Below are 57,671 nucleotides of genomic sequence, written 5' to 3'. Positions count from 1 at the left end.
AATGAATTTTCTAAGCTAATAAACTTCTCAAAATCTTTTACAGCTATTGGATCATTCTTTTCCATCCGATCGGAAAATTCATACATGTTCCCAACTAGCTGATGTTCTGCCTCATTTAGGAGAGAAAGCTTTTGTTTTTCTCCATTGGGAATGACCGCAATTGATAAACATTGATTATTACCATAATGCTTTTCGAAATCAACATATGTCACAAAAAACGGCTCAAGAAAATTCGGATCTTGGAAGTAAAATGCGTTCAAATTATCGTCAAACCCCTTAACCAATTGTACGTGCGAAGAATTCGGATAATCTAAACAAACGATAATCGACACACCAAGGTCTATGAGTCTCTGGTAATTTTCCACCGTGCCAAAAAAGAACTGGCAACTCATTTCTAGCTTTGTTAAGTAATCAACAGCAACCGTTAAACGTGACCCATTAATTTGAAAAATTGATTGTGCAATCTCTTCCTGACTCTTATTTAACTCGTATCGATCTAAAATCATCGAAAGTGTAGCGGGAACACAATAGTTATATTTTTGAACAACTACATTTGTCCGTTGAAGTTTAATTTTCTCTTTATCATAGGTTTCTCTTACTTGATATGGGCCTTCTTTAAATAACTTTGGCCGTTTTGTTATAACCGCTTCAAATTCTTGATATTTAGCAGTATCATAATAAATTTGCGCCCGCGAATATTGAAAGTAATTCTGATAATCATGATACGGAGTAATTTCCTCAAGATCGCTGAGAGCCTGGAGAAACTCTTCCCATTCCCCTAACTCCTTTAAACGTTTGGCCTTCTCAAGACGTAGCGGTAAATAGTACGGTACATGGGCAATTCCTTTTTCAATTAATGACAAAGCCTCACCTTGCTTCCCTTCAGCTAGGTAAAGTGCTTGCAATAAACTAAAGCAGAACTGCGGCTTTGGGTCATGCTCTATTCCCTCTAAAAAATAATCCCTCGCCGTTTCCCAATCTCCTTTTTGATAGTAATAAAAACCCCATCGATCGTATAGAGGTTCAGTAGCATTTTTTTCAAGTTCTAATAAGTAGTAATTGGCCTCGCCAAATCGTTTCATTTCTATTAATCCATGAGCAAGTGCCCAATAAGCACGTTCTAACACTTTAGTTTCTATAGACTGATTAGAGATCATCTCTTTTAACTGTTTCTCTGCTTCAAGATATTTGCCAGCATAGATTAATTCGTGACATTGAAGGATTTGCGTAAAAGAGCTTTTCCTCTGACGGTTCACCAATTTCACTAGTAAACTACTATATCGACTCATTAAGCTAGCATCCAAAACACGAAGAAGTGGTAGTAATTCGTCTTCCTTAATCGCTTGTGTTAGTGCTTTAAGTTCGTTATGGGTTCTTACCCCTTTGACTATTTGCACGATTCTATTCAATGCTTGATCGTACTTCATGTCTTTACTTAAAGAAACTATTTCCTCTATATTTGCTATTTTGAATGTCATCGCTTTGTTTTTTCCCCTTTGAATAAAATCCTTACCACAAATATAGCATGTTTTTAGCTATTATAACGAGCCAATTAATGGAGAAAAGCCATCCTACATGATGGCTTTTCATTCTCTACTCTTTTTTAGTATCTTTTGCAATTTCCTTTAACGATCGTATTTTCCCATGTGGGTTTTGTGCTTCTTTACGAGCACGAAATTGTCTGTCTTCTTGCGACTTTGACTGTGTCATCAGGATCCCACCTATTTTTAGAGGATTTTTGTTACGGTTATATTTTCTCGAAAATCAAACTCAATTATCCCTTCCTATCTTCACCAAAAAATGTGATGAGTTTTTATTTTTTCCGATCATACTAACAACGAGGTGATGATCATGATTAAAACTGATCAATTGATCGATCAGATAGCAAAACATAGCGTTCCTTTTAAAGAAACTCAAGACTTAAAGCCTTTGATTAACAAAGCTAGTAATGCTAAGTATGTCTTACTTGGTGAGGCAAGTCATGGAACAAGTGAGTTCTATACTGTCCGAGCAGAAATATCCAAAAAACTCATTAAAGAACACGGCTTTTCCTTTATCGCTGTTGAAGGAGATTGGCCAGCATGCTACGAAGTAAATCGTTACATAAAAGGAATGACTTCTGACTATACAAGCGCCGAAGATGTCTTAAAAAAATCATTTAACAGATGGCCTAGTTGGATGTGGGCTAATCGTGAGATGATCGATTTGATTGAGTGGTTACGATCTTATAATGAACAACTTGAAGGACACAAAGTTGGTTTTTATGGGATTGACGTCTACAGTTTATGGGAGTCAATGGAAGCAATTGTTGATTATTTTAAAAAAATTAACTCTCCTGAGATTGAAAAAGCATTAAATGCAATTGAATGCTTTGAACCATTCCAGCGGAAAGCGGAACAATATGGAATTTCAGCAGCCTTTTACGGCGAGGATTGTATGAGTGAGGTGATGGAACTTCTCCAAACGATACAGCAAAACCGTAAAATGTACGAAGAGGACCCTGAAGCTGCGCTTAGCCTAAAGATTAACGCCATTGCAGCAAGCAATGCAGAACATTACTATCATACAATGGTGACAAACGATAGTGAATCTTGGAATATAAGGGATCGTCATATGGCAGAGGCACTTCATTACATTGGGAGTTACTATGGTGCAAATGCCAAAGGGATTGTTTGGGAGCATAATACACATATCGGTGATGCTCGTGCAACAGATATGGCTAGTGAAGGCATGGTGAACGTCGGGCAGCTCACCCGTGAGCAGTATGGCGAAGAGAATGTTTACGCTGTTGGATTTGGCTCATATGAGGGTACTGTAATTGCTGCTGAGAGATGGGGCGATCCAGCAAAAGTGATGCCAGTACCAAAGGGGGCCTCAGGCAGTTGGGAAAGCGTCGTTCACAAGGCAGGGGCAACGAATAAATTTATCATGTTCAATGACGAAAATAAGCAATACTTTCAAGATATAATTGGTCACCGCGCCATTGGTGTTGTCTATCATCCGCAGTTCGAACACCACGGAAATTATGTTCCTACTCGGTTGTCTGATCGATATGATGCATTTATTCATATTGATCAAACAAAGGCGCTGTCGCCTTTGGGAAAATCATAAAACGAAGTGGGGTATCACTCCACTTCGTTTATTACTTTTAAAATCCATTAACAAAATACTCTATTGTTTCAATCTCATCTTCCGTTAACTCTCTGATTATCTTGTTTCGATATGCTGTCTGTATTCTATCTAAGTCGCCTTGATATTTCTCTGTTAGATCTGCAATAGTTCTTAAAAAAGTTGTTTCCTCTTCGTACTTAGCCTTTGTTATCGGTTTCCAATGCGATAGGATATACGTTGTTGCATCAAATTCTTCGAGCATGTCTAATAATTGTCTTGTACGCTCAATTGTATAGTTCCGCTTACTAGAGTATATATCTGGATATATCGAGTCACCCAAAAATAAAATCTTTTCTTCTTTTACATATACAACAATAGAGTCAGGTGCATGGTCTCCACCTACATGTTGAAGCACGCAAGTAACTCCACCTAAATCAATCTCAATTCTGTCTCTGAACGTCAATTCCGGTAAGCGTACCGTTATGTTTCGCTCACTCCCATACTCTTCTTTTATCGCATTTGCGCAAAACTCAATCTCTACACCTGTTTTTACCCGCTCTGCTAGTTCGTCATCCGTCCAGGCAAAAGGAAGTAGTTTCTGCATCTCTTTTTTGGTTAGTTCAGAAGAGAGTGACACCATATTTAAAGCAGCTAGCCCAAAGATATGATCCCAATGCCAATGGGTGATTGCTACTAAATCAGGAGCTTTTATATTTCGTTCTTTAAGCTCCTCTAAAAATAATTTTGCATGAGCTTTAGAATTTCCAGAGTCGATCATTAACGTACGATTATCTCCAATGACAGCACCCAAGATAGGACGATCCGTTTCTGATACCGGTGTTTGAAACCAAAATCTCTCGCTTAGCTTTTCTAGTGTTTGCATAGGTCATCCCCCTTGTCGTATAAGCTTTTTTAAAAATTAATCAAACGTTTGATTAACTTTTTACAGCTGTTTCACCATGGTATAATAACTACTTCCTGGCGGATAATCCTTTATTTCACCAGCAATTTTATAACCTCTCTTCTCGTAAAAGAAACGAGCCTGAAAATCAAAAGTAGTTAACAATGCTTTTGTTGCTCCTTTTTCCTTCGAAACTTCTTCTACTTGCGTAAGCAACTTACTCCCTAAACCTTTACTCCGAAATTCTTCTTGGAACCAAAAATCATTGATTTCCACCCAACCCCAATATACCTCTGCACTAATTCCACCGATACAATTTCCTAAATCGTCTGACGCCATAATATTGATTGGGACAACTGCCCCCTTTTCACGAGATTCACGGTGAAAGCGCGAGTGTAAATTATTGTATTCTTTTATCTTTGAACTCAAAAATTGAGAAAATTCCTCTTTAGTCTCTAATGATACTTCTATATGATAAATCACGCACTTTCACTCCATATGTATTTTTTATATCATTTTACCATAGCAGTTTAGCAGTTATTAACATTATTTTTATACAGACAAAAGACCAAACAAAGTTATGTTTGGCCTTAAAATTAAAGTTCTTTTTCATTCTTTTCATTTCCCTTTGCAAACATCCACCTACCTACCAAAAAGATAACCAGGGCCACCAAATAGACAACGTACCTATCTTGTGGGCTAATAGGAACTAGGTTGATCGCAATGACATATACAATGACGAGAGTTATAAAAGCTATAAGCGACTCTTTTAAATGGCACCATAGTCCTTCCATAACAAAACCCCTTACTAGATAGGATCAATCTTATCCATTATTAACATAAAAGAGTTATGGTAATCGCTAACCTTTGTCCTGTGGTGACTTCGTGAAGATAAGCTGTAGAACTACTCCAAATATACTAAGGAGAAAATAGAGAAAAAAGTATTCTACACCTGCCAATGACCCTCGATTTTCAATGAATGAATATTCAAATATGGTTAGTTGGCCCTCCGATAGTAATCCGCGGTACAAAAAGAATAATCCGACGAAGTAATATGGAACTGTTACCAAGAAAAATCTAGTACCTTTCTTTAAAAACAACCAAGCAAAGAATAGCGGGAATGTAACAATTACTGGTATTAGGCCAATTTTCGTGGATGTGCTGTGGTTTTGAGCAAAATCAAGTGGCATGACCAACAGTAGATAAATGACAAGACTAAAGAGGATCGCGACTCCATAAACCATTCTATTTTGCATAGTTTTCACACTCCTTTAGGGAGTAAGGTTCGTCTTACTACATATATATGGACAAAAACAAGACTTGCTCCATAATTTAGACTTTTACCTATGCAAAATATTTAAATGACTTTATTCCCCTTCCTTGACCCTTCCCATTACTATCGTGTTATAGTAATTTCCATCAGATAAGAACTTATCATTTCTTAATACACCCTCTACTTCAAATCCGAACCTTTTATAAAGGTCGATCGCTTTCTCGTTCGTTTCAAGTACGTATAAAGCTATCTTCTTAATCCCATTTGCGTCTGCCCATTGACAAGACTCTTTTAAAAAGTTTTTACCAATACCATACCCCCAGTATTCTTTTAACACACAGACACCGAATTCTACCTTATGAGAACTTCTCTTTAATGTATTACCTTCACACCTTGAAAATCCAACGATTTTCTCATTTACTTCAGCGACTAAAAATATGTTTCGGTCACTTCTCGTGTCATCCTCAATTAGTTGTTTAAACTCTTGTTCATCGATATAACCCTCACCTTTTTCTCTATCTAAAAATTCCGTTTCACCATCAATCTGAAGACGAAGTTTTGATAAACTATGTGCATCGGCCTCTACTGCCGACCTAATGGTATAGCTTAAACTGGTACTCTCGTACTCTTTTGGATAAATTTTCATTGCGAATCCATCCTTCACTTTATCCTATTTAAAATAACTTGCAATAAATTTTAACATTTATTACCTCTACTATGTTATAAAAAAAGAATAGGAACCCAATATCTCGAGTCCCCATTCCTGACTATTTACCCTCTAGAAAACAATTGCACAAGCCTAGCCCAAAATCCTTTTTCTTCTACTACCTCTATCTTGCTTGTTTCTAGTTCTACTTTTTTAATACTTTCAGTTTTAATGACAAATTGAACAGAATTTATTTTCTCATTCTCAGATGAAACAAAGGATACAGCTTCGAAATCAGATCTGTCATACTCAGCGATCATGCTATCAATTTCTTCTTGCATTTGATCTGGTAAGTCCTTCGTTGCATCATACAACTCATTGGTGCCATCGTAAAGCTCGCCAACTCCGTCTTCCAATTCTGCAGTTCCACCTGAGAGTTCTATAATACCTGCATGTAATTCATTATAAGAGTTAGAAAGTTGGCCTACGCCACCTGTATAACTTACTAATCCAGCATGGAACTCTCGATAATTTATGGCTAATGTTTCCAAGCCCTCTTGTAATTGTGCGAATGAATTTTCATCATCCATGTTTTCAAGAGAAGACGAAAGCCCATTTGCTATAGAAGTTAAAGAACCGCCCATTTCGTTAATAGCTCCACTCACTTTCTGTAACGTCACATGTACTGCATCAAACCCTTCTTTTACAGCAGAATATGTTGCTCTAGCAGTTAAAGCAGCTGTATACGTCTCAACTAGTTGGTCCACAACGACTTTATTTGCACCACTTTGATACAATCCATGAATGTCTTGTTCAGTAATCTGATATTGAGGAATGGCCATGATTGCACTGTCTAATGTTTGATAAACGACTGTGTAATTCTCTCGTAAAGTAGATAACCCATTGGCTGTTTCATTAAGACCATTAGCTATCTGCGATAAGCCCCCTGGCAAATTTTTCAACTCTGTTAGATCCATTCCCTCAGAGTTAGTTAGTGAATGGCTAATTGTCGCTAATGCTTCATTAATAGCATCCGAAGCATCCACTAGCTCGCCAGAAGCATCACTTATTGATGTCATACCGTCCTGATACTGTTTAGAACCGTTTCTAAGACTTGTGACACCGTCGTTTAATTCCGTAACCCCATCATTTAGTTTTCCAACACCTTCATTTAGCTCTTTAATTGCACTTGTTAATGTTTTCATATCTTCAGTCATCTCATCAATGTCAGGTGTGTCAATCGACATCGACATTGGAATAGCTGCAATTTCAATTCCTTGTAATTCAAAATCTACAGCATCAGCCTGAATGATAAGCTTTGCATCTCGATCTGGCATGACTGAAAACGTAATTTGCTTATTTTTTCCCACGTTTACCGTCATGCCATCGTTCGTCTCAATATTTCGAAAAATATCTGGATCTAAGGTTAAAGATACTTGTAATAAATAGTTCTCAAAAAAGACTCGATCAGCATTTTCATTAGCAGACGTAAAAATATTGATCTCTACATGACCATCTTTTCCTGCTAGTTCTTCTGGAGATAGTACAGTGCCATCTAGCAAGTAGGATACCTTGATATCCCATGGTAATTGACCACTTTCCTTCATGTTCCCCTGATAATAGTATTTACCTTCTGGTGCATCAATAAGAACCGTGCCATCAACCTGCTCAATTTCAGATAAATCGGTGAGGTTTGTTACACTACTATATTTACCATAATCTAGAATTGTCCCTGCTTTGATTACTTCCAAAATGTTTACTACGTAAATCTCATGTAATTCACCATTGGCATGTAAATTGGCATACACCACTTCATCCTTTGAAGCTAGTTCACCCTCTGCTTTTTCAGCCACCACTTTTTCTACAGAAGTACTAGTCGATTGGTTAGCATCCACAAGAAATGCAGGTAAGATTAGCATTAGAGCCAGAACAACTATCATAAATCGTTTTTTTCTCATCAACATTTCTCCTTATAAAAATTTGCTTTATAGGTTGTTTTGCAAATAAATTTATCCATTAACAATAATAGGGCAGGTAGGAAACACATAACCATCACAAAGGCTAGTAATGCCCCACGTCCTAGTAACAATCCTATTGACGAAACAATCGGATTAGATGAAGTAAACCATAGAATAAATCCTACACTCGAAAGAATTGCTGCAGAGATAGAAATAGAAAATGTTTTTTCATCTAATGTCTTCTTCATTGCTTTTACTGCCGTCATCACTTTACGTTCTTCTTTATACGTTTCCGTGAATAAAATTGCATAATCTACTGTCGCTGCCAACTGAACAGTACTTATGATTAAGTAACCAACAAATACTAAAGACGTATCTGTAAAGTACGGAATTGAAAGATTGATCCATACTGCAGCCTGTATCGTAATTAGTAAGACGATCGGAATAGAAATGGACCTAAATGTAAAAATCAGAACAATCGCAATCGTAATGACTGTCATAAGATTAACGACTGTATTATCCCTAGTAACGGTATTTTTAATATCGTATAACGTTACACTTTCACCAAGGCTAAACGCCTCATCTCCATAGTAACTCGCTGCTAACCCCTGGACAGTTTCCACCACAGAAAACGGCAAATCTCCTTCTTTACCACTATTCGTATATACGATAATCCGACTGTAATTTTCAGAAAAGAATTCACTCGTGATCGTTTCCTCTAAAAATTGAGGAGGGATTACAGTGCCGACTGAGCTTACATAAGCGATTACACTTGTCACTTGAGGAAGTTCTTGGAGCTCCTGAACTAGTTCAGTCTCCTTTACTAGATCCCCTTTAGGCACTAGAATAACAATCGGTACTGACTCACCAAAAATTTCTTCAATCGCAAGGAAGTCACTCCCCGCACGGCTCGTTTCTGGCTGCTCCCCAAGTCCATAAGTAAATGATGTATTACTTTGTGCTAAGAATGCAGGTACAATGACTATCAAAACAATGATTACGCTAGGAAACTTAATTTTGAGAATACTATTCCCAATTCCTTTGAAACTCGGAACAAAGCTTCTATGCTGTGTTTTATCCATCCATTTATAAAACATTAATGTTAGTGCTGGCAAAAAGACCATGACACTTAGAAAACTTAAAAGGATTCCTTTCACTAAATTCAAGCCAAGGTCTGATCCAATCTCAAAATTCATCAGCATTAATGCTGTAAAACCAAAGAAGGTTGTTGCAGCACTCGCTGCGATTGCCGGGAAAGACTTTTTCATCGCAAGTTGCATAGCTTCTTCTGGATTATTTGTTTGCTTCCTGTAATCGGCAAAACTATGAAGCAGAAAAATTGCATAATCAAGTGATACAGCTAGTTGTAAAATCGGAGCAACCGATTGGGTAACGAATGACACTTCCCCAATAAAAATGTTTGTTCCTAAATTAATGAGTACTGAAACTCCTATTGCCGTTAGGAAAAACACTGGTTCAACCCACGACGTAGTAGAGATAACAAGAATAAAGATAATGATAGGAACTAACAATACTGCCGCATAAAAAGCTTCTGTACCAGCCATTTTTTGAGATGTCGCTGTATCTAGCGCTTCTCCAGTAATCGCCCCTCTATCACCAATTAACTCATAGATGGAGTCCGTAATAGCAACTTCATCCCCTGCGCGAACATTTAACATGAAAAGCGCTTTACGGTCTTTGTAATAAGATTCCACTAACTCTTTGTCCGCCATCTCTAACGGTGTTTTTAAATCAAACACATTATCTAACCATAATACGTCCGAAACACCGTCAATAGCGCCAAGCTTTTCTTTATAGATAAGCGCTTCTAGTACCGATACGTCGTTAATCATCACTCTTGTATTCGGAACAGACGCGGTAAATTCTTGTTCCATGATTTCTAAAGCTTGTGTGGATTGCGCCTCATCTGGTAAGTAATCAACCATATTATAATTAACCGACACAAAGAATTGTGCCACCATTGAAATTGCTGTTATAATCGCAAAAACATAGACAATTAATTTTTTATGTTCAATAATTCTTGCTGCGATGCCAATAATCGTTCACCCTCTCTTGTGTTCTTAACAAATTCACTTTATCATTATATAAACACAGTGTTGTTTATTCAACAATCAGTTTCTTGCCATACGTCTAGTTCTCAACAGATCAGCTACTTATGTTGGATATCTATAAAAACAAAAGGATGAATGATTATTATGACCGCAAAATTAGATCGTCGAAAAAAATACACACGGATGGTTTTAAGGGATAGCCTCATGACCTTATTAAAAGAAAAACAAATCTCCGCTATTACCGTAAAAGAACTTTGCGAATTAGCTGATATCAATCGCTCTACCTATTACTCTCACTATTCCGATCAATTCGACTTATTGAATAAAATCGAGGAAGAAATTATAGAAGATATGTATGGTAAGCTTAGTCAATTTAACTGTACAAAGGAAGATGAGGCACTGCAAATGACAGAAAAAATACTAGAGTACATAGCCTCCAAAAGTGATGTCTGCCAAACACTTCTAAGTGAACATGGAGATACCAATTTCCAAAAAAGGATTATGAATATTACCCAACAGTTTACAATGAAAAACTGGATGACTATCAACAACGTCGATCCCAAAATAACAGAATATATTAGTATGTTTGTCGTTAGTGGCTGTATATCTGTGATTAAAAGTTGGTTAGAAAACGGAATGGACAAATCCCCAAAAGAAATGGCTGAAATCATAAATAATTTTTCAAATAAGGGATTGTCTTCAATCTTCCTTGATGAACATTCTTCATAAAATGTTCATCAAGCTCTAGGGTAAACTAATAGTTGTTACTATATGTAATATGATAAAATAAATCGTGTAAGATTAAATCTTGCACGATTTAAATAAAGGTAGGAGGAATTTCAATTGGATACTATCTACGATTTTAATGTTTTGCAAACGAACGGGAGCGAAAAATCACTGAAAGATTACGAAGGTAAAGCTTTACTCATTGTCAATACTGCTAGTAAGTGTGGACTAACGCCTCAATTCGAAGGGCTACAGGAGTTGTATGAAAAATATCATGATAAAGGTTTAGAAATTCTCGGTTTCCCTTGTGATCAATTCAATAATCAAGAATTTGATAATATTGAAGAAACTACTCAATTTTGCCAACTAAATTATGGAGTAAGCTTCCCGATGTTTGCTAAAATTGATGTGAATGGAAATAATGCAGATCCCCTATTTACTTTTTTAAAAGAGCAAAAGAAGGGCATTCTTTCAAAGAATATTAAGTGGAACTTCACGAAATTTCTTGTCGATCGAAATGGTAATGTTGTCGAAAGATACGCACCTACTACGACACCAGCTAAAATTGAGGAAGATATACAGAAGTTATTCGATTAATTGAAAGAGGATAAAATGAAGGAATTTATGACACTAGAAAATCAACTATGCTTTGCTATCTATGAGACCTCCAGTGAATTTACAAAGTTATATACCAGTGCCTTAAGATCGTTTGAGTTAACCTTCCCACAGTACCTTGTTTTGCTTGCTCTTTGGGAGAAGGACGGTCTGACGGTAAAAGAGTTAGGCCAAACTCTCAAGTTAGGTACGGGAACATTAACGCCAATGCTCGCCCGTATGGAAGCGAAAGGGTGGTTACGAAAAGAACGCTCTACAGAAGATGAAAGATGTGTCAATATCCATTTACTTCCTAAAGCAATTGAAGAGAAGCCGCTCATTCATCAAAAAGTTGCTGAAGAAGTATTAACCTGTGGTATTGAATTTGAAGAGTATCAGCAATTAATGCAGCAGCTGCAGCTCTTGAAGGGGAAATTAAAAAGTAGAAAGTAAAACAGGTGTAGCTTATTACACCTGTTTATTTCATTTCATAATCTATGATCCACTTTGACCTAGGTAAATAACGGATCGTAAACATCCGATTTTCCAGATCCTCAACACCTTGCCCGAGGCGTCGATCAATGCTAAAGATTTCGCCATCTATGGTAATAGAAAAGGTTCCTGTAATCTCTCCCCTACTTGGTTCATAATAAATGATTTCTGTGGGAATTCCTTGAATGGTGTCATACTCCTTCTTAAAATACGCAGGTAGGTCAAGGGAGTTATAAGTACCAGCAACGAAAGCCAGACACCCTATTCCAAAGACCACACTACGATGGAGCCAGTAAACCCATTTGTATTGATCTTCTCTTTCTCTGACGAAAATTGCATATAGGATAAATCCAATTCCTGACACAATTAAGCCAATGACAAATAGCGGAAAAATATTTGCAAACCCACCTAGTGGAACGAAAAGAAAAAATACGATGGCAATGCCAAGGATAATTTGCGGTCGCATAAGAAATTACCTCCTTACCTTACTTAGAGATAACATTTAGTTTCCCCCTATTGTTGCCCATATAGTTACTTAGAGGATATAAACTTTATTTTCGAACCAGGTCACAGTGCAACTATTTAGCAATACATGTTTAAAATATTTTTAAAAAGGTATGTAATAAATAGAGTTACTTAAAGGAGGAGTTATACATGAAGAAAGCCACAAGAATAATTGCCCCTATTTTAGGAGTGAGTTTAGTATTTGGGGCTATCGGAGTATCAGCACACGAAACAGTAACAGTAAAGTCTGGAGACACTTATTGGGGAATAGCGCAAAAGTATGATGATGTGACGACAGAAGATTTAATGGAAGCAAATGAGTATAATGCGTATGCTATTCCAACTGGAGCGGAAATCACAGTTCCGACAGAAAACGTGGTGACACACGTTATCCAACCAGGGAATACACTAGCAGAGATCGCTGCTGCTTATGATGGTGTAACTGTAAACGATTTAGTTAGATTAAATCCTGAAATTGACCCTTATCATTTAGAGATTGGGTCAGAGATCGTTATCGTTAATTATGATAGCGTATTAGGTGAAGATTACTTGTATCATACAATTCAACCAGGTAACACTTTCTATAATATTGCAAATGCTTATGATGGTGTAAGTGTTAATGACTTACTAGAAGCAAACCCAAATGAAGACCCGTATGAATTAACTATAGGGTCACAAATAGTTATTCCACTAAACTAGCATCCTATTAAAAACTTAGTAAAGATCTATACTAATAATTAAGTACCTTGCTACTTTATTCAAAGGCATGGAGATGTTGATCCTCCATGCCTTTTTCTTACTTTTGGGTTTACTTCTTTTTATTTTTATCTTCTTTCAAAAATTCTACTTGTACGTGGTATTTTTTTTCATTAATTTTCTCTACACGTAGAACTTCCCCTTTTTTCCCCTTAATCTTTATTCCTTGTCCTTCCAATGGTACTTCATTTAATAACTGACTTAATAAAATATCACCTTTTGCATAGTAAACAACATTTACCAATTTCCCTCACCCATTTCGTTAAAGTGTCTGGGTACTTTTAACCGTCATCTATACCCTCTATAGGAGATATATGACAACAAATAAAATTAAACACTATTTTTTTTGATTACTTTTCTACTTTTTTAATCTTCTTTTAGAATAGACAAAAGACCAAACCATTAAGATTTGGCCTTCGTTTTATTAATTTGTTTACTTCGTAGTTGCCCACATGCTGCATCAATCTCAGTGCCATGTTCTTTACGGATGCTTGCACTAATGCCTTTGTCTCTAAGTACTGTGTAAAAGGCAAACACGTCATCAGGCTCGCTTCGTTGATATTGATCATGCTCATTAACAGGATTATATGGGATTAAGTTAACAGATACTTTTTTGCCACGATCGCCAAGTAATTCGGCTAGTTCGAGAGCCTGTTCTTCTTGATCATTTACCCCACGCAATAAAATGTATTCTAGCATGACACGGCGATTTGTTTTTTCTATATAATAGTCCATGGCTGCCATTAGTTTTTCTAATGGAATTGCACGATTAATTTTCATAATCTTCGTCCGTAATTCATTATTAGGTGCGTGTAGAGAAATTGCCAGATGAACTTGCAGATTTAAATCCGCAAACTGATAGATTTTTTCTGACAGCCCACTCGTTGAAACGGTAATGTTCTTCGGTGCCAACTCTAAGCCTTTTTGATCTTTAATAATATCAATAAAATCGACCATGTTATCGAAGTTATCAAATGGCTCACCAATACCCATTACTACCACATGAGTTACTGTTTTCCCCTGTTCAAATTCATCTAGGTGGTGTTGTACCTTCATAACCTGTTCAACAATCTCACCACTCGATAAGTCACGAGTTTTCGTAAGTAAACCACTTGCACAAAAACTACAACCAATATTACAGCCTACTTGTGTTGTTACACAAACCGATAATCCGTAGCGTTGTCTCATCAAAACTGTCTCAATTAAGTTGCCGTCCTGGAGTTTAAACAAGAATTTTATCGTACCGTCTGTGGCTTGTTGCTTTATATGTTCTTCCATTGTGTAGATGGAAAAATGATCAGCTAGTAACTGAATACATTCTTCAGGAATATCCACCATTTCCTGAAACTCTGTAACTCGCTTACGGTAAAGCCAGTCCCATACTTGTAATGCCCGTGACTTCTTCTGTCCTTGTTCAATTAGCCATGCTGCTAATTGTTCTATTGTAAATCCATAAATGGATGGTTTGCTCATTACTTACCCTCTTTTCAAAAACATAGCGATTAGTTCAGATTCTACCCTATTCTACTGAAAAGAAACGTAACAAGCAAACGGTTTGCAACTGGCAAAAAAAGAAAATTACCTTAACTGAATAATTTTCTTTATTTTTTCATAATCACTAGACGTATCGACATCAAGAAACTGCCTCTCGTTTTGATACTCTATCTTCAGCCCACTAGGATCTTCACGAATGATCTTTCGAGCTCCTTGATCACCTTGTAATTGAGCGATTTTAGAGAATAATTTCGAATGAAATAACACTGGGGGTCGAGCGATTTCGTTAAAACTACAAGCAATATAGCTAGGACTATTCCGCTTTGCTAAAAAGATCAAATAATCTATCTGCTCTTTTTCAATAAGTGGTTGATCTGCCAGCAAGATGATCACTGACGTAGCCTTGTATAGTTGTGCTACTTTTAATCCGCATTTAATTGACTCTGCTTGCCCCTCTTCTGCTTTTTCACACTTGATGTGTACCAATTTTTCATTTACCCAAACGGTACTATGTACCCACTGAAGCTGACCTACATCTTTTGTTACTAAGATGACTTTGTCTAGGTTTGATTGAAGCGCTGTATGTAATGCAGCACTTCCTAATGACCCACTTCCAAAGGGAAGAGCAAGTTTATCAGAACCCATCCTGCTACTTTTACCTGCTGCTAGATAAATACCAATTATCATCCTCTTCCCCCTTACGCACAACCTTAATTATTTCTGCCATTATACTTATCGCTATTTCTTCAGGGCCAACAGCACCAATTGGTAACCCTACTGGCGAATGGATCCTTTCTATATCGTCTTGATTTTTTAACAATCGTAACGTTCGTTGCCGAGGACCTAATATACCAATGTACAGCAATTCTTCCTTCAGCAATTTTGCTAAGATCTCTTCATCCCGACGAAAATTGTGAGTCATTATCACGACAATATCATCTCTTCTATATACAAAATCTTTAGTAAATTCGTTTGGGTATGCAACTATGGTTTGGGTTGCACCAGGAAAGAACTCTTTTTGACAGAAGGCCGGTCGCCAATCCGTAATAATCGTCTCAAATCCACTCTGATAAGCAAACTGACCCAGGGGCCTAGCATCAATGCCCGCTCCAAAAATAATTAAACGTGGTTTAGGCCGAAACACCTGCTGAAAAATAAATGAAGTGTTTTCTACATCCTCAAGGCACTCAACAGATTCTGTTCCCGTGCTAAAACCGTACTTTACTACAGTTCCATTCTCAGTTAGATACTTTGTATGTTGGACAGATATCCCTTCACTAAGAAGTTGTTGAACTCTCTTCAGATGAGCTTTATAGTTCATATCAACTAATTCTAAGAGTACTGTTATCACACCGTTACAACCACTTCCTTGTCCCCAAGACAAATCATCCTCATCAGCTAAATTATAAGTAACGGTACGTGAAATTCCATCTAAGAAAACGATTTTCGCTTTCTCAACTAAATCACGTTCCAAACAACCACCACTAATTAACCCTACGTGTGATCCATCTTCCATACAAAGTAACATTGCCCCTTCTTTTCGGTAGGAGGAACCTTCAACTTTTATAATTGTAGCTAACACAATGGCTTGGTTAGAATTCAATATCACGTTGAACATATCGTAAGCGTTCATACTAGACTCCCCCCGTTTTAACGATCTATCGTAATAATCTCCTCATAGCTGTCTCCTCCAACCGTTTCCCACCTTATTTCTACTTTCATTTTTTTAATTGCGTTTTGCATAACCTCTTTATTACTACCTCTATTTGATGAGGATTTCCCTAGAAGAAAATACTTTGTTCCAGGATCAATCTCGTTTCTTGTTCCAGAAGAACCTCTACCTAATTCTGGTGGATAAGTAATTTCATAGCTGAAATTACTTACATCTTCATTGCCTTTATATAGCAACGAACCACTCTCTTCTTCATAATCTTTAGCTAAAATAAATGTAAGTTCCACATCCCAAAACTTGCCTTGTCCTCTAGCTTTTACTTCTTCCTGGATACAACCAACCAACACAACAGAGAATGCGAGAAGTACTATTAATCTGATATGTCTCATTGTACGCCCCCACAAATTTTTTTTAGGGTTACCCACAAAAAAGGAGTAAGAACTTATAATTCATACTCCTACAACTTATTAATATTTTTTCACCAATTGATCGACCTTCTTCTTCATTGATGAGACCACTGTTTTTTTATAGCGAACTGCTATAATAAGTACTTTCAGCTGCTGAGTTCTAGATAATTTTTCAAAACGAGGCTCCTGTTTTATAAATGACTTAACAATAGACCAGCTTTTCGGAACCATTGGATAATCGTCAAGTGGCTGTTTATTGCGGATACGATGTAACCATGTTTTAAGCATAGAGGACTTACTTTCATCTACAATACAAGGTGCATAGATGTTTTTTTCGTTTTTTTTGAGGTGTTCGTAACGATCTAAGCCTGTTAAAATGCTATAGCTGCCATCTTCACTATTTTTTTTAACGACTAAAATATTCATGCAATCCCACATTAACCTTCTTAACTTTTTGATATGGTTCGTCATTTTTAATGAAGGATCAGGTTTGATCTTACGTAACGGAATATATCGCACAGTAAATCTCATTTATAACCTCTCCTTATCCAAATTGACGCCTAGTGTTAGGATCTGGTGCATCTATATTTGGCTGTCATTACCATTTTATTCGAGTAATATAAAAAGATGACCCAGAGGATCATCTTTTAATCCATTATTATTTTTTTATAAACATTTGTGTCCAGTAGTGTCCATTTTCGTTGTAGCCAACTCCGATATGGGTAAAGTCTGCACTCATGATATTTTTACGATGCCCTTCACTATTCATCCACGCTTGTACAACTTGTTCAGGAGTACGCTGCCCTTGGGCGATATTCTCACCAGCACTTCGGTAAGAAACACCGTGGTCCCTAATCATATCAAACGGAGAACCGTGCGTTGGACTTGTATGTGAAAAGTAGTTATTTTGCTGCATGTCATCAGATTTCACTTTTGCTACACCACTTAATTGTGCATCCGCTTGATAGTCTGGCAAGCCATTTTTTCTTCTCTCAGCATTTGTCAGCTCAATTACTTTTGCAGCAGCATCACTAATTCCGGCAGTAGCTTGTTTCGGTGCCGCTTCTTGCTGTTGTGCTGGTTGTTGTTGTGCTGGTTGTTGCGGTTGAGCTGGCTGTTGTTGAGCTGGTTGTTGCGGTTGAGCAGGTTGTTGTTGAGCTGGCTGTTGTTGAGCTGGTTGAGGTGTTGCCGCCTCTGGTTGCTCAACAGGCGCTTGTGGTTGTGGCTCAGGAGTTTCCTGAGTAGCTGGCGCTTCTGGTGCAGCTTGTTCTGGTGCCGGTGTAGGAGCCGGTGCTGCTGCTTGTCCTGGTTTTTGCCATGTACCCTGTTTACCGTGCTGAACATTTACGCCACCACTTACAACAAACTTATATTTTGCTTGTTGAATTTGAACTGCCTTTGTATGTGGGTACTGATTACTAGGGATGTCCGTGTTAGCATTTGAAATACTACCGTATTGGTCCATTTGTGCGTCTACATGGCCACGACCCATCAATTGCTCATCTTCATTTATTCGATAATCATCAACGGTTTGGTTTCCTCCAGCCCAAAACTCTCCTAAAGGCTGTACTGCTCGATTTTCTTGCGCTGCGTTCATATTACAACCAACGACTGTTAGGGTAAGTAACACGATTATTAATAACCCAATATGTTTTATTTTCATATAGAAAGCTCCCTTTTTTATTGTTTTAGTTTATACACATATATTTTCTACCGACATGAGAAAAGTATGTCATGGTAAATAACAGTAAAATAGGGAGTAATAAAGCAAAATTTTGTTTTTAATAGTTATACGAGTTCAGTTGGAATCGACTCAAGAGTTAGCTTTATTTTTATAAACTAAATCTCGATAAAATATTGATAAAATTGACATTGTTAATTGTGACAAGTAATGATTTAGTTTATGTTCACCATTTACCTTCAGCCAACTACCTCTTTCCAATACGTTATCAATTATTAATTGAAACCCCATTACTTTTCCAATGTTGTAACCTTTGCTATCTTTTAACTGCCAGGCTGAGAATAGAGCTATGACCATGGAATATAAGGGGACTAAGATAAAATGTTCACGCCAAGAATGAAAATAGCCACGTCCAAACTTCACTTTGTTTCTTACAGCTTTGATAAATAATACATTGACACAAGTCACCACAATAAAATGATACAAAGAAAAAAATTGTATAGCTGGGTTTCCTTTCTTTAATTGTTCATACCATTTGTCACTTATAAAGAAATATATCGGTAGCAAGAAAACTGTATAAATTGTCCTCCACCACATATGAGTGTAAATTCCTAAACGAACATAGAACGCTTCAACTACCCCAAAATAAATAACTGTTACTAATTTATACTTCCAACCTAAACGAAATGCTGTAATGAAAAGAGCTGTGAATGGAACATAGATTGCTTGTGACAATATTGCCCCCATAATCTTATCTATATAATTATTTTTAAATACACCTGGCTTGTAGGAATAACCATTAAAAAGATTGACGACAAAATACTCAAAAAAGTATGCCAATCCAATATTCGATACAAGTAAAATGAATAATCTTTTCCGATCTTTATTTTTATAAAACGTATAGAAAAGCAGCACCGAATGAATGATGAGTAAAAGAGCATATGGTAACAAGTGTTTTTTTCTTTTTAGGTTCATATTTTACTCCTCATTTCACTAGAGAATTAAGTACTCATTTGCATTAAAAAGTGTTCCACTATCTTAATTTGGTTTTAAATTAAAAATATATTTACTAAATTTTAAAAGGAATTACAAACATTGATCTATAAGTATCTCCTTACATAGAAAATAGATCTTTAAAGTGTCGAAAAAAACTTTGCTGTTCCCCATATATTTAGCTATGATAAACACATCAAAATAAGCGCATGAAAGGTAGGTAACTTATGAAACTTTCTAGCATCATTAGCGACGGCATGGTCCTCCAACGTAATCAACAACTTAACATAACTGGAAAAACTACATATTTACATAAAGTAATCCTTACTTTTTTAGGAAAGTCATACGAGACAACTGCAGATAATAAAGGAGATTGGTCAATTACTCTTGAGCCACTAGAGCCTGGTGGACCTTTTCATATGGTTATTGCATCAGAAGAGGAGAAAAAAGAAATTAATGATATTCTTGTTGGTGATGTATGGGTACTCGGTGGTCAATCAAACATGGAATTACCCGTTAGTCGGACACTTGATTTATTTTTAGATGAAATTAAGGAAGTAAATCAGCCATTTATTCGTCAATACAATGTTCCTCAAACCTATGATTTTCACGAACCAAAACAAGAGCTAGTCGGCAATGTCTGGATGAAAGCTACTAGCGATGACATTATGAAGTTTAGTGCAGTTGGATACTTTTTTGCTAAAGAAATATATGAAAAAAACGGTGTTCCCTTAGGTTTAATTATGGCAGCTGTAGGTGGTACACCAATTGAGGCATGGATCAGCGAGAAAACTTTACGGGAAATCGGTGGCTATGAAGCAGAATTAGACCTAAGTAAAAATGACTCATACATTGCTTCAACGAAATCGAGCGATCAAAAGCGCCAAGACCTTTGGTATCAATATTTAAATGAAAACGATCCTGGGTTAAAGAACACAGGTTGGTTTTCGACTTCCCATAAAGCAACTGATTGGAAAGCTATTGAGATACCAAATTCATGGAAAGGAACGGAACTTGAACAAATAAGAGGATCGGTCTGGTTTAGAAAAGAAGTTGAAGTTCCTGCTTCCATGCTAGAAGGCGAAGCCAAACTGGCACTTGGTACAATTGTCGACGCTGACGAAACGTATGTAAATGGGACAAAGATTGGTTCAACTGGTTATAGATACCCTCCTAGAAGGTACCATCTCCCGAGCGGAATTTTAAAACCAGGGAAGAATTCTATCACAGTACGTGTCATTAGCACACAAACAACCGGTGAATTCATTAAAGATATGCCTTATAAGCTAATGGCCAATGGGCAGGAACTAAATTTAGAAGGTACTTGGCAATATAAAGTTGGTGTTGTGACGGATACTCTTGAGTCTCCTACCTTTTTTCAATACAAGCCATCTGGTGTTTACAATGCCATGATCGCCCCACTAAAAAATTATCCCATGAAAGGCGTACTTTGGTACCAAGGGGAATCAAATACAAATCAGCCTGAAGGATACACTAAGTTATTTCATGCGTTAGTGAACGACTGGAGAAATAATTGGCAGATAGATGAGTTTCCTTTTATTTATACTCAACTGGCGAATTTTGACCCAGGTGAAACTGAGGTTTCAAATAACTGGGCCATTCTTCGTGAAGAACAACGAAAGGCTCTGGAAATTCCAAATACAGCGATGGCTGTGACCATTGATCTTGGGCAATATAACGAACTACATCCACAGGATAAAAAGACAGTAGGAAAACGTCTTGCATTATGTGCCCGAAAGCTAGCTTACGAAGAAGACATCGTTTTTAGCGGGCCTATCTATCAGGAGATTGAACGTGTCGATAACTCTATTCAGCTTACACTTGATCATGTCGGAAGCGGTCTAGCTGCAAAAAATGGTAACCTAAAGCAGTTTACAATTTGTGGGAAAGACGGCATATTTCTACCTGCAACTGCAACAATAGTAGATGATAAGATTGTTGTTAGTCATGAACAAATTAGCGGGCCAAAACATGTACGTTACGCCTGGGCAAACAACCCCGACGGAGCAAACCTTTATAATAAAGAAGGGTTGCCGGCTTCACCGTTTACTACAGAAACTAACTAAAGAAAATAAGAGACACTCCTTTATTTGTAAAGGGTTGTCTCTTTTTTTGTGACTATAACTGCAATATTTTAAGCACCTTTCAACTTGAAAGTTCCAACTATTCCATCTACTTCTGATGCTAGATAAGTCAGGGTTTGAGCTGATGCCGCCACTTCTTCCATGATGGCTAATTGTTCTTGTGAAGCACTTGCCGATTCCTGACTTGTTGAGGTTGTATTAATAGCTATTTCCTGAACAGCTTCTACTTCTTGAACAATTCCAGTGCTCACGTCACTAATTTTTTGTACTGAGTTTGTGACCACTTTTACTCTATTCGAAACATCAATAATCGCTTCTTCAATCTCACTATATAAGGCACTTGCTTCTTTTGAGTACTCAATTCCCGAGTTCACTAGTTCAGTTTCTTCAAGCATAGCAGAGATTGCAGCATTCGTTTTCGTTTGAATTGTTACAACCATCTGATCAATTTGCTCCACAGACAATCTACTTTCTTCTGCAAGCTTTCGAACCTCTTTAGCAACAACAGCAAATCCTTTCCCACTCTCTCCAGCACGCGCTGCTTCAATCGCTGCATTTAGTGCTAAGAGATTTGTCTGGTCAGCTATGTTAGCGATCAATGCGGTTATTGAGCCAATTTCTCTCGTTTTTTCCCCTAACTCACTTATGATTTCCGATGTATCCTCAACAGAATTTTTTATTCGATTCATTTGCTCGACTACAGTAGAAACAGATTGGAATCCTTTTTGCGATGCTTGTAAGGTCTTCTCCGATGAATGTAACATCTTTTCGCTACTATTCGTAATTTGATCTAGATCTACAGACATCTGTTGAACTGCTTCTGTTACTAAATTTAAGCTTTTTAATTGTTCTTCTGCTCTTTCTGATGATGTTATTGCAATAGTGGCAACTTGCTCAGCAGCTTTCGTACTTTCTTCAGCATTTGTTGTTAACATTTCTGAAGAACTAGCTACTTGCTCAGATGCGTTTCGCACACTTGCAATTGTATTGTTAAAGTCAATAAGTAGCTTATTTACAGAGGTTACTAAACGTCCCACATCATCATTACTTTTCACTTCTAATTCAGAAATGTTTAAATCACCTTCTGCAATTTTTTCAATGACAGCTGCTGCGTCTGTAATCGGTTTCGTCTGTCTAGATAAAAGGATTGCAAAAATAATAATGAAAAGAATAATTTCGAACAAAATAATTAGAAAAATAACCTGTTGAAAATGAGCTACAATTCTCTCGTAGGGGGTATTTGGAACCCCAACATACCACATTCCAATTACTTCACCACTTGAGTCAAATATCGGTTGATACGCAGTTTGATTAATTGTTCCAACAACATTTGCTTCACCTATGTAAGTTTCCCTGTTTTCTAGTACTGTTTTTGCTACAATACTTGATACGCTTGTACCAACAGCCCTAGTCCCATCTTCATTTCGAACATTTGTGGCAATTCTTACACCTTCTTGGAAAATTGTCACTGTACCACCTGTCGCTTCACCAACCCTATCTACAACCTCATAATTCTCGCTCATATTGACATTTCCCTTATATAACGAGTCATCTTTAATCGACCAATTTCCAGGGTATTTTTCGTCCAGATACACAGCTCCTAATGCTAAGTCTGAAAGCAACTTCTCGCGGGCTACTTCTAAAGTTTCTTTTTTGATGTAGTAGACACTAATAAAACCAATGATCAATGTTCCTAAAATAAAAGATACTGAGAATAATAACAGCAATTTTGTCTTTATCGTTAACTTCATATTCTTTCCTCCAATTGTTTTTATCCAAAACTAAAACTGTACAACTAATATAAATATACTATACAAAACTAATACAACTTGTAAACTAAAAACAATTAGGGAAGAAGTTATAGGCAAGTAGTAATAGAAAAAATCGTATATATAAGATAAATTAATTTTACAATAGGTAAAAATAACCAAACTCATATCGGTATTTACCCTTTGAGCGGAAAATTCAAACCTTTTCTTTTTATAATTTGGCTCTTTTCGTATACATTGTGGCTTTTCTATCCTAAAATTATCGGAAAAATACCTTAGATGAAGATATCAGCCAAAAAATTATGTAAGAAAAGAGCATTACTTACTAAATTAGTGGTGAATTCTTAGTAATTTGTGTAAAAGTCCGGCTTTTGGGATTTTTACGAAAGCAACAAACTTTGCGAAAACAGCCTATAATTTTCAATAACCTAAAAAAGTCGCGCGGTTTTCACCACGCGACCCTTCACTATCTATCGTAATGCAGCTATTGCTAAAGACCTCATCACTCGCTCTTGCTTTAACAATAACTGTTGAGCTTCTTCAATACTAATTTCTACAAAGGAAATCTTTGTCCTAGACATTTGTTGAACCAAACGAGGGATATCTACAGTAATAACCGTACCTATTCTCGGATAGCCACCAGATGTTTGTCTATCAGCGAAAAGTATGATAGGTTGACCACTTGCTGGTACTTGGATCGTTCCAACAGTGATCGCATCTGAAATAATATCTGCTTTTCCTTGATGCGTAATGATTGGACCTGATAACCTATAGCCCATTCGATCAATCTCCCGAGTGATTTCATACTCGCCACTAAAAAATGTTGCTTTTCCTTCTTTAGTAAAGCTGTTTTCATCAGGTCCTAAAATAACTCGAATTGGACCTGAACTATAACAATGAGAGATCAGCTCAGGATTAATACTTCGACGACTGAATAATTTCCTAAATTCATCGTCTCCGCAAAATAATACATCACCTTTACGAAGGTTCCTTCCTGCTACGCCACCCATTTTAGCTTTTATATACGTTGCTTTGCTACCTAAGACATCACTTCCCTCAAAGCCACCAGCAGCTGCAATATATGCTCTAACACCTCGCCTAGGTTGACCAAAAGATATGATTTGTCCTTTTTTTACCACGAAAGATTTCCAAAGCACTACTTGCTGTTCATCAATTGTTGCAGACAAATCCGCCCCTGTAATTGCAATAACAGTATCTTCTAAAACTGTTATCATAGGTCCCATCATGGTAACTTCTAAGGTTGCACATTCTTCTGTGTTCCCTACAAGTAGATTACCAACCCGATGAGCAAACTGATCCATCACTCCAGATACAACAACTCCATACCGTTGATAGCCGTACCTTCCAAGATCCTGGATCGTTGTCAACAAGCCCGGTTTCTCTATCCGAAAAATGGCTCGACTCATTTCCTCGCTCCAATTGCTTCTAGGATTATTCCATGGTTGTTAAGCGCTTGGTGAAGCTGTTTTACAAAAAGAAGTGCCTTTGGTTCGTCACCGTGAACACATATTGTATCAGCTTTTAAAGGAATAACCGTTCCATCGACTGCTGTCGTTACTCCTTTTTCAACCATCGTTATCACTCTTTCCACAGCAACGTTGACATCTTCGATCATGGCATTAGCTTCTGTTCTGGGTGTTAGTGTTCCGTTTGGTTGATAGGTTCTGTCAGCAAAAACTTCATTTGCAACTGTTAAGCCTAATTTGCCTCCTACACGGACAAGTTCACCACCAGATAATCCAAATAAAAGTAAAGTAGGATCACAATCATAGACCGCTTCAGCAATCGCTTCTGCGACATCTTTATCAACCGATGCCATATTAAATAATGCGCCATGCGGCTTCACATGCTGCATTTTGACATTATGTATGTGACAAAAGCCTTGTAGCGCACTAATTTGATAAATCATTGAATGGTATATATCTCTTGGACTTGTTTGAATATTTCTCCTACCAAAACCGATAAGATCTTGATAGCCTGGATGTGCACCTATAGCAACGTTATTTTCAACTGCTATTTTTACAGTCTGAGCCATGACATTATGATCACCAGCATGATAACCACAAGCAATATTGGCTGACGTAATTAACTTTAGCACTTCTTCATCTTGGCCAATTTTATAGTGACCAAAGCTCTCACCTAGGTCACTATTCAAGTCAATTTTCAGCATTTAAACACCTCTACTCTTCAAAAAAAATCATACTGCAACTCATACATGTTTCTTTCTACTAAGAATTCTATTTTTTGATATTCACTCTGTTTGATTGAACAGAATTTGATATAGTCCCCGGCTTCGAATAACGCAGGTTTATCCCTATGTCCATCATACAAAACTAATGGTGTTCGGCCAATAATTTGCCAACCTCCAGGAGTTGATAGTGAATAAATCCCCGTTTGCTCATCAGCAATGCCAACAGAGCCGGCCGGTACATTCATTCGCGGTACCGCTTGTCGTGGTGTACAAATCGCTTTTGACATCCCTCCTAAATACGGAAAGCCAGGTGTAAATCCGAGCATGTACACTAGATAATTTTCAGCTGTATGTATTTTAATGACGTCTTCCATTAATAAATCGTTATGGTCTGCCACTTGAGCTATGTCTGGTCCATACTCTCCACCATAGCAAACCGGAACAAAGACTCTCCTCGATTTTGATATGGTGACTTGGTCAATCTTAGCTAATAGTTCACTAACTTGGGCAACAATTTCGTCATAGGTTGCAAGTTTCGGTAGATAGTAAATGGTTACTGCAGTATAGCTCGGTGTCCACTCAATCACACCAGTTGGTTGCTCGGCCTTTAGTAACTCACAAAAACTACGAATGTCACGATTAATTTCTTTCGATATTTGATTTCCAAAAGCCACACGAACTGCCGAATCGCCAAGAGGCGAGCATCTATGCTTTACCATTCACTACCCCTCCTTATTTTTTATCAATTCATAATATTACTTTTCGTATTGGAAAATATGCTCTTTGATTATATTTCACTATCATAACAGAAAAGAAAAGTCTGTAACACGGCTAAACATGAGTGGCGAGTTAAAATAAATAAGAGAAAAGGCTCCGTGTACCTTTCCTCCTGCTTACATCTCTCTATGCTTGTTTTTGTATGCTTATACAAAGCTGCCTATACATATCGGACTCTTCAGCCATCCCCTTTTCGCGGTAAACTTTTGATAACCATTGTAAAGGTTTAGGATTGTTAGGTTCAAGCTCCATTTCCCAGCTAAAACATTCAATCGCCTTCTCAAACTGCTTGTATTGAAAGTATAACTGTCCTAGGATTTGCATGTGATCTAGATCGTCGTTTAGCTTTTCCATAGTTTCAACCTCACTATAGATCTTTCGTGCACCTGGATTTTCTCTAAAAGCTTGTAACCAGTTTTTAATATAAGCAGGCTCATGATTGGATAGTAACCATATGATACATTTGCTCAGTAGCTTTTCTGTTTTTTCAGGATAGATGTCCAATACAGACTTAACTAATAAACGAACAACATCAGGCGCTAACAGGTGTTTTTCAAAGTCTAGTCCCTCTAAGATATCTGATATTTTCTTTACCTGAGAGCTACTCAACTGAAAGCTATTACTGTCCAGCAAATTGCATAACTTTTCAATATCTTGAGTTTTGATATAGAAATGAAATAGTTCTTTTTGTAATGGAAGGAAGTTAGGAAGTTGGAAAAATAATTGTTCTAGTACCTGTATTATTTTTGTTTCATCAAAATGCTTTTCTAGGAGCTGCTTTAAGGAGGCGTAATGGAGTTCAGAAAAGCTTAACTTCAACTGATAAATAGACAAGACCATTAAGTCTAGCCAGCGCGATTCACTTTGATATCGAACAACCAGTTGGCGGTAAGACTCTTCTTGTTCTTTTTGGGAATAAAGTACTTTTTCTGCATATATACTGTCTTTTTCCATAACATCGCTACAGTTGTTATCGTACGAAAAAGCATGTTTATTGAAGCTTCTATCACTTGCTTGTTGCTTAATAAGGCTATGCTTAGGTGCAAAATCCATCAAAATTCTAATGATTTGGTACCCTAACAGCATCTGTCCATTTCGGCGATGCTCATAAAACTCCGCTAATATTTCATTAAACAACTGTTTTTTGGGGATAAACGATTCTAAGAAGGTTAAAATTAGGGCTTTTTCTTGAGGAGTGTATATTTTTTTGAGCTGTCTTAATAACTGCTCGAAGTTTACTACTTGGCACGGATTATTAGAAGAGAGTAATTCATGAATAAAGGGAAAGTCTGCGGGATAAACTTGGCCTTTTTTAAAGGCTCTTTCAATGTATGAGTTACGGCGAAGTCTTGTTGGTTTGAACGCTGTAAGAAAATTAGTTTTGTAAAACAACAGATAATAAACCTCATTCTTCTCACAAAACGCCTCAATTATTTGCCCTTGTAAGTAAAAAGATACTTGTTCTGCTTGAAGGCGAATTTGTTTTTGGTGATCATATAACAAGAATTCGTTTTGTTCCATAGCGGTACCCCCTATCAGATTATCTATATTATACCATGTTTTGGTTTTTTAATGAATTTCCAATTTAAAAGTATCTGTTTCGCAAAGAGAAAACCGAGAGCCAGTAGACTCTCGATTTCTTTCGTTCTAGTATTTTCTTACGATAACGTATCCTTCATAAATTGATTCGATGCTTGTTTCTTCCTCACTGCCTAAGGCAAACTCAGCAATTTTTGATAATAAATTTTCTTCAACGTTAGAGGCTAAATATAATACCTCAGACTTTTCCTTTGATTTAAATCGAAAATCCTCAATCGCTAATCGAATTACCTCTTTAATACTATTACGATTTTTTGCATCGAAATTTTCCATGTTACGGATCTTCTCTAATACAAATTGTCTTAATGTCATGTCTCTTACTCCCTTTCAATTGATTTTTTATCGTTTCAAAAAACCAACTTATCCTTTCACTGATGGGATCCAAATCTTAAACGTAGTACCCTTCCCAATCTTGCTTTCTACATTAATTTTCCCATCATGTAATTCAACTAATTTTTTTACAATGGCTAAACCAAGTCCTGTTCCTTTGTTTTGCCTTGATCTACCTCGATCTACTTTATAGAAACGCTCCCAAATCAACTCTTGATCCATCTCTGAAATTCCGATACCAGAGTCAGCAATGGTAACTAAAAGATAATCTTCTTCTTCTTCAGCAGTAATCGTTATTTCACCTTGCTCGGTAAACTTTACTGCATTTTTGAGAAGATTATTGATAATTTGTTCAAAGCGTACAGGATCTGTGTAAGCTTTTGGCAATGGCCCGTTTATCATTAAGTGAAGCTCCACTTCTTTCTCATTAGCTTCTCTTTCAAACTTCATTTTTGCTTTTTCCAATATTGTTTTTGGATCAATATGATATTTTGAAAGAGTGATTTCTTTATTTTCTAATTTAATGAGATCCATTAAATCGTCAACTAAACGGTTCATATGAGTTGTCTCGTCATACATCACATCATAATATTTTTGTCTAGCTTCTTCTTCTATTAAGCCGTCTTGCAATGCTTCTAAAAACCCTTGCATTGTTGTAAGTGGCGTTCTTAATTCATGAGAGATATTTGCTAAAAAGTCATTACGAATATTATCAATTCGTTGTCGTTCTTCATCTATTTTCGCTAGTTTCTTAGCCATCATATTTATCGTTCCCGCCAGATCACCAATCTCATCTTCCGAGCTTATATCAATCCGTTCTTCAAAATTCCCTAACGCCATCCTCGCTGCTGCACGATCAATTTGCTGTAATGGCCGCGAAATTGTCCAAGATAGATATGAAACCATAGCGGTAGAAAAGAGCATACCAAATAACGTAGCCCAAAGTATTGTCTCCCTAGTTTTTGCGATAATCTCATTTAAACCTCTAAGTGGTGCATGGAGAACTATACCTCCATAGACATGATCCTTCTTTCCCCAAGGAACAACCACAGACAGCATTGGTTCCGATAAGCCTTCAAATTTCAGGCGACTGACCACATTTTCTCCTCGCAATACCCGCTCAACAATTGATGTAGCCACCGATTTGCCAATTGAAACCTCGTCTTGAGTGGATGTTGCAATAATTTTTCCATCTTTATTAAAAATCCATATTCTCGCATCAAAAGAATGATCAAGGAATTCAAGAATTTCTTGCTTCTCATCGTTAATAAACATTGTATCTTGAATATTGGCATTTACTGTACGACCTTGCCGCAGTAACTCTTCTTGCTTAGCATTTGTCATATAGCTGTTGGTAAAGTAGAACATGAGAATACCGACGATCCCAATCCCTACTACAATTGTGATCATGTAACTAATTAAGAGTCGCCGGAAAATGCTTTTGTTCATCCCTAACATTAGCCTTCAACCTCAAACTTGTAACCAACACCCCAAACTGTTTGTAGACACTCCTTTTTCAGGCTATGTAGCTTTTGCCTTAGCTTCTTAATGTGGACATCTACGGTACGGATATCACCAATATAATCATAGCCCCAAACATGTTCGAGGAGCTGTTCTCTTGTAAAAACATTACCTGTTGACTTTGCCAAATATACTAATAGATCAAATTCTTTCGGTCGTAGAATTACTTTTTCTCCACGCACAAGAACTTCTCTGCGATCAATATTAATAGAAATGTCTTCAAAGGTGATTGAATTCATTTCTGCGATTTCGTTATTAGATTTCGGTTGCATTCTACGAAAAATTGCCTTAATGCGCGCAACTAATTCTCTTGGACTAAAAGGTTTGGTTACATAGTCATCTGCTCCAAGCTCTAACCCAAGTACTCTATCAAACTCTTCAGTTTTTGCGGTAAGCATAATAATTGGTATATCAAATTTTTTACGAATCTCTCGACACACCTCAAATCCGTCCATGTTCGGCATCATTACATCTAAGATGATTACATCTGGAAGTTCTCTCTCGACCAATTCAAGCGCTACCAATCCTTGATCAGCCTCGATGATGTCGATTTGTTGTTGTTTAAAAAATATACGAATAATCTCACGAACATTGGAATCGTCATCAACAACTAACGCCTTAAAACGTTGCATGATACTTTGCCTCCCAAAAAAGATGATTTATCGTTACATAACTTTACGGACCCCCCATTATTTTTTAGGGGGGATAATAAAAAAAATATGAACCCAATATAATGGGTTCATACATCTGTAGATATCTATATAAAACGGGAGAGGGTTTCATGCTACTACTTTTGATCTAATGAAACGTTGCCTTCCGTATTAAATTTCAAGTTCCCCAATTGTAACTCGCTGTTCAACCAAAGCTTCGCATCTACATTTAAAGGCCTATATTCTGTGTCACCAATATCTGTTAGTTCAATTTTCGGTTCTGGTTTAGTTGGTTTTGATGCCTCTGTCTGTGGTTGTTTACCTTCTACCTTAACTTCTGTATCGGATTTCACGCTACCTTTGCTGGTTGTTACTGATGACTCAGTATTGGTTGCTGCTGGTTCCACATCTTTCTTACTGGACGAGTTCCCTTTTGAAAACTCTGTTTTCGCTTCAACTTTTGTTGCGGCTTGTAAATTTTCCGCAGCAACTTCTGCCTGGCTTGTTAAAAAGAAATGTAAATACACCTTATAGGAATCCCTAAAGCTATAGTACGGTTTAAATAAGGTAGGTAACCAGTTGTCTTCAAGCTCTTTGATGAAAACCTCTCCCGTGGATCCTTCTTTGTTCGTGTTCAGTTTTGTCGCAGCGGCATTAGTCACTGTTACTTGAGGTTTAGCTTCAACGTTGACTCGTGATTTAGCTTCTTTTGAGTCATCTGTAAGGTTTGCGTTTACTTCTACATCTGCTGTAACTTCAACATTCGCATTTACATCATTAGAAAGGCTCATATCCTTCTTTAACGAACTTAGGTGTAATTGATTATTATGAGTTAACGAGGATTGAATAGAATGATCCATAAGTAGTTTGCCACTAACTAGTTCTTTTGCCGAAGTCGTTATCCCACCTGCTAGTATACTAGGTGTCAATAGTGATGCTGACAGTAATACAGGGATTAGTTTCTTTGAAACTGGCTTTCTAGTATTTTGTTGCATACCTTGCTTTGGATTGTGTTTCATTTGTTTTCCTCCTCTTTTCGTTTTAACTACTTGTGTTTATCATAAAATAAATATATGACCAAATTATGTTCAAACTAAGAAATGTTTTTTATGGATGTATGAACTAGTTTGGAAAGATCAAGCAAAATTCCCAAGTGGACATACGTTCCGTTATTTTTGCTAGAATCGCATATTTGAGATTTCGCGGCCACCTAACAATGTCCTAGAGAATGTAAAAACAGACAAAAAAAGAACTGATCTCCCTCACTATCAAAGCGAGAGAAATCAGTTAATCAATGAGACGTTTACTCCCTTGTTCTAACTTTTCCCTGATATTGTAACCTTACCTACTTTTCCCCTTGCTATTATTACTCTACTTCTTCTCACTTAATAACCTTACTTATTCCCCTGCTTCCTCTTCTTCCTCTTCTTCACCAAATTCATCATCTGTCGTATCTAAGTCAAGCTCAGCACCAGCATCTGTTTCGTTATTATCCATGTACTCACCTGGTTGCTCTTCAAATCCTGGCTCGCCTTCCCCTGAACATGCTGCTAATAGACTTATTGATAATATAATACTAGTTAACAATAAAAAGAATTTTTTATACAATCCTAATCCCATCCTTTATGTTTTAAATTTAGCCCCTCTGGACTTAACTTAAATTTACAGGAAAAATATGACCAAACTATGACCGAAGTTAGAAATGTTTTTTAACGAATCATGAAAAAATAAAGGTCGTAATCTAAGAAAGCACCTAGAATTACTACCCTAATATTAAGAAATGTCACGTTTGTTATAACCAATAAAGCCTATAACCATCAAAACAACCGCCACTCCTGTTAAAATAACCATCTTGAAAAATTCGAGCTCTTCTACTGGCACTTTTGGCGTTTGACCAAACGGAGATAGTTTTCCTAGCCATTCTGGAAATTGAAGTAAACCTCCTAAATATACAATAAAGAAAGAGTAACCTAGATATAACCAAGTCAAGCTCGTCAGTGCAGGAAATACGCCAATCAAAAGTACAGCAACTCCAACCATAATCCACATCGCTGGCAAGTAAGCCACTGCAGCCTGAAATAATGTTGTAAAAGCAATAGGGTCATCCATCACAGCTGCCGCCGCTGACCATAAGCCAATCACAGCAAGAATGAGCATTAAAGATCCAAAGAATAAAGATAGAAATAAATAGCTACCCATAACTCGAGTGCGAGAAACTGCTCGGGCAAGGATATGGTCTAAATGATTACGCTTCTCTTCGCCCCTCAGCTTCAGGATAAACATTAATGCAGGCACAGTACAAATCATTGAAATGACAGACATTAACATCGTTAAATACTGCTCAGTCAATGAAAGACCATCCATTGCCTGTAACATTTCTCTCATCATTTCAGAGCTCTCTAAAAATGTTTCTAAGTCTCCTAACACTGATCCATACGACGTTCCTAGAATAAACATCCCAATCGCCCAAGCGATAATTCCTGTTCGTTGTAACCGAAAAGGTAAGCCTACCCGGCTTTGTAAAAATTTCGACGCATGTTTGCGACCTGGCTTAGAGGGTAATAGACCAGCTCCTAAATCACGGGCTGCATTCAAATACATGGCAATCGCCACTACCACAAAAGAGGCTACAACTGTTAATCCAATCGGCCACCAGTAATTGTTGACGTACACCTGAGTGCCAATAATCCATCCAAGTGGAGATAGCCATGAAAGGATTTCGCTGCTAACATCCCCTATAGCTCTTAGTAAATATGCCACTAGCAAAATTGCAAAGGAAAAACCTATGGTTCCACGTGTATTCCCTGAAGCTTGTGCAAATAAAGCTGTCACAGCCGTAAAAAACATACCAGTTGCACCTAAACCAGCTCCATATAAAAGTGATCCATTTAGATCAAGACTTTCAATTCCTAACGCAAACAAACCAAAGCCAACTAGTATTGCTAATAGTAGATTAACGGAAAACAAAACAATGACTGTTGCAGTAAGATTGGATAACCGTCCAACTGGTAACGAACGAACAAGTTCAATACGACCCTCTTCTTCGTCATCCCGCGTGTGGCGAGTAACTAATAAAATACTCATGATTGCTACTGCGATCGCTGTAAATAACAGCATTTGATGTGCCATCATTGCTCCAACTGTGTAGTTATCCAATCCGAAACCTGGGCCAACCATTGCTGTCATTGCAGGGTTACGCATCGTTTCGGCAATTGCCTGGCGCTCTATATCTGATTGATACAAACCAGTAAATGCATTAGCTGTAAGGATCGTAATCCCGATGATTGAAAAAAGCCAAATTGGCAGGCGAATTCGGTCACGTCGTATAATAAAACGGGAAAGCCTGCCTGTCTGATTATAAAGCTGCTTCCACATTAGGATGCACCTCCCGCTCCCGGCTCAGATGCATAGTGACGCATAAATAAATCCTCTAATTTTGGTGGTGAGCTTTCTAACCTAAGAAGACCGAATTGACTTACATACTTCATCACTTCGTCTAACTCTTCAGGGTCTACCTGAAATGAAAATGCTTGATCCTGCATCGCTAGATCATATACCCCTTTTAGTTCACCTAAAGATGGAATAGATTGCTTCGTTTCTATAATTAAGTTTGTTCTCGTTAAATGACGTAGCTCTTGTAAGCTTCCCGACTCAATGATCTTACCTTGACGAATAATTCCAACTCGGTCACATAATCGCTCTACCTCTGAAAGGATGTGACTAGAAAGGAGAACGCTCTTCCCTGCTTGTTTTGCCTCTAGGACACATTCTTGGAATACCTTTTCCATTAATGGATCAAGTCCAGATGTTGGCTCATCCAAAATAAACAGATCGGCATCTGAAGAAAACGCAGCAACTAAAGCTACTTTTTGGCGATTTCCTTTGGAATAGGTACGACATTTTTTTGATGGATCTAAGTCAAATTTTTGAATTAGTTCCTCTCGTTTCTTGTTGTTCGATGACCCGCGCATTTTCATAAATAAATCAATGACTTCTCCACCCGTGAGGTTCGGCCATAGATTTACGTCACCCGGAACGTAAGATAATCGTTTATGAATTTCAACCGCATCTTTCCAAGCATCTTTACCAAAAATTTTCGCTTCTCCCTCAGAAGCTTTTAAAATACCAAGTAATACTCGAATCGTCGTAGATTTCCCAGCTCCATTTGGACCAATGAAGCCAAATACTTCCCCACTTTTCACTTCCATATTCACGCCGTCTAATGCTGTAAACTTACCAAACCTCTTTGTAACATTGACTGTTTTTAAAATGGTCATCGTGAAAGTCCTCCTCTAGACCTTTTTTATATAAATTTTGAAATATTTTAACCTATATAGTTCATAATATACAAAACAGGGCCATTTGACAATAGTTTATGAACTCTTTTAATTGTTTTATTACAAAATTTTTATTACACTAAAGTTGAGGTGAAAGACATGGATGGTTTCCAACGACGTCGCGAATTAAAAAAGCGAAATATTTTAGAAGCCGCATTGGCCCTATTTATGAAACATGGCATACAAAAGGTTTCCATTGCCGAGATTGCCAAAGAAGCGAAGGTTTCTCAAGTCACAATCTATAATTATTTTGAAAGCAAACATAACTTAATTCATGAGATCTTCATTTACTATGTAGATAGAGCAGTCGATGACTTTGAAAGTGTCATCCATGCAGACGTCCTTTTTCCTGAAAAAATAAAAAGACTTATTTTTAAAAAGAAGGAAGTCGCCAATCAAATTAATGAAGAGTTTTATCAATATTTAATGAAAGAATACTCTGAAGGCAATTATATTGAACAAATTTATGCCCAAAGAGCCATTCCTTACTTTAATCAATTACTGAATGAAGGAAAGGAAAAAGGTTATATTGACCCCAACCTATCCAATGAAGCGATACTTTTTTACATTCAAATGATGAAAGACTACATGCAAAAAGAAGAAGTCTATCAAAGAATTTTGCCTCTAACTGAAGATATTACGAATATTTTTTTCTATGGAATGCTGGGGAAAAGAACTGAGTAACAATCTATCACGTTAATGGCATTACCGAGTTAAATTATGGTAAAATACAAAAGGAGTTTTTCGATACTAACTACGAAAGGGAGTTACGAGTTATGACGCAAAAACGTGCAATTACGATCGCTAGAGGCGATGGCATTGGTCCAGAAATCATGGATGCAACTCTAAGAATCTTAGACCATGCAGGAGCAATGATTGAACCTGAATTTATCGATATAGGTGAAAAAGTCTACCTACAAGGAAATACATCAGGAATTCCTGACGAAGCTTGGGAGTCATTAAGAAGAACGAAAATATTCTTTAAAGGGCCAATTACTACACCTCAAGGCGGCGGTTACAAAAGTTTAAATGTAACAATTCGTAAAACATTAGGACTCTATGCAAACGTTAGACCAAATGTTTCTTATGCTCCATTCGTTCAAACCAAACACCCAGATATGAACATGGTCATCATTCGTGAAAACGAGGAAGATTTATACGCAGGTATTGAGCATCAGCAAACGCCGGAAGTTGTGCAATGCTTAAAAATCATTACAAGACCCGGAACAGAAAAGATTGTTCGCTATGCGTTTGAATATGCTCGAAAGAACAACCGAAAAAAAGTAACATGCTTAACAAAAGACAACATTATGAAATTAACTGACGGACTTTTTCATAAAGTATTTAGAGAGGTTGCTACTGAGTACCCTGATCTCGAAACAGAACATTGGATTATTGATATTGGGATGGCAAAAATTGCAGATACACCTCAGGATTTCGATGTCATCGTTATTCCAAACTTATATGGGGACATTGCATCAGACGTTGCTGCTCAAGTAACGGGAAGCGTAGGACTAGCAGGCTCTGCTAACATCGGTGATCAAGTAGCTATGTTTGAAGCGATCCACGGAAGTGCTCCTGACATTGCTGGCAGGGGAATTGCTAACCCATCCGGATTAATACATGGGGCAATTATGATGCTTGTTCATATTGGGCAACCAGAAGTTGCGGCGAAGATACATAATGCCTGGCTAAAAACTATTGAGGATCAAGTTTTCACAGGAGATATTGCAAAAGGTCGTTTTGCGGTAGGTACAAAAGAGTTTGCTGACGCTGTTATCGAACGACTAGGTCAACTCCCGACTACATTTGAACCTGTTGAATATAAACATGCTGATGAGTCAGAAGCGCCTCAGTTCAAACTAAACCCACTTGTAAAGGACCGTCCAAAAGCAGACGTAACACGCGAATTAGACGGAGTGGATGTATTCTTATTTAATAATGAATTAACATCTGACGAAATTGGGCAAAAGTTAGAGACTGTTGGTGGTCCAGAATTCAAGTTGGCAGTTATCACAAACCGTGGTGTAAAAGTCTATCCAAACGGATTTCCAGAAACATTTACAACTGACCACTGGCGTTGTCGCTTCCAAATTAACGAAGCTCAAGGAACTGTTTCAAATGAAGACATTATTAAACTTTTAGGACGTGTCCAAGAAGCCGGATTAGATTTTATTAAAATTGAAAATCTATATCGTTTCAATGGTGAGTTAGGATACTCACTAGGTCAAGGCCAATAAGAAAAAACTGCACCCCAATTATAGTGGAGGTGCAGTTTTTTTACCTTGATGACTTTGTGGCTGGGAAGCGTATTGTAACCGTTGTTCCTTCACCTTCAACACTGTCAAATTTGAGCGTACCATTGTATTGTGCAACCATATTAAAACAAATCATTAAACCTAAACCGGTTCCTTTACTTTTCAACGAATAAAACGGGGTACCAAGGGCCTTAACCTCTTGTTCTGACATGCCGCAGCCATTATCAATGATTTGCATTTCCACATCATCTTTCTGCCTCTTCCCTGTAACGGAAATGGCGCTACCATTTTTAGAAGCTTCGATTGCATTTTTGATTAGATTTATCATTAATTGCTTAAATTCAATTTTATTAACCTGAATATAACATTTGTCATCGACTTCTAACTCAATCACATTATCGTTCAACACACCATAGGATTTAAGAAGATCTGAAACACTTTTTAGAGTCTCTCTTACATTTACAACTTCTGTTGATTGATCTAAATTTGGTTTTGCAATCGCTAGAAATTGAGAAATGACATGCTCTGCAGTATCTAATTCATCACTCATTAATTGAAAATGACTTCCCATTTCTAGTTTTATTTTCGGATCATTTTTATATAAATCCAAAAATCCTTTCACTACAGTAATAGGATTTCGTATTTCATGAGCGACAGCTGCCGCCAACTGACCCGAGGTCTTCAACCGTTCTGCCTGTTGTATTTTTTCATAGTATACTTGCTGCTGCTTAATACGGGAATATGATAAATGAAAGATGAGAGTTAGGATGACTTGGCTACCTATGAAGTTAATAAAATTCCCAATAATGTCTTGTTTAATATATGAATAAAGAAGCCCTTGATCGACAAGTACCAGGTAACTAAATGAAATACCAATTAAAAATACATTTAATACTAATGAGAAATAAAACAACGTTCTATCAAAATAAAATATAGAAATAGCCGGAATTAGACAAATAAAGATAAAGGTTGACCATGTTTCAGGATATAAAAAGAAAATCGCGTAGAAATATAGTGAAAATAACGTAATAATTACTATCTTAAAACCACTAGTTTTAAACTTAGGATATAGTAATAGACTAACAGATAAGGCCATAACTAAAACTAAATGTATAATATATCCAAATGTCAATTCATCTAATTTAGGATTTGAAACAAACAAGCCCATAAACATAACCGCAATCACTGCTAATACTGAAAAATAGTAATTACTCTTATTAATTTTTGCGTAAAATCCTTTCATACAGAGACTCCTTTGGAAAACTTAACTTAACCACAATAATTCTATTCTATCATAACCTCTCCCATACACAAAAAGGCACATGCTTAATGTGCTTTTGTTAGATCTGTCACCATCAAGAATGATATTTTAAAGGTTGTCCCACCATTTAGCACGCTAGAAACTTCTAAAGTTCCACCCATACTTTTAATAATACTAAAGGCAACCATCATCCCTAAACCAGTTCCTGTTTCTTTAGTAGAAAAGAAGGGTTCACCTAGTCGTAAAAGCTGTGATTGACTCATCCCGATCCCAGTATCCTTAATAATAATTTCAAGATACTTTTCATTATCTTGCAATGATATCTTTAAGTTTCCGCCTTTCGGCATAGCTTCAATACAATTTTTCAAGATATTTACATATGCCTGATGAATTTTCTGTTTATCTCCTTTAAACTTGAGCGGTTTACCTTCGAAATGAATGTTCACATTACTAAGATTAGCTAGTGGTCTAATAACATTGATAGACCTTTGGATTTCTTCATACATATCTACTGTTGTTATACTCTCAATTGCTGGCTTGGCAAAGGTAAGAAAGTCAGAAAGAATTAATTCAGCATTTTTCAGCTCGTCTAATGCCATTGTGAAATACTGGTGGTCCTCACTATTTTTGTTCTTTTCTTTTAAAAGCTGGAGAAACCCTTTGGTAACCGTTAATGGATTCCTAACCTCATGGGAGACTGATGCTGCTAAATGGCTTACGATAGACTCTTTTTCTAACTTATGTAACTCAATAATAATTCGTACTTTTTCTAATGTACTTTCCATTATATAAATACAACATAAAATACTTAACTGTGTGAAAATTATTAGAATTACTGAAACTTTTAATGCTTCAATACCAAATAGGTAATACGCAACTGGTATTCCAACTAATGTTGGAAGTAAGCAAATAACTGATGATGTGACTAACTTCTTCGCAAACGTATATGATCGGTAGCGGTCTATGATTAATAGCAATAGTAAGAAAACGATAAGATACTCCACTATAGAAATATAAAATCCGAGCCCACCTAAATAAAACCGGTACAATAATGAGGTGATTAAGACTATCAACCCTACCCTAAAGCCTCCATACAATGTAGCAACAATGAATGGAATTAGACGTAAATCCAATATGCCTCCTTCCAACACTACAGGAAAGCTTAAACATAATAGACTTGTAACAGAAAAGATGATTGAAAGTAGAACCTTCTGCTTTTTCGTTTCAAAACAAGTATGGTCACGAGTTAGTAATGATTGACATAATAAAATAGGTAAAAGAATAAATGACATATTTACAAGATAGTCCTCTATTAACTCTAGCATACTTTTTTCTCCTGATATTCAATTTACTTAAGCAATAATTCGTGATACGACGACAAAAAACCTTCCCAAAAAGTTCTTAAACGAAAAAGAGTTGCACACCTTATCGAAATAGCAAATATTTAACAAAACCAAAAATAGTAAAACCCCAAAAAACAACTGGGATTTTTAATACTAGGAATATTATTCAAAGAGACTATTTCGCTCAGGTATGATAGATGGTAAAATACTAAATACCATAAGAAAAGTTGATTTTCTAAGAGAGGTAATATATCCAACTAGAATTGAGGAAAACATCATGAAATTACAAACCTTGTTAAAGACAACTACGATCATTACCTCCATCCTATTTTTATTAACAGTTTGGACAATTTATCAATTATCAGAAAGTGTGAAACAAGAAGAACAAGCATACAATATGCAAGCAGAGCTAGTACTATTATCTACTAAACTTGGTGATTCATCGGATTATTTAACAAATGAAGTAAGGGCATACACACAGTTTGGAGATAAGAAACATTTTAATAACTACTGGAAAGAAGTTAATGAAACTAAAACGAGAGATCACGTCGTTGAAAGATTACATGAGTTAGAGGTTCCAATTGACTTTATCAATCTTATAGAACTTGCATCGGCTAACTCAAATAAATTAATATCTCTTGAAGAACAAGCGATGGCAGCTGTTGAAAAAGGAAATTTAAATATCGCCAGAACACTTGTCTTTGGACCTGATTACGATAATGGAAAAAATATCATTGCAGAGCCTATTCATGAATTCAACGATAAAATACAACATTGGACAAACACAATATTAAACGATGCAAAGAAGGCAGTTCAGGTTAGCTTTTTTATCATGATTAGCTCAGCTACCTTAGTCATTATTTCTCTAGCAGTCACCTTCTACTTGCTGTTTATAAAGATTAAACCTCTCTCTCAACTTTCTCAAATGGCTGAGAAAATCTCAAGAGGCGATTTAAATGTTACTAGAATACAAACAACGTCAAAGGATGAAATTGCTGACCTGAGCCATTCATTCAATATGATGGCTGACAACTTGCGTAACCTAATTTATACCGTTAAGCAAGCCAGCGAAAATTTAGCCTCTTCATCAGAACAGTTACTTGCAAGTGCTGAGCAAACAAACGAGGCGACACAACAGGTCACTTTCTCCATTGATGAGATTTCTACAGGTGCTGATACACAATTAAAACAAGTACAAGATAGTAATCTCGCTATAAATGAAATATCTGAGGGAATACAAGTAATTGCAACAACAACTTCAACCGTAGCAAAGGCTTCTGAGGAGACAACTCACAAAGCACAACAAGGTGAAAGTACGATAAACAAAGCTGTCACTCAAATGAAAACGATCGAAGAAAATGTAACAAGAACTTCAAAGTCACTACAAACTTTGGATGATCGGTCTAAAGAAATTGAAAAAATTGTTATCGCTATTACAGCCATTTCATCGCAAACGAATTTACTTGCATTAAACGCAGCAATAGAGGCAGCAAGAGCCGGGGAACACGGCAAAGGATTTGCTGTAGTAGCCGATGAAGTTAGAAAGCTAGCAGAACAATCCAATCAATCAGCAACTCAAATTACACAAATAATCCAATCAATCCAAGCGGATACCGTGGCAACTGTAGACCAAATGAATATAGTCTCCGAAGATGTTTTAACTGGTGTTACGATTATTGAAAATACAGGTAAGTCATTCCAAGAAATCTTAGAGTCTGCTCAAAGTGTTTCTAGTAAAATTCAAGAGGTTTCTGCTATATCCGAGCAGATGGCTAGCGGTACAGAACAAGTCACTGAGACTTTCAATGAAGTAACTAGAATTACAGAGCTGGCAACTACAAAAACTCAGACTGTTGCAGGTTTGGCTGAAGAACAATCTGCATCTATGCAAGAGATTACAGCTTCTGCTGAAAGTTTGAGTAAGTTAGCGAGTGAGTTATCCGAGCAAGTTGGAAAGTTTAGACTATAGGGCTTAAAAAAAACCGAGAACAGTTTGTTCTCGGTTTTCTTATTTGGAGAAGGTAGTTTCATATTTGGCGGACATGGATACCGCTATTTCAGTGAATCTGGTCTTTTTTGAGGTTTCGAGGACATAGATACCGCTATTTTTGAAAAAACAGGGGAAAAGTAACGTTTTTTACTAAGGCTGTTTTCGCAAAGTTTGTTGCTTTCGTAAAAATTCCAAAAGCCGGATTTTTACACAAATTACTAAGAATTCACCACTAATTTAGTAAGTAATGCTCTTTTCTTACATAATTTATTGGCTGATATCTTCATCTAGGGTATTTTTTCGATAATTTTAGGATAGAAAAGCCACAATGTATACGAAAAGAGCCTTTACTAAAATAAGCGCCTCTGTGTCCTCGAAACTAAAATAAACGTCATTTTAGGCAAAATAACGGAACCTATGGACTCATAAACTCTGCACCTGCTCAACAAGCACAAATCTACAGCAACTCAGACGCGTATTTGTTCAATTGTTTACTCATTTTCTCAATTTCATCAATAAATAAGGAAATCTCATCTGTGGAAGAAGCTTGTTCTTTGCCTACAGCAACTACTTTTTCAATAGAGGCTGTTATCTCATCCATAGACTTTTGAATATTCGTCAATGTAGTACGAATTTTTTCAGTTGAGGCAACTGTTTCATGTGATAGCTTACGGATTTCTTCTGCTACAACGCCAAAACCTCTCCCCATATTGCCCGCGCGAGCTGCTTCGATCGAGGCATTCAAACCTAGTAGATTTGTTTGGTCAGCAATTCTCTTAATAAATTTTAAAACATCATCTGTGTCTTTTACATATTCTTTAGCATTTTTAGATTGAGAAAGCAGTGTTTCGGAAACATCAGCTAGTCCTTCAGCACCTGCAGCTATCTTTGATACACCCTCATTCGCTTGAGCAAGTGATAACACCATTGCGTCAGAAATCTCCATTAGCTTTTTCTCATTTTGTTCCTGAAGCTGAATGGCAATCGTTCCTACTACCTTATTTCCTTCTAAAATAGGTCTCGCTAACCCTGTAAAAGGGAAGCCGAAAAATTCAGCAGCAACTTCAGTTCTAATATTTTTCTTATATTTAATACACTCTGCCAGAGGCTCATTAGGATCGATTTTCCTTCCAGGTTTTGCTCCTATGTCAATCTTTGTCCCTGGATAATAGACAAGCCACTCTTCACAATTCGTAATACCTATGCCGATATCTGGCAGCATGGCTTGTATGAAAGGAATAACCTGGATATAGGCCTCTAAGATAGGTGCATGTTCTTGTGTTGGTTTATGTAGTATATTCATAGTTTCCCTCCTGTTGTCTCAAAATTTATTATATTTATTTATTTCTCACACACTCAGAATTATACAATACATATCCAACTGTTGCACCACTATCATACAACTAACTCACTATTTTTTTAAAATAAAGAACATGAACTATAACAAATGCTAAAAGGACTGTCCTAACCGACAGTCCTTTTTTCCTAGAGTTTGAATTTGTTAATCATATCATTTAATTGTTGAGCAACCATACCAATAAAAACCTGACGTTTTATTGATCGTCAGTTTTTTATTGGTAGCATTCTTATGAGGTTTCGGAGTGTTCCGAATGACATTAGTGACTTACAGCACTAAAATAACATACTTTCCACAATTCAGTCGCCCAAACCTTTCAATTACTCCTATTTCTCAATGCCTCTCGATCGACATTTTGTGGTGGTTGCTCTAACCATCTATTTTCAATCATCAATTTCACACCATCATTTCCATATTGTAAGATTTCTGCTACTAAACGCGTGTAATGACCCGATAGATCTTTCCTGAGACTAGATCCAATTGATGCTCCATAACCAGACACACTTAGTTCATTTAAGCTTACTATTTGAAACATCATAAGCTTATCAGAAAAAGGAGCCTCAATCGACTTTGATATAGTTGAATCCCAAGAACTTGGCAACGGTACCCCTTCTTTAATTAAGATGTCTCTAAATACGGTCTCGTGCTTCGCTGCTATTTCTGTTCCTCTCTCCATATATTTTCTAACTTTAGGGTCATTTGCAGTTTGTGAAAACCCCGCTATAAAAGTTCTTCCAATAGAATTAGTTTCTGTATTTTTCGAAATATGTGCCATTTCTATCACAGTTAACGGACGATGTCCTCCGATTAATCCTGATAAAAAAGTTGTATCATGTATATATTCAGCCTTTTCCATTGGTGGTATCGTAGGAGATCTAATAAAGGCACCTTTTTTCAGGAGCAAGTCACACGAGTCATTATATAATTCCATAAAGATTTGAGATGTCTTTGAAAAAAATTCCCTTACATCATTCCTTGCCAAAACTTCTAGTAAAGCAGCAGCTGCAGCTGTCCCCGCTGCTGCCATATATTTTATGTATCTTAGCGCAAATAGATCTGAATAGACCCTTTGAGCTTCTAAGTTGATATCTTCTTGAGTAAATCCAATAGGCACTGCATGATTATCTTTTTCAAACAAGTTCTTTACCTCTTTTACTACAAAATCACAGTTGTTTAAAGCTTTTTGGCTTATCTCACTAAGATCGTTATCCTCATTAACATTTGAAAAATGTTGAACTACGTAATAAGACATGGAATTTTGCATATATGCACCCCATAATGCCGCAACTTCAGAAGATGTAAGTTCTGGAGAGTGTTCCATTTTATTACCCCCTTTTTTTCTTACCTTTTGACAAACAACCAACTTGTATTCATTTACCAGGATAATTTTTGGGGTAAAAAGGATTCTTCAAAAAAAATCTTCTGTTTTTCAATGTCTGAAAAGCTGAAGATCCTCAATACAAATAGCATAAAGTCTAGGTGATTTCTCATACTCTATAATAACTTTATTAATTTGCAACCAGGGGAGTGATACTTTTGGAAGGTAGAGAAGCACTAACAGATCGAGAGATAAAATTACATTTTCTAGGAGCAATAACTTTCCTAGGCATCATGTTAGTCACGCTATTTTTGGGTAAGTTCCTCTCACCACTCGCATTACTACTTTTACGTTTATCATTTGTATTTCTTGCACTCTGCTATCACTTAGGGATCTATTATTATCTTCAGAAATTAACACATCCTTTAAAAAATAATGATGTTGAGATTTTGTTCAATGGAAAGAAACTTCAAGAAAAACTGCTTCAATAAAAAAAACTGACGTCAACGATCGTCAGTTTTCTGCTTCTATAGTACATATTCAGCTAGCACGCTTTGGAGCTCATAGATATTCAGGCTTTTGTTGAATTGTTTTTGAAGAGGAGCGGAGCTACCTGAAATCCAGATCTTTAATTCCGCATCTAAATCAAAGTTGCCTGCTGTTTCAATACTAAAGTGAGTAATATTTTTGTATGGAATTGAATGAAGTTCAACCTTTCTTCCAGTCAGCCCTTGCTTGTCGACTAGAATTAGACGTTTATTGGTAAAAATAAAGAGGTCCCGAATTAGCTTATATGCTTTATCAACTGTTTCGTCTTTTGTTAAAACTTTAGCAAATTCTTTTTTCACATCTTGAATGTTCACTTCTGATGCATTACCCATTAATCCATCTAAAATACCCAAACCAATCTCCTCTTTTCACATGATTTTTTCTATAGGAATTATTATTCCTCAAACATCTATATAATTCCAAACTTATTGAGGTGTTAATTGTTCGTAAAGTAATAACGCTTCTTCTATTGTTTCAGCTGGTCCAGCAAATTTTACATGATTACTTGTAAATGGCTCTAACTCAATTAGTTTACCAGCAAACGATACCATATCTTTTTCCGTCCATACTTCTCCTCTATTGCTACTATTTAGCCCAACCATTGTGTGCAAAAATTGGTTCGCACGAAAAGAAATTTTGTTTTCCCTGCCATAATTAATCGTTAGAAATTCTTGCTCTGCCATCGCCATTTTTCCTTCAAACATATCCCCATAAAACAAGTTCCTTCTTAGTTTCCCATTCACTTCTATTTCAATCTTCTCACTAAACTCTCCATCTTCTGAAAAAATAAAGATTTGGTATGTTTCATTAATTGTTTTCGGAAATGTAAAAATTAATAAACCAACAAAGGCTATAATTAAAAAGCTTATATTTACTATTGTAAGCCGATAATGGTTAGAAGCTCTGTCATACTTCCACTCCATGAACAGTTGATAGAGTCCTAGCGGTATAATAAAACCAAAGATGACTGCGTATTCTGATTGGTCAGGACCCACTAAATATAGAATAAAAAGCATAATTAATATGATGTAAATTTCTCCCCATATTTGAGTAGGGTGCACATGCCTACGAAAGCCTACTCTTTCTTCCAAGTTAAACCTAGCTTTCACTTTTCTATTAGTCAATACCCACAGGATAAATACCAATCCTAGAAAGATAAACACTTCAATCATAAAATCAACACCTACTCTTTTTTCTTTTGTCCTACAGCTCCCATTCCTGAACCAAGAGCTAAACCAATGGCGATACCAACGGCAAGATTATCCATTGCCATGCCTATCCCTACACCTAACAATATTCCTACCAACGTTCCACTTGCGAGAAACCTTTTCGATACTTTACTAGCAGTCATTTTAAACTCCCTCCTGTCTTCGCTATACAGTTACCATATTTACGAACGTATTCCACCAAAGTTTCAATTTTTTACAAAAAAGGATGCAAATAGAGAGGCCAACCTAAGTCAGCCTCTCTAGAAATAATTTTTTTATGTTCCACAAAATGTTCGGTAAGGACGATCCGTTTTCTCTGGTAGTTTGCAATAATCTACCTGTTCAGGCAAGCTGGCGTAAGGGTTTGATAGAACTTTAAGGAGTCGCTCCATCACACTGTAGTCTCCTTGCACCGCAGCTTCTAAAGCTTCCTCTACTCTATGGTTACGTGGAATGATGGCAGGATTCGAAGACCTCATTAACTCTCGCGCTTGTTCTTTTGTTTCTTCCTGCCTTCCCAATCTTCCTTGCCATAACTCATACCATTTAGTAAATTCAGGTGTATCAAACAGGACTGTTTCCTCCACTTTATCTTCTGTTAATGAACGGAACGTATTGGTAAAGTCCGCATGATTTTTTTGCATCATCGTCAGAAGACCCTCTATTAGAGCGCCATCTTCTGTCTCTTCATTGAATAGCCCTAGTTTTGATCTCATTCCAGCCATCCAGTAAGACTGATACAACTCGGAATACCCTTTAAGTGCATCTTGAGCTACTTCAATTGCCTGTTCCTTCTCTTCATGTAAAAGTGGTAAGAGCGTTTCAGCAAGTCTTGCTAGATTCCACCCACCAATATACGGCTGATTGGAATAGGCGTAGCGCCCTTGCCGATCAATTGAACTAAAAACAGTCGCTGGGTCGTAAGTATCCATAAAGGCACAAGGTCCATAGTCAATCGTTTCTCCGCTAATGGTCATGTTGTCCGTATTCATGACTCCATGAATAAATCCAACTAGCTGCCATTTTGATATCAGATTAGCTTGTCGACTAATTACTTCCTGAAGAAATAAAAGATATTTATTATCCTTATCCGCAATGTTTGGGTAATGGCGCTTAATTGTATAATCCGCTAACTCCTTTAATTCTTCGTCTTTCCCCCAGTTAGCAGCATACTGAAACGTACCAACACGTAAATGACTTGCCGCCACACGAGTTAGAATAGCACCAGGTAGTTCTGTTTCACGGATTACTGCTTCCCCTGTAGTGACAACCGCCAAACTGCGAGTCGTTGGAATACCAAGAGCGTGCATCGCCTCACTTATAATATACTCACGAAGCATTGGTCCAAGTGCTGCTCGACCATCGCCGCCCCTGGAATATGGTGTTCTTCCGGGACCTTTCAATTGAATATCAAACCGTTCACCCTGAGGGGTGATTTGTTCACCAAGTAATATCGCACGACCGTCTCCTAGCATCGTAAAGTGACCAAATTGATGGCCTGCATACGCTTGAGCAATCGGCAATCCCCCTTCAGGAACTTCATTTCCAGCAAAAACCTCGACACCCTCACCACTTTGTAGTGCGTCAACGCTCAACCCTAAGGATGTCGCAAGTGTCTGATTAAAGATAACGATTTCCGGTGAGTCTACAGGATCTGGGTCAATACTAGAGAAAAATGCCTTTGGTAAGCGGGTATAACTATTGTCAAAATTCCATCCTGCTTTATTTCTCATCTTATCACCTTTTACTTTTTTATCTGTTAACTTCTATAAAAATGTTAAGTTTCCCTTTATATGGTCTGCTTTTACAAATTTTATTATACCCTACCAATTAGACAGGTTCACTTAACAGTTCCTTTTCTTCGATGATAGCATCAGGGATGTCACTTTCCATCTGTCTTACTTTCGGCTGTAGGTAGACGACAGTAGTAACTATCATAAATAACCCACCAATCACTATAAAAAGAAGTCCTATGCCTCGACCTTCCCCTACACCGATCAACTGACCTATTGTATTTGCGAAGATGCCCCCTGGTTCCATTAACGGATTAAATACCTTATCAACTAGTGGCCCTGCCATGACAATCGCTAGTGGATATAGAGAAGTACCTAACATTCTTCTAATTGTAAATACACGACCTTGGATTGAAGGTTCCACTTTATTTTGCCATATTGCCTGACTACAAGAATTTACAATTGGTAGCAAGAAGAGAAACATGAAAAAGCACATGGTTATAAATACGATTGACGTTGTAAAGCCAATCAGAGTAATCATCATTCCTCCAATAGCACAGCTAATAAAAACTCCATTAATTCGATTTTTTGGTCCGCCCCAAGCACTTATTATAATTCCACCTAGTAACATCCCAAAGCCTGTAATTGATAAAACCATTCCAAGCGTTTGTTCTGACGATAACGTAATAATTAACGGTTGAAGCAACACATTTACAAAACCAAGAAGCAAATTAATAAAAGCAGAAAAAAATAATAACCACTTAAATGCAGGCTGACTCATAATGTAATGCCAACCTTCCTTAGCTTCCACGAAAAACTGTTTTGTGTTTAATTTCGATGTTTGCTTTGTTTCAAGTTCTGGAATTTTCGCAAAAACTAAAGTTGTAACTGCAATAATAAAAGCTACTAAATCAATGATAATAACAGCATGTAAGCCATGTAGGTGAAGTAGTAAGCCAGCGACAGTCGGTGCAATAATAATAGATGCAGATTCCCCGATCTGTATTAAACCATTAGCCCGACCTAATTGCTTTTTCGGTACTAACAGAGAAATCACTGATTGGTAAGTTGGCATAAGAAACGTATTGAAGCTCGCTGCAAAAGCTGTCGTTACATAGATATGCCAGATTTCTAAACTGTTTGTAAGAACTAAAGCTAAAATGATGAGCGTAGAAAAGGCAGCCGCACTATTAGCTAAAATCATTAGTTTCTTCCTTGAAAAACGGTCAATAATTACTCCAGCAAAAGGCGAGATAATAATTGTTGGTAAAACTAAAGAAAGAATAATCATTGAAAACTGCGTGACAGAACCAGTCTCGGTCAGTACCCAAAAACCTAGAGCAAACGAGGTTAAACTAGTACCTATTACCGACACGAATTGCCCCGCCCAAATCAGTAGAAACATTTTAAAGCTTTTATTGTTCATAGTTATTACCTACTTTCTGTACGATCTATTACTTCAATTATAATTTTCTTGTATCCTGATCGAAACGAACCGTAGGTTGATTTTCTATCCGTCTGCAGACTGAGGCGGATAAACAAAAAAGCATTACCTTATGAAAAAGTAATACTTTACAGAAAATAATACACCAGATAAATTACCAGGATAAGAATGATCGCCCTTACCCAGATTATTTTATTACTAATTCCCGCTTTCTTTTCTAGGTGGTAAACATAATGGATGATAATCGTTAGACCTACCAAGATTAAAATTAGCCCTTTTATGTCTTCTACTAAATTAACAAACTCAAATAACCCTAAGAAAACGAGAATGATACCTACAGTTCCAATAGCCATATTTAGATACATAGTCCAATTATGCATCATTTTTAGCCTCCTCTACCAAACTCCAAAACTGCTAGCAGCTTATGATTAAATCCGCCTTTTCCATTGGAGTTTCACTTTCTAGGTAATAATCTTCCGCTTTCCAATATCGTTTCTTAAACTTCTCAATATTACTCTGAGTAATAACATTTTCGCGCCTAAATCTTTCTTGTCTTGGACAGTCCAGATATACAAAAAAATCAAAGTAACCTCTCCACTCTTTTCTCTGGAGGAATACTCCTTCAACAATTATTAAACAATTATCAGGAATTTCATTAACCTCTACTCTGTGAGAGTCAGTGTGACTATCATACATTGGCAATTGAAGTTGCTTAGCTGTCGCTAATTTTTCAAAGAAATTCAATTTTATCCACTCAGCATCCCATTGTAACTGATAATATTCATACCACTCGTCATGTCCCGTATCGTAGCGTCTCTTCCTCTCAACAATGTGATCATCAATATGAAAAACACAAGTAGGAATGCCCCTCTCATCCACTAGTTCCTTTAGCTGTGACACGAGAGTTGTTTTACCAGAGCGACTTAATCCATCTATGCCAAGTATGAACCTTTTCCCATATTCAAGTTTTGGAATATTATTTAGTAACGTAGTTATATCTGACAAGAAAATTCCACCTTTAATCAAATAGTGCTTGTTTATGAGGTTCTACCAAAAATTCAAACAGTGTATGTATTTGTGACTCTGTATTTCGATCAGTGGATAGGTTTGGCAAGTTATTTTTCTCAAAAAAATTAATACCCTTTGTCTCTATCCCATTTCTAGCATTTCCACCAATTATTTCACACCGGATGAATACTTTATAATAATGATACGGTTGAGGTGGGTGAGGATGTTTGTTCATGTCCAAAATTGCTAACAATTTTACAGGGACTACGTCAAAACCGGACTCCTCTTTTATTTCTTTCACTATATTTTCCGCAGGGGATAACCCAACGTCACAGAAGCCACCCGGTAAAGACCAGCAATCATCTATTTTTTCTCTAACCATTAATATTTTATCTTCTCTAAAAACTACTCCTCTAACATCAACCTTTGGTGTAGGATAACCTTTTTCTTTAACAAAAAATTCTTCGATCGTCTCAATTTTTACACCTGTATATTCCGCCAGGATCTCTGCACTTATGGTTCGTAACTCTTCGTACCGTTCAAGATCATAAATATCCTTGGAAAATGTTAGCCCTGCTTGAGATAATGATTGAATCCTCCTTGCCCAGTCCAGCCATTTATAACTCATTTCGTTCACCAAATCCCAACGAATTCTTAAAATCAATCACACTATAATAAACGGAATGAGGTTCAATAGAAAATTCCAACGTTTGATAATCAGGTAACCATTGGACACCTACTGTAAAAACATTTGCTTGAACACCGGCCTGTATATCTGCATCACTATCTCCAATAAACATCGCTTCATGAGGTCCAACCTCTAGAAATGCCAATGCCTTGATAACTCCCTCTGGATGAGGTTTAGGCTGAATAACATCATCCCCTGTAATTATTACATCAAATAGATCATTCATTTGCAGAGCTTCTAATGAAATATCTAAACTTCTTCTCGCTTTTCCTGTAACAATCCCAAGCTTGATCCCTTTGTCCTTTAAGTAGTTTAGCAAATTAGTTATCTCATGATTAGGTACAACTAAACTTTTGTGGCTTTCTGAGTATTTTTCATAATAATGTTCAATTGCCTCTTCGATATTTTGATTGATAAGGTTCGCACTAATAATCCCCGTTTCTGAGGGACCAAACATTGCCTTAATATCTTCAGAGGTAAGTTCTTTTTGATCAAACTTCCTAAAAACATGTTGAAAAGCATCAAAGCATATTGGTAAGGTATTTGCTAAAGTCCCATCGAAATCAAATAAAATTGCTTTCACAGAAATCACTCCTAGTTTTTAAAGAAATCCAATGCTACCTTCACATCATTTTCTGTTGCATAATTTGCGAGTTCGGAATACACATGATCAGGAACAAAACCAATAATTCGCCAATTAACACCTTTTTTGACCTTCACAAAGGCTGCTTTTGTCCCCCACCCGACATGCTTAAATGTAATTTCAATAATATCGTTAGGTACAAGTTCCCTTTTGAAAATTGGTTTTGAGAAAATCAAAATCTGGTATATTAGTCTTTCATTGTGTATTTCAAATTGGTACTTGATCAACAATGCACAGAAAATAAATAACATAAGAGCAATTTGGAAAACTCTTAATGGTAGGTTTGTTGATAAATTAAAAGAGAAAATTTGTAGTAAAAGCAAAATAACTAACACAATCCTTGGTGGAGTTGCTGTAAAAACCAATCGATCACCTCAATCCCCTTCACCCCTAATATTAACATTATTTTCCTTATATGTAACCCACTATCAAAAATCCTCTCTACCCACTCAACTAAGCGGACATATATTCCGTTATTTCAGCTGAAAACGCCCTTTTCTAATTTTCGAGGACATACTGGACCTCGAAATCTGAAAAACGGCTATTTTCTAAAAAATAACGGAACTTTTTTAAAGCTTAAATTTGCCAAATTCGAGGCCATGTACTCGTTATTTCAGTCAAAAAAACAGCACTTTCCCCTCATGAGGTAAAGTGCTTCTACATATTCTCTAATGGACTAATAATTCCCTCTTCCTTCGCCTTAAACACTGCTTTTTGCCTACCAGTCACTTCTAACTTTGAATAGATATTTGAAATATAATTCTTAACCGTTCCTTCCGTCAAAAAGAGTTTTCGGGCAATTTCTCGATTAGTAGCGCCTTTTGATATTTCTACTAATACTTCAATCTCTCTTTCAGTAAGGCCAAAGTTATTTTTCTTATTCTTTTCTTTCTTTACTTCAATAGAAGGATTGGCCCATTGACTAATAAGTTGCTTAGCTATTTCCTGTGTGATCAAGGTGCCTCCGTGATGGACTAACCGAATACCAGCTGCTAAATCCTTAGGGTGTATTGCCTTAAGCAAATAACCCTCTGCCCCTGCAACCAAAGCCTCTCGGACATAATCTATTTCCTCAAAGGTGGTTACAATCATCACCTTTACCTCAGGAAATTGACTTTTAATTTGAGCTGTTGCCTCAACTCCATTCATCACTGGCATATGAATGTCCATTAGGACGATATCAGGAGAAAGCTCTTTCACTAATTCAGTGGCCATTTTGCCATTTTCAGCTACGCCAACAATTTCAAGATCCGATTCGCCTCCTAATACAATAGAAAGACTCACTCTTATTAATTCTTGGTCATCCACAATTAACACTTTGATCATCTTGTTCCATTCTCCCTCTTATCAGTCCTTTATTTGTAGGTAAAAAGCAAGTTACAGAAGTTCCGCCAAATTCGTTTGTTTTAACGTTGAGTTCTCCTTGCAGCGATTCCAATCTTTCCCTCATGCCAGTCAAGCCAAAACCAAATGGGGTATCTTTAATTCCAATCCCATTATCCTTAATAGCTAACATCACCCAACTATCCTCTTCACCAAGTTCAATACAGATTTCACTAGCACGCCCATGTCTGACTGCATTCGTTAATGCTTCTTGAAGACAACGGATGAGCGTTGTTGTTCCTAGTGAGGTTATATGCACTTCTTTAATAGGAAGCTTGAAATCTACCTTCGTTTTTGTGAGTAAGGTAAACTCACTCGCGATTTTTTGCAATTGAGAAGATAGATCCTCTCTACCTTCATAAGGTGAAATTTGGTGGATATACGTCCTTACTTCACCTAAGGACCTTCTCATGACATTGCTTAATCCATCAACATGCTCTTGTGCTTTATCTGGAGATGTCTTTACTAAGTATGAAACTGCGTCTAATCCCATAATGACAGAAGTAAATGTATGGCCGATCGTATCATGCAGATCTCTAGCAAGCCTGTTTCGTTCCTCTAGTAAAGTAACCTTTTCAATTTGCTTTGCGTACGCCTCTAGAAGCTGATTTTGCCTTTGGTTTTCTTCAAGTAGCTGTTGTGCTTTCTGTTCTGCCTCAAGCATTTTTGCTACGGCTATCCCAATCCCGAAAAAGAAGGATCCCTCAATGACCCCCAGACCTAAACGCTCGAAGCCAACTGTCATTACAGCAAGTATGGGGACAATTGAAAATCCTGTCCATAAATACCATCTGTGCTTTCCTGGCTTACTATATAAACCAGCGCAGAGTGCTGGGATCGATAGAAACGAGGAATAATTTCCAAGAACGAAACACCCAATAATTAATAACAATCCGCTAAAAATCAGTTCAAGAAACGGATAATTTCGGACACCAAAGCTATCTAACTTTGTTCCAGACCATTGTGGGATAAGAAATGCAGTAAAAAATAGTGGCATCAATAGCCAAAACAATGGATTGTCTTGTAGATAGATGACAAAGAACAAAAGGTGGAAGATAAACCATGCAATTCTTGTTACTTGTGCAGTTTTAAAAACCCAATGGGTTTCGAGTTGAAACGGTAACATACAATGCTCCCCATCCAATTTAATTTTGATAATCATATATTCCACATGATTTGTTTCTTTTCCTTTGTTCCTAAACACCACTAGTCATAAAAGTCATATGACCTCACTTATGACAAAGCTCACTATCAGATATGACCTTAGCTATCCGATAATGAAGATACAAAATAAGAATAAGGGAGTAATAATAATGAAAAATTTCTTATACCGTCATGGTTTAATTTTATTTCTAGTCGTGTTGTTTGGAAGAGGATTGCTTGGAATGGCAGCAGTAAAGGGGATACAGTTCGTAAATCCAGCTCTTACTGTCCAAGATGATTTAGGTTGGGTAGTTATGATCATATATGCAACATGTGCGATTGCCGTTGTCAGATGGTTAAAAATCGACAAAGAAATCGGCTTAACAATGCCGACTTCAGCTAAAACTTGGTATACTTGGTTACCAGTCCTTGTCATTCCTTTAACGCTTGTTTTCCTACTTGGGTTTAATACAACATGGGGCCACATTCCATTTTTATTGATTGCAGCTGCAGGTGTTGCCATAAATGAAGAGATATTATTTAGAGGAATTTTACTTCGTGCAATTTTACCTTTTGGAACGGCAATTGCCATTATTGTACCATCCCTATTATTCGGAATTGCCCATCTTGGAAATATCTTTGTCGGTGGCGATGTTACTTACGCTCTATTCCAGTTTGGATGGGCAACGTTTGGTGGGATGGCACTAACAGCAATGGTTTTAGCTAATAAAAGCCTAATTCCTGCAATTGTATTCCACTTTATTTTGGATGCTGTTGAATATGCAGGAACTGGTGCTTATGGCGTTCATAGTAGTGATTATCCAATCGAATGGTTAACAGCCTTTTTGCTACTAAACCTAGCGTTCCTTATCTATTCTCTTTATCTATTGAAAGTTTCAAAAACAAATAGTAGCAAGCAACCAAAATCTTTAACCTTATAAAATTCCTATTAAAAAAGGACAAATCGATTAAGATTTGTCCTTTTGTATTAGTTATAAACAAGCTCTTTTTTGCTTAGACCAAGAGTCTCAGCTGTAGATGTATGGATCTCTTGAAATAATTTAGGGTTGTCTACTAGTGACTCCCCAAAAGAAGGCAACATTTCTCTAATCTTCGAATTCCACTCGAACATATGTTGAGGAAAGCATTTTTCTAATACTTCAAGCATGACATGAACGGCAGTGGAAGCTCCTGGTGAAGCTCCGAGCAATGCAGCGATCGACCCATCAGAAGCACTTACTACTTCTGTACCAAATTGAAGTGTTCCTTTTCCTGCTTTCGTATCCTTAATAACCTGCACACGTTGCCCAGCAACTACGATCTCCCAATCCTCACTTTTGGCATTTGGGATAAACTCACGCAATTCTTCCATACGCTTTTCATTTGAAAGCAATACTTGCTGGATCAGGTATTTCGTCAATGCCATCTCTTTTACGCCTGCTGCTAACATAGTCAAGACGTTATTTGGTTTTACAGAACCAATTAGGTCAAGATTTGAACCCGTTTTTAAAAACTTTGGTGAAAATCCTGCAAATGGTCCAAACAACAGTGCTTTTTCGTTATTAATATATCTTGTATCAAGATGAGGGACAGACATTGGTGGTGCACCAACCTTCGCCTTACCATATACTTTCGCATGATGGCGAGCGATAACTTCAGGATTTTTACAGACCATAAATAGTCCACTTACTGGGAAGCCACCAATTTGTTTTGATTCAGGAATACCAGTTTTTTGTAGTAAAGGAAGACTTCCGCCGCCCGCTCCGATAAAGACAAATTTAGCATTATAGTCATCAATGTAACCAGTCTCGATATTATGCACTTTCAAATCCCAAGATCCGTCTTCCGCACGTTTAATATCTTCAATACTGTGATTATAGTTTATTTCAACGTTCTTAGTCTTTAAGTGGTCAAACAACATACGTGTTAATGCACCAAAATTTACATCCGTACCAGAATCAATTTTTGTTGCGGCGATCGGCTCATTTGATGTACGGCCTTCCATGATAAGTGGAATCCATTCCTTCAGTTTCTTCGGATCATCAGAAAATTCCATTCCTTGAAACAAAGGATTATCAGAAAGCGCTTTAAAACGATTTCTCAAAAATGTTACGTTCTTCTCTCCCTCTACAAAACTCATATGAGGGATTGGCATAATAAAATCCTGTGGATTACGAATTAAGTTTTTATTTACAAGATAAGACCAAAACTGTCTTGAAAGTTGAAATTGTTCATTAATTTTAACTGCTTTACTAATATCTACAGATCCGTCAGGTTTTTCGGATGTATAGTTAAGCTCACAAAGTGCAGCATGACCCGTACCAGCGTTATTCCATTCGTTAGAGCTTTCTTCTCCAGCGACTGCAAGTTTCTCAAATACTTTAATTTCCCATTCCGGTGCTAACTCTTTCAGTAATGATCCCAAAGTCGCGCTCATGACTCCGGCACCAATTAAGATAACGTCAGTTTTTTTCTGCATATTGCTCATTAACTTTCCTTACCTCCCATAATTGCAAAAAAGAGTAGAAACTCCTACTTAGGTGTTTAAAAAGTAAGCCTCACCTAGGGAACACATCTTTTCTGTCTCATTTATATCATATAAACACTATTATAATAATGTATAGCTAAAAAAATCTAGTATTATCTGATAATTATAAACTAACTTCTGATATTTATAAACTATAAGTTCGTAAAAAAGTAAGGTATCCTTCCACAAGTTTTATTTTCCAAATTAAGCTTTACATTTGTAAACAGAGTTTTTATTTTTCCATAAAATACGATATGATAAGACATATCTGAACAAAGCCCTAAATCTATAGACCAAAAAGGTGTGAAAAAACATGTACTTAAAAAGAGCTCTTCCTAACATCCTAACGTTAGGTAACATTTACTGTGGTTTTTTATCAATTGGTTATGCTGCTTCTGGGCAGTTTCGCAATGCCGCTATTTTAATTATTATCGGTATGATGCTTGATGCTATGGACGGTCGTGTGGCAAGGATGCTAGGTGTTGAGAGTGAGCTAGGAAAAGAACTTGACTCGTTAGCAGATATAGTCACTTTTGGGGTGGCCCCTTCATTTTTAGTATATTACACAACTTTCATGAACCTAGGTGTATTAGGGTTTGCCATTGCCGGGCTATTTCCTCTCTTTGGAGCCTACCGGTTAGCTCGATTTAACGTAAGTAAAGACAAATCTTCTCTGAATTACTTTATTGGTGTGCCAATTACCGCTGCAGGAGGTATACTAGCGATCCTAACATTGTTTGGGGCTCTAATTCCTAGTGTAGTAATTACTGTGATTTTTACAGGCCTTTGCTTTTTAATGGTAAGCAGAGTGCGTATTCCAAGTCTTAAAAGTGTTCCGCTACCTAAATACGGAACCATTGTTACGTTGTTCTTAGGAGTGCTCTTATTCATTATTTATCAAGGGTCATATGTTAGCTTCCCTTACCTAATCTATATCGCGACACCGATTTATATTGCGTACCTCACTTATCGCTTTGTAAAAATCAAACGGAAGTAATAGCGCTTAAATGGCAAAAACCAGAAAAGAAGGTTCGAACTTCGTTCTGGTTTTTTCTTTTATAATGAAGAAAGAGGGTGACTCAAAAGATCATAGAAAAATGACTTTCGAGGCTCAGCCTCTTTCTTACCTACAGTCAAGTGTTTTTATCTTTTTATTTATGTTAGATGAATTAATTTTGAGTGGGAGGGGTACCCCTCCCACTCAAAATTAATTTGCGCACGCCAAATAGACCTTACGA

Annotated in this window: 59 protein-coding genes (1 of these 59 running past the window's edge); 12 read left to right on the top strand and 47 right to left on the bottom strand. The window is 36.9% G+C overall.

What is annotated here, in order from left to right; genetic code table 11:
* Together DS745_RS12055 and DS745_RS25165 are read right to left on the bottom strand one after the other, a co-directional pair.
* Nucleotides 1-1,478, bottom strand: partial view of a tetratricopeptide repeat protein gene (locus DS745_RS12055; protein ID WP_129078498.1) — the 5' end (the start) only. Its footprint begins 2,689 nt before the window's first position; only the first 1,478 of its 4,167 coding nucleotides appear in the window; its start codon is at nt 1,476-1,478; the stop codon falls past the left edge of the window.
* Between the two features lie 115 nt (nt 1,479-1,593).
* Nucleotides 1,594-1,710 carry a DUF6254 family protein gene (locus DS745_RS25165; RefSeq protein ID WP_241657804.1) on the bottom strand — a complete coding sequence of 39 codons (117 nt, stop codon included), beginning with the start codon at nt 1,708-1,710 and terminating at the stop codon, nt 1,594-1,596.
* Nucleotides 1,711-1,851: 141 nt separating this feature from the next.
* Between DS745_RS25165 and DS745_RS12050 the strand changes: the two genes are divergently transcribed.
* On the top strand, nt 1,852-3,111 hold the full coding sequence (locus DS745_RS12050; protein ID WP_129078497.1) for an erythromycin esterase family protein: 1,260 nt from the start codon (nt 1,852-1,854) through the stop codon (nt 3,109-3,111).
* Nucleotides 3,112-3,148: 37 nt separating this feature from the next.
* Here the strand turns inward: DS745_RS12050 and DS745_RS12045 are convergent, their stop codons facing one another.
* The 7 genes from DS745_RS12045 to DS745_RS12015 form a co-directional block, all read right to left on the bottom strand.
* Nucleotides 3,149-3,994 (bottom strand): MBL fold metallo-hydrolase, encoded by an 846-nt coding sequence (locus tag DS745_RS12045; protein ID WP_129078496.1) that lies wholly within the window; start codon nt 3,992-3,994, stop codon nt 3,149-3,151.
* A 60-nt stretch (nt 3,995-4,054) separates the two neighbouring features.
* The gene (locus DS745_RS12040; RefSeq protein ID WP_129078495.1) at nt 4,055-4,495 is read right to left on the bottom strand and encodes a GNAT family N-acetyltransferase; all 441 of its coding nucleotides are present in this window, start codon (nt 4,493-4,495) and stop codon (nt 4,055-4,057) included.
* A 113-nt stretch (nt 4,496-4,608) separates the two neighbouring features.
* Entirely contained in the window at nt 4,609-4,806 is a 198-nt protein-coding gene (locus DS745_RS12035; protein WP_129078494.1) for a hypothetical protein, read from the bottom strand.
* Between the two features lie 66 nt (nt 4,807-4,872).
* Nucleotides 4,873-5,268 carry a hypothetical protein gene (locus DS745_RS12030; RefSeq protein WP_129078493.1) on the bottom strand — a complete coding sequence of 132 codons (396 nt, stop codon included), beginning with the start codon at nt 5,266-5,268 and terminating at the stop codon, nt 4,873-4,875.
* Between the two features lie 111 nt (nt 5,269-5,379).
* On the bottom strand, nt 5,380-5,931 hold the full coding sequence (locus DS745_RS12025; RefSeq protein ID WP_129078492.1) for a GNAT family N-acetyltransferase: 552 nt from the start codon (nt 5,929-5,931) through the stop codon (nt 5,380-5,382).
* A 125-nt stretch (nt 5,932-6,056) separates the two neighbouring features.
* Nucleotides 6,057-7,889: a YhgE/Pip domain-containing protein gene (locus tag DS745_RS12020; RefSeq protein WP_196121245.1), complete on the bottom strand. Its 1,833-nt coding sequence runs from the start codon at nt 7,887-7,889 to the stop codon at nt 6,057-6,059.
* Nucleotides 7,889-9,949 (bottom strand): efflux RND transporter permease subunit, encoded by a 2,061-nt coding sequence (locus DS745_RS12015; RefSeq protein WP_241657809.1) that lies wholly within the window; start codon nt 9,947-9,949, stop codon nt 7,889-7,891. Before DS745_RS12015 ends, DS745_RS12020 begins: the two co-directional genes overlap by 1 nt.
* 156 nt (nt 9,950-10,105) lie before the next feature.
* On the opposite strand from DS745_RS12015, the gene DS745_RS12010 reads away from it, so the two are divergent.
* The 3 genes from DS745_RS12010 to DS745_RS12000 all read left to right on the top strand — a co-directional run bounded on the left by DS745_RS12010 (nt 10,106) and on the right by DS745_RS12000 (nt 11,734).
* The gene (locus DS745_RS12010; protein ID WP_129078489.1) at nt 10,106-10,690 is read left to right on the top strand and encodes a TetR/AcrR family transcriptional regulator; all 585 of its coding nucleotides are present in this window, start codon (nt 10,106-10,108) and stop codon (nt 10,688-10,690) included.
* Between the two features lie 114 nt (nt 10,691-10,804).
* Nucleotides 10,805-11,284, top strand: coding sequence for a glutathione peroxidase (locus tag DS745_RS12005; protein WP_129078488.1), 480 nt, complete (start codon nt 10,805-10,807; stop codon nt 11,282-11,284).
* 15 nt (nt 11,285-11,299) lie between these two features.
* Nucleotides 11,300-11,734: a MarR family winged helix-turn-helix transcriptional regulator gene (locus DS745_RS12000; protein ID WP_129078487.1), complete on the top strand. Its 435-nt coding sequence runs from the start codon at nt 11,300-11,302 to the stop codon at nt 11,732-11,734.
* A gap of 25 nt (nt 11,735-11,759) precedes the next feature.
* On the opposite strand, the gene DS745_RS11995 is transcribed toward DS745_RS12000, so the two are convergent.
* The gene (locus DS745_RS11995) at nt 11,760-12,239 is read right to left on the bottom strand and encodes a hypothetical protein (RefSeq protein ID WP_129078486.1); all 480 of its coding nucleotides are present in this window, start codon (nt 12,237-12,239) and stop codon (nt 11,760-11,762) included.
* 188 nt (nt 12,240-12,427) lie between these two features.
* On the opposite strand from DS745_RS11995, the gene DS745_RS11990 reads away from it, so the two are divergent.
* Nucleotides 12,428-12,976 (top strand): LysM peptidoglycan-binding domain-containing protein, encoded by a 549-nt coding sequence (locus DS745_RS11990; RefSeq protein WP_129078485.1) that lies wholly within the window; start codon nt 12,428-12,430, stop codon nt 12,974-12,976.
* A gap of 109 nt (nt 12,977-13,085) precedes the next feature.
* On the opposite strand, the gene DS745_RS11985 is transcribed toward DS745_RS11990, so the two are convergent.
* The 8 genes from DS745_RS11985 to DS745_RS11950 form a co-directional block, all read right to left on the bottom strand.
* Nucleotides 13,086-13,277 carry a hypothetical protein gene (locus tag DS745_RS11985; RefSeq protein ID WP_129078484.1) on the bottom strand — a complete coding sequence of 64 codons (192 nt, stop codon included), beginning with the start codon at nt 13,275-13,277 and terminating at the stop codon, nt 13,086-13,088.
* A gap of 158 nt (nt 13,278-13,435) precedes the next feature.
* Nucleotides 13,436-14,506, bottom strand: a complete 1,071-nt coding sequence (gene rlmN / locus DS745_RS11980; RefSeq protein ID WP_129078483.1) for a dual-specificity RNA methyltransferase RlmN — start codon at nt 14,504-14,506, stop codon at nt 13,436-13,438.
* Nucleotides 14,507-14,611: 105 nt separating this feature from the next.
* The gene (locus DS745_RS11975) at nt 14,612-15,214 is read right to left on the bottom strand and encodes an NTP transferase domain-containing protein (protein WP_129078482.1); all 603 of its coding nucleotides are present in this window, start codon (nt 15,212-15,214) and stop codon (nt 14,612-14,614) included.
* A complete protein-coding gene (locus tag DS745_RS11970; RefSeq protein WP_129078481.1) occupies nt 15,183-16,160 on the bottom strand; it encodes an XdhC family protein in 978 nt (325 codons plus the stop codon). The genes DS745_RS11975 and DS745_RS11970 overlap by 32 nt, the downstream gene beginning before the upstream one ends.
* A 17-nt stretch (nt 16,161-16,177) precedes the next feature.
* Nucleotides 16,178-16,588, bottom strand: a complete 411-nt coding sequence (locus DS745_RS11965) for a hypothetical protein (protein ID WP_129078480.1) — start codon at nt 16,586-16,588, stop codon at nt 16,178-16,180.
* Between the two features lie 78 nt (nt 16,589-16,666).
* Entirely contained in the window at nt 16,667-17,137 is a 471-nt protein-coding gene (locus DS745_RS11960) for a hypothetical protein (RefSeq protein ID WP_129078479.1), read from the bottom strand.
* A gap of 127 nt (nt 17,138-17,264) precedes the next feature.
* Complete coding sequence (locus DS745_RS11955) at nt 17,265-18,269, bottom strand: CAP domain-containing protein (protein WP_241657803.1); 1,005 nt, start codon at nt 18,267-18,269, stop codon at nt 17,265-17,267.
* 150 nt (nt 18,270-18,419) lie between these two features.
* Nucleotides 18,420-19,262: a hypothetical protein gene (locus tag DS745_RS11950; protein ID WP_129078478.1), complete on the bottom strand. Its 843-nt coding sequence runs from the start codon at nt 19,260-19,262 to the stop codon at nt 18,420-18,422.
* Nucleotides 19,263-19,507: 245 nt separating this feature from the next.
* On the opposite strand from DS745_RS11950, the gene DS745_RS11945 reads away from it, so the two are divergent.
* Nucleotides 19,508-21,367, top strand: coding sequence for a sialate O-acetylesterase (locus DS745_RS11945; RefSeq protein WP_129078477.1), 1,860 nt, complete (start codon nt 19,508-19,510; stop codon nt 21,365-21,367).
* Nucleotides 21,368-21,435: 68 nt separating this feature from the next.
* Here DS745_RS11945 and DS745_RS11940 read toward each other — a convergent pair whose 3' ends face one another.
* The 12 genes from DS745_RS11940 to DS745_RS11885 all read right to left on the bottom strand — a co-directional run bounded on the left by DS745_RS11940 (nt 21,436) and on the right by DS745_RS11885 (nt 34,520).
* The gene (locus DS745_RS11940; protein WP_129078476.1) at nt 21,436-23,136 is read right to left on the bottom strand and encodes a methyl-accepting chemotaxis protein; all 1,701 of its coding nucleotides are present in this window, start codon (nt 23,134-23,136) and stop codon (nt 21,436-21,438) included.
* 488 nt (nt 23,137-23,624) lie between these two features.
* Nucleotides 23,625-24,581, bottom strand: a complete 957-nt coding sequence (locus DS745_RS11935) for a 5-oxoprolinase subunit C family protein (RefSeq protein ID WP_129078475.1) — start codon at nt 24,579-24,581, stop codon at nt 23,625-23,627.
* Nucleotides 24,578-25,345, bottom strand: a complete 768-nt coding sequence (locus DS745_RS11930) for a LamB/YcsF family protein (protein WP_129078474.1) — start codon at nt 25,343-25,345, stop codon at nt 24,578-24,580. Before DS745_RS11930 ends, DS745_RS11935 begins: the two co-directional genes overlap by 4 nt.
* A gap of 17 nt (nt 25,346-25,362) precedes the next feature.
* Nucleotides 25,363-26,085, bottom strand: coding sequence for a 5-oxoprolinase subunit PxpB (gene pxpB / locus DS745_RS11925; protein WP_129078473.1), 723 nt, complete (start codon nt 26,083-26,085; stop codon nt 25,363-25,365).
* 184 nt (nt 26,086-26,269) lie between these two features.
* Entirely contained in the window at nt 26,270-27,664 is a 1,395-nt protein-coding gene (locus DS745_RS11920) for a tetratricopeptide repeat protein (protein ID WP_129078472.1), read from the bottom strand.
* Nucleotides 27,665-27,790: 126 nt separating this feature from the next.
* A complete protein-coding gene (locus DS745_RS11915; protein WP_129078471.1) occupies nt 27,791-28,054 on the bottom strand; it encodes a DUF6407 family protein in 264 nt (87 codons plus the stop codon).
* Nucleotides 28,055-28,102: 48 nt separating this feature from the next.
* Nucleotides 28,103-29,530 (bottom strand): sensor histidine kinase, encoded by a 1,428-nt coding sequence (locus DS745_RS11910; RefSeq protein WP_129078470.1) that lies wholly within the window; start codon nt 29,528-29,530, stop codon nt 28,103-28,105.
* Nucleotides 29,530-30,225: a response regulator transcription factor gene (locus DS745_RS11905; protein ID WP_129078469.1), complete on the bottom strand. Its 696-nt coding sequence runs from the start codon at nt 30,223-30,225 to the stop codon at nt 29,530-29,532. Before DS745_RS11905 ends, DS745_RS11910 begins: the two co-directional genes overlap by 1 nt.
* A 155-nt stretch (nt 30,226-30,380) precedes the next feature.
* On the bottom strand, nt 30,381-31,262 hold the full coding sequence (locus DS745_RS11900; RefSeq protein ID WP_129078468.1) for a hypothetical protein: 882 nt from the start codon (nt 31,260-31,262) through the stop codon (nt 30,381-30,383).
* Nucleotides 31,263-31,641: 379 nt separating this feature from the next.
* A complete protein-coding gene (locus tag DS745_RS11895; protein WP_129078467.1) occupies nt 31,642-31,851 on the bottom strand; it encodes a hypothetical protein in 210 nt (69 codons plus the stop codon).
* Between the two features lie 165 nt (nt 31,852-32,016).
* On the bottom strand, nt 32,017-33,618 hold the full coding sequence (locus tag DS745_RS11890; protein ID WP_129078466.1) for an ABC transporter permease: 1,602 nt from the start codon (nt 33,616-33,618) through the stop codon (nt 32,017-32,019).
* Nucleotides 33,618-34,520: an ABC transporter ATP-binding protein gene (locus tag DS745_RS11885; RefSeq protein ID WP_129078465.1), complete on the bottom strand. Its 903-nt coding sequence runs from the start codon at nt 34,518-34,520 to the stop codon at nt 33,618-33,620. Before DS745_RS11885 ends, DS745_RS11890 begins: the two co-directional genes overlap by 1 nt.
* Before the next feature lie 159 nt (nt 34,521-34,679).
* Here DS745_RS11885 and DS745_RS11880 point away from each other — a divergent pair, with 159 nt between their 5' ends.
* Nucleotides 34,680-35,264, top strand: a complete 585-nt coding sequence (locus DS745_RS11880) for a TetR/AcrR family transcriptional regulator (protein WP_129078464.1) — start codon at nt 34,680-34,682, stop codon at nt 35,262-35,264.
* A 92-nt stretch (nt 35,265-35,356) separates the two neighbouring features.
* Nucleotides 35,357-36,820 (top strand): NADP-dependent isocitrate dehydrogenase, encoded by a 1,464-nt coding sequence (locus DS745_RS11875; protein WP_129078463.1) that lies wholly within the window; start codon nt 35,357-35,359, stop codon nt 36,818-36,820.
* Between the two features lie 40 nt (nt 36,821-36,860).
* Here DS745_RS11875 and DS745_RS11870 read toward each other — a convergent pair whose 3' ends face one another.
* A complete protein-coding gene (locus DS745_RS11870) occupies nt 36,861-38,081 on the bottom strand; it encodes a sensor histidine kinase (RefSeq protein WP_129078462.1) in 1,221 nt (406 codons plus the stop codon).
* An 83-nt stretch (nt 38,082-38,164) separates the two neighbouring features.
* Nucleotides 38,165-39,424: an ATP-binding protein gene (locus tag DS745_RS11865; RefSeq protein WP_129078461.1), complete on the bottom strand. Its 1,260-nt coding sequence runs from the start codon at nt 39,422-39,424 to the stop codon at nt 38,165-38,167.
* 295 nt (nt 39,425-39,719) lie between these two features.
* Between DS745_RS11865 and DS745_RS11860 the strand changes: the two genes are divergently transcribed.
* Nucleotides 39,720-41,411, top strand: a complete 1,692-nt coding sequence (locus tag DS745_RS11860; RefSeq protein WP_161568248.1) for a methyl-accepting chemotaxis protein — start codon at nt 39,720-39,722, stop codon at nt 41,409-41,411.
* Nucleotides 41,412-41,889: 478 nt separating this feature from the next.
* On the opposite strand, the gene DS745_RS25380 is transcribed toward DS745_RS11860, so the two are convergent.
* Both DS745_RS25380 and DS745_RS11850 read right to left on the bottom strand, forming a co-directional pair.
* Nucleotides 41,890-42,735: a methyl-accepting chemotaxis protein gene (locus DS745_RS25380; protein WP_129078459.1), complete on the bottom strand. Its 846-nt coding sequence runs from the start codon at nt 42,733-42,735 to the stop codon at nt 41,890-41,892.
* Nucleotides 42,736-43,105: 370 nt separating this feature from the next.
* A complete protein-coding gene (locus tag DS745_RS11850; RefSeq protein ID WP_129078458.1) occupies nt 43,106-44,110 on the bottom strand; it encodes a DUF3231 family protein in 1,005 nt (334 codons plus the stop codon).
* 215 nt (nt 44,111-44,325) lie between these two features.
* Here DS745_RS11850 and DS745_RS11845 point away from each other — a divergent pair, with 215 nt between their 5' ends.
* Nucleotides 44,326-44,598, top strand: coding sequence for a hypothetical protein (locus DS745_RS11845; protein ID WP_129078457.1), 273 nt, complete (start codon nt 44,326-44,328; stop codon nt 44,596-44,598).
* 36 nt (nt 44,599-44,634) lie between these two features.
* On the opposite strand, the gene DS745_RS11840 is transcribed toward DS745_RS11845, so the two are convergent.
* From DS745_RS11840 to DS745_RS11790, 12 genes are all read right to left on the bottom strand, one after another.
* Nucleotides 44,635-45,009 (bottom strand): PH domain-containing protein, encoded by a 375-nt coding sequence (locus DS745_RS11840; RefSeq protein ID WP_129078456.1) that lies wholly within the window; start codon nt 45,007-45,009, stop codon nt 44,635-44,637.
* Nucleotides 45,010-45,081: 72 nt separating this feature from the next.
* Nucleotides 45,082-45,828: a DUF4181 domain-containing protein gene (locus DS745_RS11835; RefSeq protein ID WP_129078455.1), complete on the bottom strand. Its 747-nt coding sequence runs from the start codon at nt 45,826-45,828 to the stop codon at nt 45,082-45,084.
* An 11-nt stretch (nt 45,829-45,839) separates the two neighbouring features.
* Entirely contained in the window at nt 45,840-46,007 is a 168-nt protein-coding gene (locus DS745_RS24910; protein WP_196121243.1) for a glycine zipper domain-containing protein, read from the bottom strand.
* A gap of 132 nt (nt 46,008-46,139) precedes the next feature.
* The gene (locus DS745_RS11830) at nt 46,140-47,597 is read right to left on the bottom strand and encodes a protein adenylyltransferase SelO (protein ID WP_129078454.1); all 1,458 of its coding nucleotides are present in this window, start codon (nt 47,595-47,597) and stop codon (nt 46,140-46,142) included.
* Between the two features lie 97 nt (nt 47,598-47,694).
* The gene (locus DS745_RS11825; protein WP_277750924.1) at nt 47,695-49,002 is read right to left on the bottom strand and encodes an MFS transporter; all 1,308 of its coding nucleotides are present in this window, start codon (nt 49,000-49,002) and stop codon (nt 47,695-47,697) included.
* A 167-nt stretch (nt 49,003-49,169) separates the two neighbouring features.
* Nucleotides 49,170-49,424 (bottom strand): hypothetical protein, encoded by a 255-nt coding sequence (locus tag DS745_RS11820; RefSeq protein WP_129078452.1) that lies wholly within the window; start codon nt 49,422-49,424, stop codon nt 49,170-49,172.
* A 31-nt stretch (nt 49,425-49,455) separates the two neighbouring features.
* Nucleotides 49,456-50,046, bottom strand: a complete 591-nt coding sequence (locus DS745_RS11815; RefSeq protein ID WP_129078451.1) for a kinase — start codon at nt 50,044-50,046, stop codon at nt 49,456-49,458.
* Nucleotides 50,047-50,059: 13 nt separating this feature from the next.
* On the bottom strand, nt 50,060-50,677 hold the full coding sequence (locus DS745_RS11810) for an NUDIX hydrolase (protein WP_129078450.1): 618 nt from the start codon (nt 50,675-50,677) through the stop codon (nt 50,060-50,062).
* A complete protein-coding gene (locus DS745_RS11805) occupies nt 50,667-51,320 on the bottom strand; it encodes an HAD family hydrolase (protein ID WP_129078449.1) in 654 nt (217 codons plus the stop codon). Before DS745_RS11805 ends, DS745_RS11810 begins: the two co-directional genes overlap by 11 nt.
* A gap of 11 nt (nt 51,321-51,331) precedes the next feature.
* On the bottom strand, nt 51,332-51,745 hold the full coding sequence (locus DS745_RS11800) for a hypothetical protein (protein WP_129078448.1): 414 nt from the start codon (nt 51,743-51,745) through the stop codon (nt 51,332-51,334).
* 292 nt (nt 51,746-52,037) lie between these two features.
* Nucleotides 52,038-52,706 carry a response regulator transcription factor gene (locus DS745_RS11795; RefSeq protein WP_129078447.1) on the bottom strand — a complete coding sequence of 223 codons (669 nt, stop codon included), beginning with the start codon at nt 52,704-52,706 and terminating at the stop codon, nt 52,038-52,040.
* On the bottom strand, nt 52,681-53,889 hold the full coding sequence (locus DS745_RS11790; RefSeq protein ID WP_161568247.1) for a sensor histidine kinase: 1,209 nt from the start codon (nt 53,887-53,889) through the stop codon (nt 52,681-52,683). Before DS745_RS11790 ends, DS745_RS11795 begins: the two co-directional genes overlap by 26 nt.
* Nucleotides 53,890-54,076: 187 nt before the next feature.
* Between DS745_RS11790 and DS745_RS11785 the strand changes: the two genes are divergently transcribed.
* The gene (locus DS745_RS11785) at nt 54,077-54,847 is read left to right on the top strand and encodes a CPBP family intramembrane glutamic endopeptidase (RefSeq protein WP_161568246.1); all 771 of its coding nucleotides are present in this window, start codon (nt 54,077-54,079) and stop codon (nt 54,845-54,847) included.
* 47 nt (nt 54,848-54,894) lie between these two features.
* Here the strand turns inward: DS745_RS11785 and DS745_RS11780 are convergent, their stop codons facing one another.
* Nucleotides 54,895-56,394 (bottom strand): malate:quinone oxidoreductase, encoded by a 1,500-nt coding sequence (locus DS745_RS11780; protein WP_129078444.1) that lies wholly within the window; start codon nt 56,392-56,394, stop codon nt 54,895-54,897.
* 352 nt (nt 56,395-56,746) lie between these two features.
* On the opposite strand from DS745_RS11780, the gene pssA reads away from it, so the two are divergent.
* Nucleotides 56,747-57,430 (top strand): CDP-diacylglycerol--serine O-phosphatidyltransferase, encoded by a 684-nt coding sequence (gene pssA, locus DS745_RS11775; protein ID WP_129078443.1) that lies wholly within the window; start codon nt 56,747-56,749, stop codon nt 57,428-57,430.
* The last annotated feature ends 241 nt before the right edge of the window (nt 57,431-57,671 follow it).

Origin of the sequence: Anaerobacillus alkaliphilus (assembly GCF_004116265.1) — a bacterium.
In the GTDB taxonomy this organism is placed as follows: Bacteria; Bacillota; Bacilli; order Bacillales; family Anaerobacillaceae; genus Anaerobacillus; species Anaerobacillus alkaliphilus.
The sequence above is the reverse complement of the archived record's forward strand: the minus strand, read 5'-3'. Positions and strand labels throughout refer to the sequence as shown.

Excerpts from the sequence above, each read along its gene's own strand:
- DS745_RS25165 (WP_241657804.1), bottom strand. The coding sequence starts at position 1,710 with ATGACACAGTCAAAGTCGCAAGAAGACAGACAATTTCGTGCTCGTAAA.
- DS745_RS12050 (WP_129078497.1), top strand. The coding sequence starts at position 1,852 with ATGATTAAAACTGATCAATTGATCGATCAGATAGCAAAACATAGCGTT.
- DS745_RS12045 (WP_129078496.1), bottom strand. The coding sequence starts at position 3,994 with ATGCAAACACTAGAAAAGCTAAGCGAGAGATTTTGGTTTCAAACACCG.
- DS745_RS12035 (WP_129078494.1), bottom strand. The coding sequence starts at position 4,806 with ATGGAAGGACTATGGTGCCATTTAAAAGAGTCGCTTATAGCTTTTATA.
- DS745_RS12030 (WP_129078493.1), bottom strand. The coding sequence starts at position 5,268 with ATGCAAAATAGAATGGTTTATGGAGTCGCGATCCTCTTTAGTCTTGTC.
- DS745_RS12025 (WP_129078492.1), bottom strand. The coding sequence starts at position 5,931 with ATGAAAATTTATCCAAAAGAGTACGAGAGTACCAGTTTAAGCTATACC.
- DS745_RS12020 (WP_196121245.1), bottom strand. The coding sequence starts at position 7,889 with ATGAGAAAAAAACGATTTATGATAGTTGTTCTGGCTCTAATGCTAATC.
- DS745_RS12010 (WP_129078489.1), top strand. The coding sequence starts at position 10,106 with ATGACCGCAAAATTAGATCGTCGAAAAAAATACACACGGATGGTTTTA.
- DS745_RS12000 (WP_129078487.1), top strand. The coding sequence starts at position 11,300 with ATGAAGGAATTTATGACACTAGAAAATCAACTATGCTTTGCTATCTAT.
- DS745_RS11995 (WP_129078486.1), bottom strand. The coding sequence starts at position 12,239 with ATGCGACCGCAAATTATCCTTGGCATTGCCATCGTATTTTTTCTTTTC.
- DS745_RS11990 (WP_129078485.1), top strand. The coding sequence starts at position 12,428 with ATGAAGAAAGCCACAAGAATAATTGCCCCTATTTTAGGAGTGAGTTTA.
- rlmN (WP_129078483.1), bottom strand. The coding sequence starts at position 14,506 with ATGAGCAAACCATCCATTTATGGATTTACAATAGAACAATTAGCAGCA.
- DS745_RS11975 (WP_129078482.1), bottom strand. The coding sequence starts at position 15,214 with ATGATAATTGGTATTTATCTAGCAGCAGGTAAAAGTAGCAGGATGGGT.
- DS745_RS11970 (WP_129078481.1), bottom strand. The coding sequence starts at position 16,160 with ATGAACGCTTACGATATGTTCAACGTGATATTGAATTCTAACCAAGCC.
- DS745_RS11965 (WP_129078480.1), bottom strand. The coding sequence starts at position 16,588 with ATGAGACATATCAGATTAATAGTACTTCTCGCATTCTCTGTTGTGTTG.
- DS745_RS11960 (WP_129078479.1), bottom strand. The coding sequence starts at position 17,137 with ATGAGATTTACTGTGCGATATATTCCGTTACGTAAGATCAAACCTGAT.
- DS745_RS11955 (WP_241657803.1), bottom strand. The coding sequence starts at position 18,269 with ATGAAAATAAAACATATTGGGTTATTAATAATCGTGTTACTTACCCTA.
- DS745_RS11950 (WP_129078478.1), bottom strand. The coding sequence starts at position 19,262 with ATGAACCTAAAAAGAAAAAAACACTTGTTACCATATGCTCTTTTACTC.
- DS745_RS11945 (WP_129078477.1), top strand. The coding sequence starts at position 19,508 with ATGAAACTTTCTAGCATCATTAGCGACGGCATGGTCCTCCAACGTAAT.
- DS745_RS11940 (WP_129078476.1), bottom strand. The coding sequence starts at position 23,136 with ATGAAGTTAACGATAAAGACAAAATTGCTGTTATTATTCTCAGTATCT.
- DS745_RS11935 (WP_129078475.1), bottom strand. The coding sequence starts at position 24,581 with ATGAGTCGAGCCATTTTTCGGATAGAGAAACCGGGCTTGTTGACAACG.
- DS745_RS11930 (WP_129078474.1), bottom strand. The coding sequence starts at position 25,345 with ATGCTGAAAATTGACTTGAATAGTGACCTAGGTGAGAGCTTTGGTCAC.
- pxpB (WP_129078473.1), bottom strand. The coding sequence starts at position 26,085 with ATGGTAAAGCATAGATGCTCGCCTCTTGGCGATTCGGCAGTTCGTGTG.
- DS745_RS11920 (WP_129078472.1), bottom strand. The coding sequence starts at position 27,664 with ATGGAACAAAACGAATTCTTGTTATATGATCACCAAAAACAAATTCGC.
- DS745_RS11915 (WP_129078471.1), bottom strand. The coding sequence starts at position 28,054 with ATGACATTAAGACAATTTGTATTAGAGAAGATCCGTAACATGGAAAAT.
- DS745_RS11910 (WP_129078470.1), bottom strand. The coding sequence starts at position 29,530 with ATGTTAGGGATGAACAAAAGCATTTTCCGGCGACTCTTAATTAGTTAC.
- DS745_RS11905 (WP_129078469.1), bottom strand. The coding sequence starts at position 30,225 with ATGCAACGTTTTAAGGCGTTAGTTGTTGATGACGATTCCAATGTTCGT.
- DS745_RS11900 (WP_129078468.1), bottom strand. The coding sequence starts at position 31,262 with ATGAAACACAATCCAAAGCAAGGTATGCAACAAAATACTAGAAAGCCA.
- DS745_RS11890 (WP_129078466.1), bottom strand. The coding sequence starts at position 33,618 with ATGTGGAAGCAGCTTTATAATCAGACAGGCAGGCTTTCCCGTTTTATT.
- DS745_RS11885 (WP_129078465.1), bottom strand. The coding sequence starts at position 34,520 with ATGACCATTTTAAAAACAGTCAATGTTACAAAGAGGTTTGGTAAGTTT.
- DS745_RS11880 (WP_129078464.1), top strand. The coding sequence starts at position 34,680 with ATGGATGGTTTCCAACGACGTCGCGAATTAAAAAAGCGAAATATTTTA.
- DS745_RS11875 (WP_129078463.1), top strand. The coding sequence starts at position 35,357 with ATGACGCAAAAACGTGCAATTACGATCGCTAGAGGCGATGGCATTGGT.
- DS745_RS11870 (WP_129078462.1), bottom strand. The coding sequence starts at position 38,081 with ATGAAAGGATTTTACGCAAAAATTAATAAGAGTAATTACTATTTTTCA.
- DS745_RS11865 (WP_129078461.1), bottom strand. The coding sequence starts at position 39,424 with ATGCTAGAGTTAATAGAGGACTATCTTGTAAATATGTCATTTATTCTT.
- DS745_RS11860 (WP_161568248.1), top strand. The coding sequence starts at position 39,720 with ATGAAATTACAAACCTTGTTAAAGACAACTACGATCATTACCTCCATC.
- DS745_RS25380 (WP_129078459.1), bottom strand. The coding sequence starts at position 42,735 with ATGAATATACTACATAAACCAACACAAGAACATGCACCTATCTTAGAG.
- DS745_RS11850 (WP_129078458.1), bottom strand. The coding sequence starts at position 44,110 with ATGGAACACTCTCCAGAACTTACATCTTCTGAAGTTGCGGCATTATGG.
- DS745_RS11835 (WP_129078455.1), bottom strand. The coding sequence starts at position 45,828 with ATGATTGAAGTGTTTATCTTTCTAGGATTGGTATTTATCCTGTGGGTA.
- DS745_RS24910 (WP_196121243.1), bottom strand. The coding sequence starts at position 46,007 with ATGACTGCTAGTAAAGTATCGAAAAGGTTTCTCGCAAGTGGAACGTTG.
- DS745_RS11830 (WP_129078454.1), bottom strand. The coding sequence starts at position 47,597 with ATGAGAAATAAAGCAGGATGGAATTTTGACAATAGTTATACCCGCTTA.
- DS745_RS11825 (WP_277750924.1), bottom strand. The coding sequence starts at position 49,002 with ATGTTTCTACTGATTTGGGCGGGGCAATTCGTGTCGGTAATAGGTACT.
- DS745_RS11820 (WP_129078452.1), bottom strand. The coding sequence starts at position 49,424 with ATGATGCATAATTGGACTATGTATCTAAATATGGCTATTGGAACTGTA.
- DS745_RS11810 (WP_129078450.1), bottom strand. The coding sequence starts at position 50,677 with ATGAGTTATAAATGGCTGGACTGGGCAAGGAGGATTCAATCATTATCT.
- DS745_RS11795 (WP_129078447.1), bottom strand. The coding sequence starts at position 52,706 with ATGATCAAAGTGTTAATTGTGGATGACCAAGAATTAATAAGAGTGAGT.
- DS745_RS11790 (WP_161568247.1), bottom strand. The coding sequence starts at position 53,889 with ATGTTACCGTTTCAACTCGAAACCCATTGGGTTTTTAAAACTGCACAA.
- DS745_RS11785 (WP_161568246.1), top strand. The coding sequence starts at position 54,077 with ATGAAAAATTTCTTATACCGTCATGGTTTAATTTTATTTCTAGTCGTG.
- DS745_RS11780 (WP_129078444.1), bottom strand. The coding sequence starts at position 56,394 with ATGAGCAATATGCAGAAAAAAACTGACGTTATCTTAATTGGTGCCGGA.
- pssA (WP_129078443.1), top strand. The coding sequence starts at position 56,747 with ATGTACTTAAAAAGAGCTCTTCCTAACATCCTAACGTTAGGTAACATT.